At 62.6% G+C, this 56,337-nt stretch carries 54 protein-coding genes and 2 pseudogenes (2 of these 56 only partly in view); 18 read left to right on the top strand and 38 right to left on the bottom strand.

Annotated features, from left to right (window positions below; translation table 11 throughout):
* Together ubiE and ubiB are read left to right on the top strand one after the other, a co-directional pair.
* Positions 1-502, top strand: partial view of a bifunctional demethylmenaquinone methyltransferase/2-methoxy-6-polyprenyl-1,4-benzoquinol methylase UbiE gene (ubiE, locus tag FIV09_RS18125; RefSeq protein WP_152452237.1) — the 3' portion only. The gene continues 251 nt to the left of window position 1, outside the view; 502 of the gene's 753 nt are visible here — the last part of the coding sequence; its start codon lies beyond the left edge, outside the window; the stop codon is at positions 500-502.
* A 4-nt stretch (positions 503-506) separates the two neighbouring features.
* Positions 507-2,039 (top strand): 2-polyprenylphenol 6-hydroxylase, encoded by a 1,533-nt coding sequence (gene ubiB / locus FIV09_RS18120; RefSeq protein WP_152452235.1) that lies wholly within the window; start codon positions 507-509, stop codon positions 2,037-2,039.
* Positions 2,040-2,256: 217 nt separating this feature from the next.
* On the opposite strand, the gene FIV09_RS18115 is transcribed toward ubiB, so the two are convergent.
* The 3 genes from FIV09_RS18115 to FIV09_RS18105 form a co-directional block, all read right to left on the bottom strand.
* Positions 2,257-2,925, bottom strand: a complete 669-nt coding sequence (locus tag FIV09_RS18115; RefSeq protein ID WP_152452233.1) for a flagellar hook capping FlgD N-terminal domain-containing protein — start codon at positions 2,923-2,925, stop codon at positions 2,257-2,259.
* Between the two features lie 7 nt (positions 2,926-2,932).
* A complete protein-coding gene (locus tag FIV09_RS18110; RefSeq protein ID WP_172975765.1) occupies positions 2,933-3,805 on the bottom strand; it encodes a flagellar hook-length control protein FliK in 873 nt (290 codons plus the stop codon).
* Between the two features lie 74 nt (positions 3,806-3,879).
* Complete coding sequence (locus tag FIV09_RS18105; protein ID WP_152452229.1) at positions 3,880-5,124, bottom strand: hypothetical protein; 1,245 nt, start codon at positions 5,122-5,124, stop codon at positions 3,880-3,882.
* Positions 5,125-5,291: 167 nt separating this feature from the next.
* Between FIV09_RS18105 and FIV09_RS18100 the strand changes: the two genes are divergently transcribed.
* The 3 genes and pseudogenes from FIV09_RS18100 to FIV09_RS20765 form a co-directional block, all read left to right on the top strand.
* On the top strand, positions 5,292-5,570 hold the full coding sequence (locus tag FIV09_RS18100; protein ID WP_152452227.1) for a rod-binding protein: 279 nt from the start codon (positions 5,292-5,294) through the stop codon (positions 5,568-5,570).
* Positions 5,551-5,895, top strand: coding sequence for a hypothetical protein (locus FIV09_RS18095; RefSeq protein WP_152452225.1), 345 nt, complete (start codon positions 5,551-5,553; stop codon positions 5,893-5,895). The genes FIV09_RS18100 and FIV09_RS18095 overlap by 20 nt, the downstream gene beginning before the upstream one ends.
* Positions 5,896-6,085: 190 nt before the next feature.
* Positions 6,086-6,223 (top strand): annotated as a pseudogene (locus tag FIV09_RS20765) (flagellin); the annotation flags it as partial.
* 38 nt (positions 6,224-6,261) lie between these two features.
* Here FIV09_RS20765 and FIV09_RS18090 read toward each other — a convergent pair.
* The 17 genes and pseudogenes from FIV09_RS18090 to bchF form a co-directional block, all read right to left on the bottom strand.
* Positions 6,262-7,479 (bottom strand): annotated as a pseudogene (locus FIV09_RS18090) (flagellar hook protein FlgE); the annotation flags it as partial.
* A gap of 121 nt (positions 7,480-7,600) precedes the next feature.
* Positions 7,601-8,434, bottom strand: a complete 834-nt coding sequence (locus tag FIV09_RS18085; protein WP_254702443.1) for a flagellar motor protein MotB — start codon at positions 8,432-8,434, stop codon at positions 7,601-7,603.
* Between the two features lie 116 nt (positions 8,435-8,550).
* Positions 8,551-8,946 carry a cytochrome c family protein gene (locus tag FIV09_RS18080; protein ID WP_152452219.1) on the bottom strand — a complete coding sequence of 132 codons (396 nt, stop codon included), beginning with the start codon at positions 8,944-8,946 and terminating at the stop codon, positions 8,551-8,553.
* Positions 8,947-9,023: 77 nt separating this feature from the next.
* Entirely contained in the window at positions 9,024-10,238 is a 1,215-nt protein-coding gene (hemA, locus tag FIV09_RS18075; RefSeq protein WP_152452217.1) for a 5-aminolevulinate synthase, read from the bottom strand.
* The gene (gene puhE / locus FIV09_RS18070) at positions 10,228-11,031 is read right to left on the bottom strand and encodes a putative photosynthetic complex assembly protein PuhE (protein ID WP_152452215.1); all 804 of its coding nucleotides are present in this window, start codon (positions 11,029-11,031) and stop codon (positions 10,228-10,230) included. The genes hemA and puhE overlap by 11 nt, the downstream gene beginning before the upstream one ends.
* Before the next feature lie 112 nt (positions 11,032-11,143).
* Positions 11,144-12,295 (bottom strand): magnesium-protoporphyrin IX monomethyl ester (oxidative) cyclase, encoded by a 1,152-nt coding sequence (acsF, locus tag FIV09_RS18065; protein WP_152452213.1) that lies wholly within the window; start codon positions 12,293-12,295, stop codon positions 11,144-11,146.
* Entirely contained in the window at positions 12,292-12,588 is a 297-nt protein-coding gene (locus FIV09_RS18060) for a hypothetical protein (RefSeq protein ID WP_152452211.1), read from the bottom strand. Before FIV09_RS18060 ends, acsF begins: the two co-directional genes overlap by 4 nt.
* 23 nt (positions 12,589-12,611) lie before the next feature.
* The gene (gene puhC / locus FIV09_RS18055; RefSeq protein ID WP_152452209.1) at positions 12,612-13,073 is read right to left on the bottom strand and encodes a photosynthetic complex assembly protein PuhC; all 462 of its coding nucleotides are present in this window, start codon (positions 13,071-13,073) and stop codon (positions 12,612-12,614) included.
* Between the two features lie 9 nt (positions 13,074-13,082).
* Entirely contained in the window at positions 13,083-13,733 is a 651-nt protein-coding gene (puhB, locus tag FIV09_RS18050; RefSeq protein ID WP_152452207.1) for a photosynthetic complex putative assembly protein PuhB, read from the bottom strand.
* A gap of 33 nt (positions 13,734-13,766) precedes the next feature.
* Entirely contained in the window at positions 13,767-14,540 is a 774-nt protein-coding gene (puhA, locus tag FIV09_RS18045) for a photosynthetic reaction center subunit H (protein ID WP_152452205.1), read from the bottom strand.
* A 26-nt stretch (positions 14,541-14,566) separates the two neighbouring features.
* Positions 14,567-15,991, bottom strand: a complete 1,425-nt coding sequence (locus FIV09_RS18040) for a PucC family protein (RefSeq protein WP_254702273.1) — start codon at positions 15,989-15,991, stop codon at positions 14,567-14,569.
* The gene (gene bchM, locus FIV09_RS18035; RefSeq protein ID WP_152452203.1) at positions 15,988-16,644 is read right to left on the bottom strand and encodes a magnesium protoporphyrin IX methyltransferase; all 657 of its coding nucleotides are present in this window, start codon (positions 16,642-16,644) and stop codon (positions 15,988-15,990) included. The genes FIV09_RS18040 and bchM overlap by 4 nt, the downstream gene beginning before the upstream one ends.
* Positions 16,644-17,564: a ferredoxin:protochlorophyllide reductase (ATP-dependent) iron-sulfur ATP-binding protein gene (gene bchL, locus FIV09_RS18030; RefSeq protein ID WP_172975788.1), complete on the bottom strand. Its 921-nt coding sequence runs from the start codon at positions 17,562-17,564 to the stop codon at positions 16,644-16,646. The genes bchM and bchL overlap by 1 nt, the downstream gene beginning before the upstream one ends.
* An 85-nt stretch (positions 17,565-17,649) precedes the next feature.
* Positions 17,650-21,210, bottom strand: a complete 3,561-nt coding sequence (locus FIV09_RS18025) for a magnesium chelatase subunit H (protein WP_152452201.1) — start codon at positions 21,208-21,210, stop codon at positions 17,650-17,652.
* Positions 21,200-22,738 carry a ferredoxin:protochlorophyllide reductase (ATP-dependent) subunit B gene (gene bchB / locus FIV09_RS18020; protein WP_152452199.1) on the bottom strand — a complete coding sequence of 513 codons (1,539 nt, stop codon included), beginning with the start codon at positions 22,736-22,738 and terminating at the stop codon, positions 21,200-21,202. The genes FIV09_RS18025 and bchB overlap by 11 nt, the downstream gene beginning before the upstream one ends.
* The gene (locus FIV09_RS18015; protein WP_152452197.1) at positions 22,735-24,015 is read right to left on the bottom strand and encodes a ferredoxin:protochlorophyllide reductase (ATP-dependent) subunit N; all 1,281 of its coding nucleotides are present in this window, start codon (positions 24,013-24,015) and stop codon (positions 22,735-22,737) included. Before FIV09_RS18015 ends, bchB begins: the two co-directional genes overlap by 4 nt.
* A complete protein-coding gene (gene bchF, locus FIV09_RS18010) occupies positions 24,012-24,527 on the bottom strand; it encodes a 2-vinyl bacteriochlorophyllide hydratase (RefSeq protein WP_152452195.1) in 516 nt (171 codons plus the stop codon). Before bchF ends, FIV09_RS18015 begins: the two co-directional genes overlap by 4 nt.
* Before the next feature lie 271 nt (positions 24,528-24,798).
* On the opposite strand from bchF, the gene FIV09_RS18005 reads away from it, so the two are divergent.
* The 6 genes from FIV09_RS18005 to idi all read left to right on the top strand — a co-directional run bounded on the left by FIV09_RS18005 (position 24,799) and on the right by idi (position 30,993).
* Positions 24,799-25,578: a B12-binding domain-containing protein gene (locus tag FIV09_RS18005; protein ID WP_152452193.1), complete on the top strand. Its 780-nt coding sequence runs from the start codon at positions 24,799-24,801 to the stop codon at positions 25,576-25,578.
* Entirely contained in the window at positions 25,578-26,993 is a 1,416-nt protein-coding gene (gene ppsR, locus FIV09_RS18000) for a transcriptional regulator PpsR (protein WP_152452191.1), read from the top strand. Before FIV09_RS18005 ends, ppsR begins: the two co-directional genes overlap by 1 nt.
* A gap of 94 nt (positions 26,994-27,087) precedes the next feature.
* Positions 27,088-27,996 carry a chlorophyll synthase ChlG gene (chlG, locus tag FIV09_RS17995; RefSeq protein ID WP_152452189.1) on the top strand — a complete coding sequence of 303 codons (909 nt, stop codon included), beginning with the start codon at positions 27,088-27,090 and terminating at the stop codon, positions 27,994-27,996.
* The gene (locus tag FIV09_RS17990) at positions 27,993-29,273 is read left to right on the top strand and encodes a BCD family MFS transporter (protein ID WP_152452187.1); all 1,281 of its coding nucleotides are present in this window, start codon (positions 27,993-27,995) and stop codon (positions 29,271-29,273) included. Before chlG ends, FIV09_RS17990 begins: the two co-directional genes overlap by 4 nt.
* A gap of 2 nt (positions 29,274-29,275) precedes the next feature.
* Positions 29,276-30,457, top strand: a complete 1,182-nt coding sequence (locus tag FIV09_RS17985; RefSeq protein ID WP_152452185.1) for a geranylgeranyl diphosphate reductase — start codon at positions 29,276-29,278, stop codon at positions 30,455-30,457.
* Positions 30,454-30,993, top strand: a complete 540-nt coding sequence (gene idi / locus FIV09_RS17980; protein WP_152452183.1) for an isopentenyl-diphosphate Delta-isomerase — start codon at positions 30,454-30,456, stop codon at positions 30,991-30,993. The genes FIV09_RS17985 and idi overlap by 4 nt, the downstream gene beginning before the upstream one ends.
* A gap of 166 nt (positions 30,994-31,159) precedes the next feature.
* On the opposite strand, the gene dxs is transcribed toward idi, so the two are convergent.
* The 13 genes from dxs to FIV09_RS17915 form a co-directional block, all read right to left on the bottom strand.
* Positions 31,160-33,079 carry a 1-deoxy-D-xylulose-5-phosphate synthase gene (dxs, locus tag FIV09_RS17975; protein WP_152452181.1) on the bottom strand — a complete coding sequence of 640 codons (1,920 nt, stop codon included), beginning with the start codon at positions 33,077-33,079 and terminating at the stop codon, positions 31,160-31,162.
* Positions 33,080-33,272: 193 nt separating this feature from the next.
* Positions 33,273-34,388 (bottom strand): photosynthetic reaction center cytochrome PufC, encoded by a 1,116-nt coding sequence (pufC, locus tag FIV09_RS17970; protein WP_152452179.1) that lies wholly within the window; start codon positions 34,386-34,388, stop codon positions 33,273-33,275.
* A gap of 1 nt (position 34,389) precedes the next feature.
* Positions 34,390-35,379, bottom strand: a complete 990-nt coding sequence (gene pufM, locus FIV09_RS17965) for a photosynthetic reaction center subunit M (RefSeq protein ID WP_172975787.1) — start codon at positions 35,377-35,379, stop codon at positions 34,390-34,392.
* 20 nt (positions 35,380-35,399) lie between these two features.
* A complete protein-coding gene (gene pufL, locus FIV09_RS17960) occupies positions 35,400-36,230 on the bottom strand; it encodes a photosynthetic reaction center subunit L (protein WP_152452168.1) in 831 nt (276 codons plus the stop codon).
* A 170-nt stretch (positions 36,231-36,400) separates the two neighbouring features.
* A complete protein-coding gene (gene pufA / locus FIV09_RS17955; RefSeq protein ID WP_152452166.1) occupies positions 36,401-36,562 on the bottom strand; it encodes a light-harvesting antenna LH1, alpha subunit in 162 nt (53 codons plus the stop codon).
* A gap of 13 nt (positions 36,563-36,575) precedes the next feature.
* The gene (gene pufB / locus FIV09_RS17950; RefSeq protein ID WP_072778079.1) at positions 36,576-36,725 is read right to left on the bottom strand and encodes a light-harvesting antenna LH1, beta subunit; all 150 of its coding nucleotides are present in this window, start codon (positions 36,723-36,725) and stop codon (positions 36,576-36,578) included.
* Between the two features lie 124 nt (positions 36,726-36,849).
* Positions 36,850-37,071 (bottom strand): cytochrome PufQ, encoded by a 222-nt coding sequence (gene pufQ / locus FIV09_RS17945; RefSeq protein ID WP_152452164.1) that lies wholly within the window; start codon positions 37,069-37,071, stop codon positions 36,850-36,852.
* On the bottom strand, positions 37,068-38,534 hold the full coding sequence (bchZ, locus tag FIV09_RS17940; RefSeq protein WP_152452162.1) for a chlorophyllide a reductase subunit Z: 1,467 nt from the start codon (positions 38,532-38,534) through the stop codon (positions 37,068-37,070). The genes pufQ and bchZ overlap by 4 nt, the downstream gene beginning before the upstream one ends.
* Positions 38,535-38,571: 37 nt before the next feature.
* Entirely contained in the window at positions 38,572-40,101 is a 1,530-nt protein-coding gene (gene bchY / locus FIV09_RS17935) for a chlorophyllide a reductase subunit Y (protein ID WP_254702272.1), read from the bottom strand.
* A gap of 37 nt (positions 40,102-40,138) precedes the next feature.
* Positions 40,139-41,167 (bottom strand): chlorophyllide a reductase iron protein subunit X, encoded by a 1,029-nt coding sequence (locus FIV09_RS17930; RefSeq protein WP_152452160.1) that lies wholly within the window; start codon positions 41,165-41,167, stop codon positions 40,139-40,141.
* Positions 41,164-42,105 carry a chlorophyll synthesis pathway protein BchC gene (gene bchC / locus FIV09_RS17925; RefSeq protein ID WP_152452158.1) on the bottom strand — a complete coding sequence of 314 codons (942 nt, stop codon included), beginning with the start codon at positions 42,103-42,105 and terminating at the stop codon, positions 41,164-41,166. The genes FIV09_RS17930 and bchC overlap by 4 nt, the downstream gene beginning before the upstream one ends.
* 114 nt (positions 42,106-42,219) lie before the next feature.
* Complete coding sequence (locus FIV09_RS17920; RefSeq protein WP_152452731.1) at positions 42,220-43,326, bottom strand: methyltransferase; 1,107 nt, start codon at positions 43,324-43,326, stop codon at positions 42,220-42,222.
* Between the two features lie 33 nt (positions 43,327-43,359).
* Positions 43,360-44,229: a polyprenyl synthetase family protein gene (locus tag FIV09_RS17915; protein ID WP_152452156.1), complete on the bottom strand. Its 870-nt coding sequence runs from the start codon at positions 44,227-44,229 to the stop codon at positions 43,360-43,362.
* Positions 44,230-44,326: 97 nt separating this feature from the next.
* On the opposite strand from FIV09_RS17915, the gene crtD reads away from it, so the two are divergent.
* Entirely contained in the window at positions 44,327-45,913 is a 1,587-nt protein-coding gene (gene crtD, locus FIV09_RS17910; RefSeq protein ID WP_254702270.1) for a 1-hydroxycarotenoid 3,4-desaturase CrtD, read from the top strand.
* The gene (gene crtC / locus FIV09_RS17905; RefSeq protein ID WP_305793790.1) at positions 45,868-46,743 is read left to right on the top strand and encodes a carotenoid 1,2-hydratase; all 876 of its coding nucleotides are present in this window, start codon (positions 45,868-45,870) and stop codon (positions 46,741-46,743) included. The genes crtD and crtC overlap by 46 nt, the downstream gene beginning before the upstream one ends.
* Before the next feature lie 12 nt (positions 46,744-46,755).
* Here the strand turns inward: crtC and FIV09_RS17900 are convergent, their stop codons facing one another.
* The 3 genes from FIV09_RS17900 to FIV09_RS17890 are packed head-to-tail and all read right to left on the bottom strand — an operon-like array spanning position 46,756 to position 49,828.
* Positions 46,756-47,238, bottom strand: coding sequence for a TspO/MBR family protein (locus tag FIV09_RS17900; RefSeq protein WP_152452154.1), 483 nt, complete (start codon positions 47,236-47,238; stop codon positions 46,756-46,758).
* Between the two features lie 5 nt (positions 47,239-47,243).
* Positions 47,244-48,284 (bottom strand): 15-cis-phytoene synthase, encoded by a 1,041-nt coding sequence (gene crtB / locus FIV09_RS17895; protein WP_152452153.1) that lies wholly within the window; start codon positions 48,282-48,284, stop codon positions 47,244-47,246.
* Positions 48,281-49,828, bottom strand: coding sequence for a phytoene desaturase (locus FIV09_RS17890; protein WP_152452152.1), 1,548 nt, complete (start codon positions 49,826-49,828; stop codon positions 48,281-48,283). The genes crtB and FIV09_RS17890 overlap by 4 nt, the downstream gene beginning before the upstream one ends.
* Before the next feature lie 123 nt (positions 49,829-49,951).
* Between FIV09_RS17890 and crtA the strand changes: the two genes are divergently transcribed.
* The 5 genes from crtA to FIV09_RS17865 are packed head-to-tail and all read left to right on the top strand — an operon-like array spanning position 49,952 to position 55,476.
* Positions 49,952-50,674 carry a spheroidene monooxygenase gene (crtA, locus tag FIV09_RS17885; protein WP_152452151.1) on the top strand — a complete coding sequence of 241 codons (723 nt, stop codon included), beginning with the start codon at positions 49,952-49,954 and terminating at the stop codon, positions 50,672-50,674.
* Positions 50,671-51,675 carry a magnesium chelatase ATPase subunit I gene (gene bchI, locus FIV09_RS17880; RefSeq protein ID WP_152452150.1) on the top strand — a complete coding sequence of 335 codons (1,005 nt, stop codon included), beginning with the start codon at positions 50,671-50,673 and terminating at the stop codon, positions 51,673-51,675. The genes crtA and bchI overlap by 4 nt, the downstream gene beginning before the upstream one ends.
* Entirely contained in the window at positions 51,672-53,351 is a 1,680-nt protein-coding gene (locus FIV09_RS17875; RefSeq protein WP_152452149.1) for a magnesium chelatase subunit D, read from the top strand. The genes bchI and FIV09_RS17875 overlap by 4 nt, the downstream gene beginning before the upstream one ends.
* Position 53,352: 1 nt before the next feature.
* Complete coding sequence (bchO, locus tag FIV09_RS17870) at positions 53,353-54,210, top strand: alpha/beta fold hydrolase BchO (RefSeq protein WP_152452148.1); 858 nt, start codon at positions 53,353-53,355, stop codon at positions 54,208-54,210.
* Between the two features lie 39 nt (positions 54,211-54,249).
* Positions 54,250-55,476 carry an MFS transporter gene (locus FIV09_RS17865; RefSeq protein WP_152452147.1) on the top strand — a complete coding sequence of 409 codons (1,227 nt, stop codon included), beginning with the start codon at positions 54,250-54,252 and terminating at the stop codon, positions 55,474-55,476.
* On the opposite strand, the gene FIV09_RS17860 is transcribed toward FIV09_RS17865, so the two are convergent.
* The gene (locus tag FIV09_RS17860) at positions 55,456-56,055 is read right to left on the bottom strand and encodes a Smr/MutS family protein (RefSeq protein WP_152452146.1); all 600 of its coding nucleotides are present in this window, start codon (positions 56,053-56,055) and stop codon (positions 55,456-55,458) included. The two genes, FIV09_RS17865 and FIV09_RS17860, sit on opposite strands and share 21 nt — an antisense overlap.
* Positions 56,052-56,337: the final stretch of a murein transglycosylase A gene (locus FIV09_RS17855; RefSeq protein ID WP_152452145.1), read on the bottom strand. The gene runs 776 nt beyond the window's last position; 286 of the gene's 1,062 nt are visible here — the last part of the coding sequence; its start codon lies beyond the right edge, outside the window; it ends in the stop codon at positions 56,052-56,054. The genes FIV09_RS17860 and FIV09_RS17855 overlap by 4 nt, the downstream gene beginning before the upstream one ends.

The raw sequence follows: 56,337 nt of genomic DNA, 5'->3' as shown, positions 1-56,337 counted from the left end.
GGCGGGCAGCGGCCATGCCACCGTGCTCGACCTGACCGAGCCCATGCTCGTCGAAGGTCGAAAGCGTGCCGAGGCCGAAGCGATGCAGGACAGCCTCGACTGGGTCGTGGGCGATGCGATGGCGCTGCCCTTTCCGGACAACAGTTTCGACGTCTACACGATCAGCTTCGGCATCCGGAACGTGACCCGTCCCGAAGAAGCGCTGGCCGAGGCTTACCGCGTGCTGAAGCCCGGCGGGCGGCTGATGGTTCTGGAGTTTTCGCAGATCCCGCAGCCCGGGCTGCAGAAGCTTTATGACATCTATTCCTTCAATGCGATCCCGGCGCTTGGCCAGATGATCGCGGGCGACCGCAACAGCTATCAATACCTTGTCGAATCGATCCGCCGCTTCCCCGATCAGGAAACCTTCCTTGGGATGGTGCGCGCCGCGGGCTTCGAACAGGCCAAGTACCGCAATCTGACCATGGGCGTTGCCTGCCTGCATTCCGGATGGAAGCTCTGAGCTGATGCGCGGACCGATCAATCTCTGGCGGCTGATCCGCACCGGCGCCACCTTCGAACGTTCCGGCGCGATGAAGGTCGTTCTCGATGCAGTGGATGCGCCGCGCCCGGTCCGCATTGCGGCTCGAATCATCGGGCGGCCCTTCTCGTTCCTGGGCTATGATGGCGATCCGAAAATGCCGCCGGTGACCCGGGCGCTGACCGCGCTTGGGCCGGCCTACATCAAGTTCGGGCAGATCCTGTCGACGCGCCCGGATGTCGTCGGCGAGGAGCTTGCCGCCCAACTTCGGGTCCTTCAGGACAAGCTGCCGCCCTTCCCGCGCGATGCCGCGCGCAGGGCCATCGAGGAGGAACTAGGCGTCGATCCCGGCGACATCTTCTCGGATTTCAGCGAACCGGTCGCGGCGGCCTCCATCGCGCAGGTCCACAAAGCGGCACTTGCCGACACTGGCGAGGTCGTCGCCGTCAAGGTGCTGCGCCCCGGGATCGAACGCGCGTTCCGCCGCGACATCGACGCCTTTTATTTTGCCGCGCGCTGCATCGAATTCGTCTCGCCTGCGTCGCGGCGTCTGCGCCCCGTCGACGTGATCGCGCATTTCGAAGGTGTCGTGTTGGGCGAGCTGGACTTGCGGCTTGAAGCGGCTTCCGCCTCCGAATTCGCCGCGAATACCGAGGCCGATGATGGGTTCCGCGTGCCCCAGGTCAAATGGTTCCTGTCCGGCCGTCGGGTCATGACCCTCGACTGGGTCGAAGGTGCGGCCATGGGGGACAACGCAGCCCTCGATGCGGCGGGAATCGACCGTGTGGAATTGTCGGAGCGCGTGCTGCAACTCTTTCTTAACCACGCGCTGCGCGACGGTTTTTTCCATGGCGACATGCATCAGGGCAATCTGAAGGTTGCCGCGGACGGGGCGATTCTTGCTTATGATTTCGGGATCATGGGCCACATCGATGCCTATACCCGTCGTGTCTATGCCGAAATCCTCTACGGGTTCATCCGTCGCGACTACAAACGCGTCGCCGAGGTGCATTTCGAGGCAGGCTATGTGCCTGCGGATCGCGATGTGGATGAATTCGCCCGCGCGCTGCGTGCGGTGGGCGAGCCCATCTTCGGCATGGACGCGACCCGCATCTCCATGGCGCGTCTTCTGGCCTATCTGTTCGAGGTGACCGAACGCTTCGGGATGGAGACCCGAACCGAGCTTATCCTCTTGCAACGCACCATGGTTGTGGTCGAAGGCGTCGCGCGCTCGCTCAATCCGCGGATGAACATCTGGCATGCCGCGAAGCCCGTGGTCGAAGAATACATCAAGAATTCGATTGGGCCCCGCGCCGTCCTTCATGATCTGCAAGAAACCGCGAAGGTTGTTGCCCGTTTCGGACCTCGATTGCCAGGCCTTGTCGAGGGTCTGCTCGTGCAGCAGACGCAGTCCGGTCAGGTGGCCAAGCCATCGCTCTGGCCGACGCGCTTGATCTGGGCGGCCTTTGGCGTGGCTGGTGGCGCGGGCAGCGTGGCCCTCACGATGCTTCTTTTGTAGCAGCGCGGGTCGATATGCTGACCTTCGCGCGGGTTTCTCTCGTTTGAAGTCCCTGCGGGTGCGGCTGTTTTCTGCGGCTCAGCCGCCGGTACATTTGCGCGGCGCGGAGCATGATAGACCCGGCATCTTGGGAGCGATCCGACATCGCCCCCTAAGTAGGGCAGCCCAAGTATTCCTTGGCACGAAATTTCGCCCACCGGGTGTGCGCCCAAATCGATCATCCTTCGGCCAGCCGCACCGCGCTGACTTCGTTCATGGCCACGCTTGCGCCGCTTTGCAGTGTCAGCGAGACACCATCTGCATCCGCCGTCACTTCGGCCACCTCGCCATACGCATGGGCCGTTGTGGTCGCGATGACCCGGCCATCCTGGGCGCTTTCAACTTCGAACGTGTAGACGCCGCTGGGTAGCGGAGTACCATTCTCGTCCGTCCCGGCCCAGACTATCTCATCTGGCGGTACCGAAAGCGCTTCACGGCTGACAATGGCACCCGCGCTATTCTTGACGATCAACTGCGCAGACGTGGCGCCGGTCGCTGTTTGCGGAGCCAATTGAACAGGAGTGCCGGTGAACATGACCGGTGCCTGCACAAGTACATCGGCTCCGACCCAGCCCGACAATTCGGACATCGCCGACCCCGATAGCTGAGATTGCATCTGTTGCAAAAGATCGTTGGTCAACACCTGCTGCTCCACCGCGGCGAAGGTCGCAAGTTGCGCCGCATAGTCAGAAGACTCAATTGGATTGAGCGGATCCTGGTTCTCGGCCTGTGTCACGAGCATTTGCAAAAAGGTCTCGAAATCCGAAGACAGGGTTGTTTCGCGCTGCTCCTGCGTGGCTCCTGCGCCGGCGCTGAAGGCAGGGGATATACTGGCATCAATTTGCATTATTCTCTCACAATCTGAGGTCTAGGCCATCGCGACCGGTTTCCGAACCAGGCACGGCTTTTGAGGATGGGGCGGGCAGAGCGATCGCTTCGCTTACGGAATTGTCGTCTGTGGAGAGCTGCGCTCGATCACTCATCTTCGAGCCAGTGCCGAAACCGAAACTCGCCAGATCAAGGCCAGCGTCTGAAAAGACGCGTTCAAGAGCTGCTGCATGCCGTCGCAACAAGTCGACAGTTTCCATGCGATCCCCGACGATCTGGACGTTGAAACCGGCCTCCCCAGCCGAGATTGCGATGCGCAGCCGCCCCAGTTCCTCGGGCTCAAGGCGCAAATCAATCACTCCGGAGGCATCGACGCGCAGATGCTCCGCGATTTTCCTCAAAATCGGCTGCGCTTGCGGAGAAACTGATATCGACGGAGTGCTGTTTTGCGCTCGGCTTACTCCGTCGGTTTGACTTGAAGCCAGACCAAAACCCTCTTGATGCGCCATTCGCTCGCTGGTTTCAGCCTCGAGATAAGATGTCTTATCAGAACCATGTATAAACGACCGCGGGCTTACCGGCAAAGTTTGCACCTCTGAGTTCACCTCAGACTGCAACACGGCTGTTTTCGTTGCTGGCCCAATTTCTTCCGCAGCGGGATTTATATCTTTAGCAGATGCCTCATTGAATTTTATTAGTCGCGAAGGTTCATAATGAAAGGACAACCCTTTATTGGGTCGGACCTGAGTGACAATGTCCAACCCTTCTATCTCAGGCGCAGATTTTGTTGTCGATATTTGCTCTGTAAACAAGCGAGACTTCTCCGAGTACATTGGCCTAGATTCGCTCACCCCTATCATTTTAGGACTTAATTCAGGGAATTTTACACTACTTTTCATGTTCGCTGGCTTCATATTGGCAGATTCAATTAAATACTGTGAGCCACCCGTTCGTAGATTGTCTGAGGTTAGTACTATTTTAGTTCTTCATTATTAATGATTGATGTACGAAGTACATTGGTTAATAAAATCCTTTCAGAAGGAGTTATTCTGTTTCCAAAAATCGTACGTCGAGGTTGCAAACCGGGACCCCTTCCACTGTCAGAGACTGGAAAATCAGGCTCCACCAAAAATACACTTTTTTGCTTATGGAAATCCGTACAATGAAGCGGTGTCGGTTCAGACTTCTCCGTGCCAAAAATCGCTTGGATTTTCTTTTGTTGAGGTTTTGAATTGTCTTTCTGCGAAAAACGATCAGAAAGTTGTAGTAACCGTAGACTATCCGGTTCATTAAACTCTGGAATTTTTGTCGTCACAATAGTATCATCAGTTTCAGGAACTGAAGTGGCTTTATTGATGGATCCGAAAGGGATGCTATGCTCTGGCAGTATGTCATTGCCATAATAATTCTGGTCCGAAATTCTGATTTCTTGAAATGGACTTGTAAAATTTATATACGCGCCTTTTCCATAATCTTCGCCCCTAAAGGACTTATTCAGAACACCCAAGACGTTAGACTCTGTTTCTTGCGATACCTTTAACTCATTGTGATATTCATCATTTTGTAGATCATTACTATTATGCGACAACTCCCTTCCGCATATGAAATCGCATTCTTCCAGATGCTCACTTGAATAAGAATGCTTACTTTCGAAATTTTCTTGATTTCTTTCTGTAGCTATGTTCGCTTTGAGTGGCTGGACGCCCCCTAAATTATTCCGCGCCATCTCTGATGAAGTGCGGCCATAATCTACTGGAGATTGTTCTGACACACCTTGAACACGAACATTATTTACTGCAGCTCCTCTTTCAATATTGTTGAATTTATTTTGTTTCTCAAGATGTTTTGTACCTTTTACCGCAGATTGATAAAATCGAAAAATTCCTAAACCTGAATTAATTGAATAACTCTTGTCTCGTCTAAAAAGTGGCTGCGCATCTTCAATTCTGCCCTCTGCCTTTTCTGAGCGAAGGATATCCAAGAGCGCTATTTCTTTAGAGTTTGGTATTTTGCCCTCTTCTAAATTTAACTTTTCCTTTTTTGGCTCATCTATGGCGTCAGATTCACATCTCGCTTCCACGATTTTCGATACATCTACACCTGGTTGCTCAGAGGTTTGATCAACCTGTGCGAGCGCAGCCCTCTCGTCGGTCTCTTCTTCGAACCTATTGTAAGTGTCGGAGAAATCGCTCAGTTCAGGTGAGGGATCGGGTTTCATGCTGCAACAATTACCATGCTGCGCGTTCGCTAGGGATTGTAAGGTAGAAGTTACACGCTGCATCAAATGCTCCGCAATATTTTTAGCGCTCTAACACGCATATCCTTACCAAATATTTACTGAGTATACGGATAGTAGCTAAAAATCTGATTATCTTGGGATCACTCATGCAGACCTATCTTTCTGTCAAAACTATTCATATGAACGAACCAAGACTACGTTCTGCAGCCGTCGCGCTAGAGACACAACTCATAGCGGAGATGTTATTAGCCGCTGGTCTCGGGGAGCCTCGACGAGCTTTTGGCGGTGGCGCCGGAGAAGCACAATTCTCCTCCATGTTGAATGATGAATATGCAAGTGCAATCGTGGAGGGAGGTGGTCTTGGCTTGAGCGAGCATATCTTCCAAGTACTTTTGGAGATTAGAGATGAACCAACAGATATTTGATAAACTTGACAGTCTACTCGAAGAAGAGCATCGCGCGCTTCTGAAGGGAGATTTTGAAAGTATTGGCGATCTTCTCAAAGAAAAGCAGAGGATTCTCGATATGATAGGCTTAGATGAAGATGCCGCTTATTTAGACGCGCCAATTATATATAAATTACGCAGAAATCTTACGCTTTATGATGAGGCTCTTGCGGGCTTGCGTGCAGTAGCTCAACGCATTGGAAATTCATCCAAAACACGTGCAGAATTACGAATCTATGGCAAAGACGGACATACTACATCATTTGTGACGGAAGCTCGGAAAGCACTTGAGAGGCGAGCATAGAAATATTGATACTAATTAGCGATATTTCATGCATGCCTATTAGGAAGAATTTAGGGCTTTCAGAAAGAATATCACGACGCGTCCTCAGCGACGGCACGCAATATCCAGTGCGTACGATTCAGAATGATGATCCTCGCCCCTACCGGGCAAAATCGATGCAAAAGCATCCTTTCAAAAGGAAAAGCTGAAAATGTCCAGCATTCTGACGAATAACGGCGCAATGGTCGCGCTGCAAACCCTCAAATCGATCAACCGGAGTCTCGCTGAAACGCAGTCCCAAATTTCTACTGGTAAATCAGTAGCGAACGCCAAGGACAATGCCACGGTCTGAATGACCTTGGCATTCGATGAATAGGCGCGCTGGGTCTGGATGAGTTGCGTCAGTTCGGAGGCCACATCGGTGGTGGATTCCTCGAGCGCGTAGGCCACGATGTCGCCTGTCGGCCCGTCAGCTGCGTCCCACAGGAAGAAGCTGCCGCTTTCGAAGGAAGGCGAATAGACCTGATTGTCCATCTTCACGAGCCCGTTCGGATTGGGCACGTCGACAAGCGGAACCTGGTAGATGGTGCGCGTGATGCCAGTGTCGAAATACGCATGAACCATGCCGTTCTCGTCGATCTCGACCGAGGTCATGTTGCCCACCGGCGATCCGTCCTTCGAGATGTTCAGGGGCGCGAAACTGTCGGACAATTGTGTGATACCGTTGCTGGCGCCAATCTCACCGATGGTGATCTCAACCGGGCCTCCCGCCACGTTGACGATCAGACCGCCCGTGGCTGGATCATACGCGCCGCCCGAAACGGTCGTCACCGATGCCAGCGTACCGCCGCTGGCGCGGGAATCGTCGAAGACCAGTTCGTATTCGCCGATGACCACACCTGGTGTCGCGCTGTCTTCGATCACCATGGTCCAGGTATTTGATGTTCCCGTGGCGGGAATCGTCGGCGTGTAGGTGATCTCGAGCGTCTCCGAGACACCGAGATTGTCGTAATACTCGACCGACAGAACCAGCGGATCAGCGGAAGAGCCTGCATAGGTTTCGGTCGCAGGCAGGTTCAGCCCGAGCGTTACCTTCGTGGTCGGCTCCCCCGAGAACTGGTTCACATTGATCTGAACCGGCTCCAGCCCGTCGGAGGTATCGCGTGGATAGGTTCCGATGGTGCCGTTCGGCTCCGCCGGCCAACCCAGCAGCATCAGGCCATCGGTGGTCACGAGATAGCCGTTCTCGTCGGTGTTGAACGAGCCTGTCGTGGTCAGGAGCATCTGCGGCTCGCCATTGGCGGCCTGCACGTCCGACGCCTGCGCAACGGGAATGAATCCGCGTCCGCGCACCGCGATATCTGTGGCATTCGACGTGGTCACGAGCGAACCGTTCTGATCGATCTGGTAACTCGTCGAGGTCCGCACGCCACCTGCGGTATAGGTCCCGCCCGAATTCGCCATCACGATCGAATGGAAGTCCGTTTCCGACTGCTTGTAACCGTAGGTTTCGGAATTGGCGATGTTGTCGGCGATGGTGCCGAGCTGATTCGCGTTCGCGGCCAGCCCGGACACACCGGCATTCAGGGAGGAGGAAATCGTCATGACTGGCCTTTCTGCTCTGTCGCGTCCTGGCCTTCGTACCGTGCGGACCTTTAAGGTCTGACTAACGGCTAAAATCCTTTCTATCCTTTTTCGCCTTCCACAGACGTCCGCGGGGAGAGGCCTAGCGCAGGAAGACAAGCTCCACGCGGTTGTTGCGCGCAAGGGTCTCGCCCCGCTTGTCGGCATCGCGGTCGCCATGGGCCGTAACTCGCCGGATCTGCCGGTCGGGCAGATCGGCATCGATCAGCCGGTCGAGCACGACCGCGGCGCGCGCACGGCTCAGCCGCCATGCCGGATCTTCCTCGAGGACCAGCGGAAAGCGGCGCACATGCGTGCCGATGGCAATCTCGTTCTCCACGAGGCGCGCCATTTCGGAGACCAGCCAAAGCAACTCGTCGAGGACAGGCGTCATCTCGGCCTCGCCGGTAAAGAGCGGCGCATCCGGGAGATCGGACATGGTGATGACCAGCCCTTCCTCGGTAATGCGGGTGGCAATATGCGCCATCAGCGCGTTTCCACTGGCGCTTTCCACCACCCGCTCCCGGAAGATCTGCTCGATATCCGCGAATTCGGCATCCATCTTGCTCTGGACGCCATCGCTTTCGGTGTCCTCGCGGTTGGCACTCTGAACCACGGGCTGAAAGCTCGACGCGCCGGTGCCGTTCTGCGGCAGCGTATCCTCCGCAAAGACCGAATTGCCCTGCATGGAGCCAGAGCCGCCACCGGAGATCTTGCTGATCGAAACCGTCGGCGCGAAATAATCGGCAAGCCCCTTGCGCTGCTTCTCGGTCGTGGCGTTCAAGAGCCACATGAGCATGAAGAAGGCCATCATGGCCGTCACGAAATCGGCGTAAGCGACTTTCCAGGCCCCGCCATGGTGCCCGCCGCCTTTGACGATTTTCTTGCGCTTGATAATGATCGGCGCAGCATTACTGCCGGACATGCCATTCGACATCTCACCCACTCCTTTTTTCAACCGGGATCAGGTTTAGGAGCGAGGTCTTACCGAAATCTGAACGTCTCTGAGCAAGATGCGCCGGGTTTTCTGAGGATTTTCGTCAAACGCGCCGCTTAGCGAGCGAAGTTCTGCAGGTACCTGTAGACGTCGTCCCCACCCGTCTCGAGCCGGAAAGCCATGCGCGCACGGGCAGAAGGATCGTCGAGATAGGCTTTGAGATATTCGGTCGGATTGCGCAGATACGCGGTGAACGCATCCTGCGACCAGACCAGACCTTGCTGTCGGGCCACGCGCATGGATTGCGAATAGTTGAAGCCCGGCTCCGACGCGGCAGGGCTGCCCGCGATCCCGTAGAGATTGGGGCCGATCCGACCCCCGGCAACGAGCGTCTCACCGCTCGGAGAGACGACGGAGTGGCAGGCGGCGCAGCGTTCGAAGAGCCGCGCCCCCTCTTGTGCGAGGGCGGGATGAGCGAGGGAAAAGAGGCAAATCAAAAAGGGACGCAGCATAATGATCACAATTCAAAACGAGTCTGAATGTCATCTATGATGCCGCGCCCTCTATTGCACGGGGTGATCTCACACGATCACGCGACTGCGTGGGCGATCGCGCAACGTTTCCAGAGCGTTGCAAGGGCCTGCACGAGATGTTCGATATCCGCGTCGGAATGGAGTGGACCGGGCGTGAACCGCAACCGCTCCGTCCCCTTGGGCACCGTGGGATAGTTGATCGGCTGCACGTAGATCCCGAAATCCTGCATCAGGATATCCGCCAGCTGACGGCACTTCACCGGATCCTTGATCATCACCGGGATGATATGGCTCGGATTGTCGAGATGCGGGATGCCCAGCGCGTCGAGCCGCATGCGCAGTTTGGCGACCTGGGCCTTCTGGCGGTCGCGCTCCTCGCAGCTTTCCTTCAGATGCGCGATCGAGGTGCGCGCGGCGGCTGCGACCGCAGGCGGCAGCGCCGTCGTGAAGATGAAGCCTGAGGCGAAGGAGCGGATGAAATCACACAAGGCGGTCGAGCCGGTAATGTAGCCGCCGACCACGCCATACGCCTTGCCGAGCGTGCCTTCGATCAGGGTGATCCGGTCCCGCAGGCCCAGTTCCTCGGAGAGGCCGCCACCGCGCGGGCCGTACATGCCCACCGCGTGCACCTCGTCGAGATAGGTCATAGCACCATGCTTTTCAGCGACATCGAGGATCGCCTCCATCGGGCTGATATCGCCATCCATGGAATAGACCGACTCGAAGGCCACGATCTTGGTCGCGTTCGAGGGCAGCGCCGAAAGCTTGCGGTCCAGATCCTCGGGATCGTTGTGCTTCCAGATGACCTTCTTGGCCCGCGAATGACGGATACCCTCGATCATTGAGGCGTGGTTCTTCTCGTCCGACAGGATCACCGCGTCGGGCAGCATCGCCCCCAATGTCGACAGCGCCGCCCAGTTGGAGACGTATCCGCTGGTGAAGAGCAGCGCCGCTTCCTTGCCATGCAGATCCGCGAGCTCGGCTTCCAGAAGTGCATGCTGGTGGGTGTTGCCCGAGATGTTGCGCGTGCCCCCTGCCCCGCAGCCATGCTTGGCCACGGCGTTCTGCATGGAGGCGATCACGTCGGGGTGCTGACCCATGCCTAGATAGTCGTTGGAGCACCAGACCGTCACCTCATCAGGCGCGTCATCGTCATGGCTTCTGGCCTTCGGGAAGGCGCCGCATTTGCGCTCCAGCTCGGCGAAGATTCTGTAATTTCCATCCTCGCGCAGAGTGTCGAGTTCGGCGTTGAAAAGGGCGTCAAAGTCCATGGGCGTCCTCCCGGGTCTTTTGGTTTTGTTTGGGCGCGGGCAACATCCAGCGCCAAAGCTTCTCATCGGGTAGCGGCAGGACCATGAACCAATGCTCCAGGAGAGCGAGGGCGGTCAGCGCGGACAGAAGCGCGAATCCGGCCGTCTCGGCGGGCGAGGCGGCGGAATAGATACGCTCTAGCCAGCAAGCGGTGGCAAAGCTGAGCGCGGTGATCGAAACCGGAAAGAGCGCGTTCATCGGCGCGATCCGGAAATGGCTGGGCAGGTGCGACAGAGCCGAGGGCAGGAACTCGGTGTTGATCTTGGGCACACCCAGAAAAAGGTTCAGCTTGGCGGAGACGCGCGCGAAGAACAGGACCGCGAAGGTCCAGACCCCGAACATGTTTGCGGCCCCGTGCAGTGCCAGCCACATCGCGATCAGCGAGAACACGAGCACGATCTCATGGTAGGCAATCGTGCCCCATGCGCGCAGGAACCGCTCCCATCCCGGGGACGTACTGGGGCAGATATGCGTGTTCGGTCCGGTGACGACACCGGCGAGGAAGGCCAGTTCGATCCAACCCCAGATGGCGAGCGCCGACAGGAAGGCGAGGTAGACGCCGCCCGCGTCGAGACGCGTCTGCGAGGTCCAGAGCCCCCAGGCCCCCAATGCCAGGACCGGAAGCGCCAGAAGCGTCACCGCAAGCGAGCGGTTGCCACGATCCGCAGAACGGACGACCAACAGGATCAGCCCGGTGGAGAACCACCAGGCGAAGAGCGCCAGAAGCGCCGCGATCCAGGGATCGGTCAGCATGGACACGTCCCCCGCGCGGCAAAGCGCACGCACCACATCACCGCCGCCCTGTCATTGCCAAGGCAAGAACAGTAACCGGGCACCCGAAGGCGTGAGTGATGCGGCGCAAGGATCAATAGACCGGCTCCAGACGTGTGCTCTCGGGCACCCGGTGCTTGTGCGCGGGGATCGTGTAAAGCTGCACGAAGCACATCGCAGCCTTGGCCGAATTCGCCCAGGACTTGAGCCGACCGCCGATGCCGCCCTGCTCCTTGCCCTCCGCAATCGCGACATTCGCCCGCTGCAGACGCTCAAGCGTCGGCTGCCAGCGCGGATGCTCGATATCGAGGGTGATCGGGAAGATCTGCTGCGTCAGCTTCGAGGTCTTGGTGAAGACCTCATGCGCGTACCAGTCGGGATCGACGCCCAGCGCCGCGTGGAAGGCGGGACGCTGATGGTCGCGCACATACATCGTCGCGTAGACCGCCGTCAGGAAGAACTTGATCCACAGCACGTTCTTGCCCGAGGTCAGCTTGGGATCGGTCTTCATCAGAAGCGCGAAGGCCTCGCCATGGCTGAACTCGTCGTTGCACCATTCCTCGAACCATTTGAAGATCGGGTGGAAGCGGTGCTCGGGGTTCGCCTCGAGATGGCGGAAGATCGTGATGTAGCGCGCATAGCCGATCTTCTCGGACAGATACGTCGCGTAGTAGATGAACTTCGGGCGAAAGTAGGTGTACTTCTTCGACTGGGTCAAAAAGCCCAGGTTCACCCGCAGACCCGCCTCGCGCAGCGCGTCGTTGATGAAGCCGGCATGCCGCGCCTCGTCCCGCGCCATGAGCTGGAAGAGTTGCACGATATCGTCGTTGTTTCCGCGCCGCTTCATCTCCTTGTAGAGCACGCAGCCCGAGAATTCCGCCGTGCAGGAAGAGATCAGGAAATCGATGAATTCCTTCTTGAGCTCGGGCTCCATGTTCTCCCAATCGACATGGTCCCAGTCTTCGTTCTTCTTGAAATGGCCCTTGTTCGGGTCGCTCACCATCTGGGCGATCAGCTTGTCCCAATCCTCGCGCACCGAGGAGACGTCGATGGCATCGAGCTCGTCGAAATCGGTGGTGTAGAACCGCGGCGTCAGCAGCGTGTTGGCCATCGCCGTGTTGGTGGCGAAATCGTCATCGTACTTGGCCTGCTCCTGCTGAAGGGCCAGGCTTTCATCGACATTGGTGATGTCGGCGGTATGCGTCGCCTTGGCGCTGCGCAGATCGGATGTGTTCTGAACGTTCATAGCCGTGCCTCCCCGGAGAAGGAAAATTCGCACAATTCCATCACTTCGATATCGCCCGTCATGCGGGTCCAGAGCTGTTCGAGCTTGGAAGCGCGGACGATGATCGCTTCGCGGTCCTCGGATACGACCTCACCGAAGGGGGCCATGATCTCGGGCCCCTGGACGGTCACTTCGTCGCCCGGGTAGATCACGGCGCCGTTGTTGAAGCGCACATGCGCGTGCAGGCTTTCGAACTTATGAGAGATCTCGACGGTGCAGGGCGCCCTCTCGATCTCGCGTGTCAGTATTCCCATGGTCTCGGTTCCCTTTTGAGGTTTTAGCGCAGCAGCCTGGCGAAGGCCGCTGCGTTATCTGCGCCAAACCCCATGAGGTCAGCGCGCCATCCGGTTGACGGATCGAAGATCCCCATCCGGCCGTTTTCGTAGGCGACAAGCCGGATCGGCCCGTCGAGCGGTTGGCGGGCATTGGTCCGTTCCCGCTCAAGCACCCGTGCCACACCGGCGATGAACCCACCTTCCTCGGGTCCGAAATCGACGATCACGGTGCCATTCTGGTCCAGCACGCGAGCTGCACCGGACAGCTCTCCCGACAGGAAGATCGTGCGTTCCTCGGCGACCGGGCTTTCGGGCGGCAATGCCTCCAGCGGACGGTCGGTCCAGACCCAGAAGCTCGTCAGCGCGAGGATCACGAGGACAAGCGCCGTCATCGCCCGCACCAGTGCCACGGGCACCATGTCAGGCGCATCGTGACGCAGGCGGGGTTGGGTTCGCGAACTCATCTCCGCCTCCTATTCCGCGGCCACGGCAGCGCCGGGCGCTGTCGCGGGGGCTTCATCGTTTCGCACGAGGCGCGGATCGGAGATGCGCGTCATCGCAGCCTCCCCCAGCATCGCCGCGATGCGATCCGCATCCGCGATGCAGCGCAGGGCAGGCTGCGTCGGGTTCATCTTCCAGGGTCGCACATGCGGCCAGCACACCAGGTAGGACAGCCGCGTCTCGCCCAACGTCCGGAACGAGATCGTGCCGGTCCCGTCCTTGCGTCGCGCAAGATCTGCCGCGGCGATCTGACTGTAAGGCAGGTTCAGCGTCATGGTCAGCGCCGCACCGATCCGCATCGCCGCGCGGCGATTGGTGATCGTGTAGACGGTGGCCCGCGCCTGCACGTAGGCGATCAGGAACAAAAGCGCGCAGGCGACGGCCCCGAGGATCAGCATCGGCAATGCGGCACCGATGGCCTGACCGAGCGGCATCAGGTCCGACACCGCGATGAACCGCCAGATCGCCAGCACCACGAAATATCCCGCGACCCATTTGAGGTTCAGCGCCTCTCGGGCGAGCGCCCAGGCCTGCGGCCGCCCCTGCCAGAGGATGCGTTCCCCCTCTGGCGGGGTTTCCGGCAGCCCGCGCACGGGCTCGGTTGCGAAATCATCGTGGTGCATGGCTTTCCCTCCTACGCGGCGAACAGCTTTGGCTTAGAGCTGCGGTTCCTGCCGGGCCTTGTCTGCATAGAGGACGCCACCGCCGTAATAGGCGCTGATCTTGTCCTCTTCGAGCTTGGTGACCTGGCCCGGTGTCTTGATCTGCGGGACGCCCGCGAAATGCTCGGCATAGAGCGTTTTCACATCGACCCGGTTGCCCCAGATCCGTGCCAGCGTCAGCGGGACGAGACGCTTGCCCGCACCGCCTTCAAGCTCGATCTCGAGGTAGCGGACCAGTTGTTCCGGCTCATCGACCCACATGTCCGACACCATGCCGACGACCTTCATGTCGCCCGATTGCACCGGCAGACCGCGCGGATCATTGCCCGCCGCGACGCTGAAATGGGCATCTCCCCCCATGGGGATGATCTTCGGCTTGCCATGGCCGTCGAGCTCCGGCTCGTCCCGGCGATTGGCCCAGGCTGCGGGCCCGATCCCGTTGGCCAGCGGATCGCCGACCGGATCCCAGGGGAAGCCGCCGCTATCGAATTCGCGCGCCATGTTGGCGTGATAATCGTCGCGATCAGGCGGCTGCTGGGAGGGCACGGTATAGGTGCCGCGCCCATGGGGCAGATGGAACGTCTTGTCTTTGGGGTTCGGGAAGACCGATCCCGCATCCGCCTGGCTGCCATCGTCATCGACGAGCGGATAGCCCTCACGCTGGTTCTCGCGCTGGATCCAGATCACCAGCCCGACAAAGAAGATGAAGAAGAGCCACAGCGAGATGCTCGCCAGGTCCAGATTTCCGAAGATGTAGTCTTCAACCATTGTTAGGGTCCTCCATCATGGTTGCGTCAGGTCGGGAAGTCGGCGAGGCCGAACTTCGCCGGACCCCCCGTTGGCTTCCGCATCCGGGTCACCAGCGGTCCGAGAACCGCCAGCGTCAGGAACAGAAGTCCGATTTCGATATGGTAGACGACGGAGTAGCCCGTCGCTTTCGTCGCCAGCGCCGTGCCCAGATCCCCTGCCATGGCGTGCAGGTTCACCCAGTCGCGCAAAGCGCCGCCGAAGGCGGTGGACAGCCCCGCCGCTGTTGCCTGCGCAGCACCCCAGGCGCCAAGCGCAAGGCCCCGGCCCGCGAGGCCCGCGGCAGGCATGGTCATCGCCGCCATCAGCGTCGAGACGGCGAAATACCCACCGCCGAGACCGATCAGCCCGGCACCCGTAAAGAACAGCGCGCTGGACTCCATCGGTGCCGCAAAGATCACGGTCGAGAAGGCCGCCACGCCCACCAGCACGCCCGACGCGGCCATCCGGTAGGGATTGCCGCCGCGCGCCAGCATCCGGCCGGCAAAGGCGAAGCCGATCAGCGCGCCCGCCGCCCACATAGCGGTCAAAAGCGTGGTCGAGGAAATGGAAAGGCCAAGGATCTCGCCGCCATAAGGCTCGAGCAGGACGTCCTGCATGTTGAACGCCATGGTGCCGATGAACACGACGACCAGGAGGCGTCCGGCAATGCCACCCTTGGCGAAATCGGCCCAAGCATCGCCGAAGCTGGGCCGCGGCTCCGCGCGTTCAGCGGCTGACATGGGGCGCACCTGCTCCTGCTTCCACAAGGCAATGAGGTTCAGCGCAAGGCCTGCGACCGCGGCGCCCTGCACCACGCGAATGAGCCGAAGCGGAGTGTAATCGCTCAGAAGCCAGCCGATGATCAGCGCCGACACGCCCATCCCGACGAGGAACATCACGTAGAGGAGCGCCACGACCCGTGGGCGCGTCTCGTCCGTCGCCCGGTCCGAGGCCAATGCAAGGCCCGCCGTTTGCGTCATGTGCAGGCCAAGACCCGTCATCAGGAACGCCAAAGCCGCCAGCACCTCACCCGCGAAGGGCACTTCGTGGATCACGTCTCCGCCCAGCACGAGAAGCGCGAACGGCATGACCGCAAGCCCGCCCATCTGCCAGAGCGATCCGAACCACAGATACGGCACCCGCTTCCACCCGATGGCAGAGCGGTGCGTGTCCGACCGGAACCCCAGAAGCGCCCGGAACGGCGCGATCAGAACCGGCAGCGCGATCATCACCGCCACGATGGTTGCCGCGAGCGACAGCTCCACGATCATTACCCGGTTGAGCGTGCCCAGAAGCATCACCGTTGCCATGCCCACCGACACCTGAAACAGCGACAACCGCAGCAATTGCGAGAGCGGCAACTCCGTGGAGGCCGCGTCCGCAAAGGGCAGGAAGCGCTTTGTCAGGTGGATGAGGCGCGGTTGGCTCACGGATGCACCTCCATCGCATGGGAGATGTAGAAGCCCGAGGAGACGCGGCCCAGATCGCGCCCGCCATGGCGCGCGATCAGGCGCTTCGGCGCATGCGGCACCATCACCGGGGAGCGGTCCGAGCGCGGGAAGAGCTTGCCCGCATACCACATCATCATCAGCGGTGTGGTCCGGGGGGCGACCGTGAAGATCGTCTGTTCCGCACGGGCAGACAGCCCTTTGAGCGCGTTGTCGAGATCCTGCGGCCCGTAATAGATCAGGCTGTCCATTGCGAGTATCGCATCGAAGGTCCCGTGCACCGGGTCGAGCATGTCGCCCGCGCGGAAGGTCACCCGGCCCTGCAGGTGCTCCGGCAGACGCCGCGCGGCCACTTTCAGAAGTTCGGGCGAGATATCGACGGCCACGACCTCGGCTCCGCGCGCGGCCAGTTCCGCACTCATCTGGCCCGCACCACAGCCCGCATCGAGCAGACGCGCACCGCGCAGATCCGCAGGCAGCGCCGCCAGCATCCGCGCGCGCATCTCGTCACGTCCCTTGCGCACCGTCTCGCGGATCCGGCTGACCGGCGCATCCGAGGTCAGCGCCTCCCAGGTGCGGGTCGCGGTGCGGTCGAAATAGGTCTCGACGCGGTTGCGGGTCAGCTCGTAGCTCATCAGTCGAATCCCAGAAGCTCGAAGATTTCGCGGTCAGGCAGGGGTGCGGGTGCCAGCGCCTCGGTGCCGTTGAACAGCGCCTCGGCAAGGCGGATGTATTCCTTGCGCGCCATGACGATGTCTTCTTCGTCGGGCATGTCGAAGAGGGTCTTTTTCTTCAGGCGCGAGCGGCGGATCGCATCGATATCGGGCATATGCGCGATGCGGTTGAAGCCCACCACGTCGCAATAGCGGTCCACCTCGTCGGTGGCTTTCGAACGATTGGCGATGCATCCCGCGAGCCGAACCTTGTAGTTCTTCGATTTGGCCTGCACCGCGGCGATGATGCGGTTCATGGCGTAGATCGAATCGAAATCGTTGGCGGTGACGATCACTGCGCGATCCGCGTGCTGCAGCGGGGCCGCAAAGCCACCGCAGACGACGTCGCCCAACACGTCGAAGATCACCACATCGGTGTCGTCCAGCATGTGATGCTGCTTCAAAAGCTTCACGGTCTGGCCCACGACATAGCCGCCGCAGCCTGTGCCTGCGGGCGGCCCGCCCGCCTCGACGCATTTCACGCCGTTGAAGCCTTCGGTCACGAAATCCTCGGGCCGCAATTCCTCGGCGTGGAAATCGACCTCCTTCAGGATGTCGATCACCGTTGGCTGCAGCTTGCCGGTCAGGGTGAAGGTGCTGTCATGCTTGGGGTCGCAGCCGATCTGCAGCACGCGCTTGCCGAGCTTCGAGAACGCGGCCGAGAGGTTCGAGGATGTCGTAGACTTGCCGATCCCGCCCTTGCCGTAGACCGAGAACACCTTGGCCCCCTCAATCTTCATGCTGTCATCCTGGTGCACCTGCACCGATCCTTCGCCGTCCTGACCCTTCAGAACGGGGGGCGATTGCACGCGCCGTTCCTTCAGGCCTGCGGCCTCGCGCATGGCGGCGCGGTGGCTCGGGGGTTGTTTGTCGAGCGGGCTCATACGGGCCTCCTGACGGGGTTTTGGGTGTGGCGGAGAAGGTGGGTCATTCGGCAGCCACCCCTTCCATGCGATCTTCAAGCTGATCCGCTGCCGCCTCGAGGGCTGCGAGCGTTTCGGCATCGGGTTGCCAATAGGCGCGGTCATGGGCTTCGAGCAGGCGGTTCGCCATGCGGCTCGACGCGGTCGGGTTGAGTGCTGCAAGCCGCGCGCGCATCTCGGGGTCGAGAACGAAGGTCTCGGACAGGCGCTGGTATATCCACGGCTCCACCTTCCCTGTGGTCGCAGACCAGCCCATCGTGTTGGTGACTTGCGCCTCGATCTGCTTCACGCCCTGCGCGCCATGCTTCAGCATGCCCTCGAACCATTTCGGGTTGAGCGAGCGTGACCTTGTCTCGAGCGCGACCTGATCGGAAAGGGTGCGCACCTTGCCCGCCCCGCGAGTCTGGTCGGAGATGTAGACTGCCGCCTCTTCACCGCGGGCACGCTTCACCGCGCGGGAAATGCCGCCCAACGTGTCGAAGTAGTGATCGACCGTGGTGACACCCAGTTCGACGGATTCGAGGTTCTGATAGGCCACTTCGACCTTGGCAAGCGTTGCCTGCAGTAGGGCTGGGTTCGCCGCCGCCTTACCATTGGCGCCATAGGCGAAGCTCTTGCGTGACTGATAGGCATCGGCCAGCTCGTCCTCGTCCCCGAAGGCCGAGCTTTCGACCAACTGGTTCACGTTCGAGCCGTAGGCTCCTTCCGCGTTCGAGAAAACGCGCAGCGCCGCTGTCTCCAGATCGCAGCCATGTTCGTCCTGATAGGCCAGCGCATGCGCGCGGATGAAGTTCATCTCCAAGGGCTCGTTGGCGCTCGCCGCCTTGAACGCCGCCTCGGCCAGCATGCGGGTCTGGAGCGGCAGAAGATCGCGGAAAATCCCCGACAGTGTCATGACCACGTCGATGCGCGGGCGGCCCAGTTCTTCCAGCGGGATCAGGTCCGCACCCGAGATGCGTCCGAAACTGTCCATGCGCGGCACCGCCCCCATGAGCGCCAGCGCCTGCGCGAGCGGCGCACCGTCCGACTTGATGTTGTCCGACCCCCACAGCACCAGCGCGACCGAGCGCGGCAGGCTCTGATGGGTATCAAGCAGCATCTGCGCCTGGCGCGCGCCATCGCGACAGGCGAATGCGGTGGGCATGCGGAACGGATCAAACGCATGGATGTTGCGGCCGGTGGGCAGGATATCCGCGCTGCGAATAAGGTCACCACCGGGCACCGGGACGACAAACCGCGCTTCGAGCGCTGCCATCAGGCCCGCCATCTCGCCGCCATTGTCGAGCATCTCCGCCGCATGCGCCTGCGCCGCGTCGTCCTGATCGGCCATGAGGGCCAGGTAATCGGCGCGCACGTTTGGCGTGATCTCGCGGCCCAGGATATGCAGACCTTCGGGGATCAGCGCGTCTTCCGTCTCGAGCAGCGCCAACCACAAAGCCTCGGGATCGCGGCCTGCCATATCAACCGCCTCGGCCTCCTCGACGATCAGCGCGTGCAGCTCGTCCCGGCGGGGATCGTCCGCTTTCATCGACCGCCAGCGCGTCAGGCTTTCCTTGAGCGCCTGAAGCCCCTTGTAGAGCCCCGATTGCGCGAGCGGCGGCGTCAGATGCGTCACTGTTACGGCCCCGGAGCGCCGTTTTGCCAGCGACGCCTCGGACGGGTTGTTCGCGGCATAGAGGTACACGTTCGGCATCTCGCCGATCAGCCGGTCGGGCCAGTCGCGCGCGCCAAGACCTGCCTGCTTGCCCGGCATGAATTCCAGCGCGCCATGCATCCCGAAATGCAGCAGTGCATCGGCTTGATAGGTGTTGCGCAGCCACAGGTAGAAAGTGGTGAAGGCATGGGTCGGCGCGAAGCTGCCCTCGAAGAGAAGGCGCATCGGATCGCCTTCCCACCCGAAGGCCGGTTGCAGACCGACGAAGACATTGCCGAAATGCTGGCCCAGCACGAAGACGCCGCGCCCGTCGGACTGGATGCGGCCGGGCGCCGGACCCCAGACCGCCTCAACCGCCTTCAGGGGCGGCGTGCTGCGCACGATCGTGTCGGCGCTGACATGGTCGGCGACATTGGCGTCCTGACCGTATTGCGCGGCGTTCCCTTCCAGAACGGCGGCACGGAGTTCTGTAACGCTCGAAGGCGGCCCAATTGTGTAGCCCCGGTCTTTCATCGCGTGCATGACGTTGAAAAGGCTTTCGAATACGTCGAGATAGGCGGCGGTTCCGGCAGCGCCTGCATTGGGCGGGAAGCCGAACAAAACGATCCCGATCTTGGCCTCGGCGCGCGTCTTGCGGCGCAGACGGGCAAGGCGCAGGACCTTCTCGGAAAGGCTCTCGATCCGTTCGGGACACGGCGCCATGGCCTTGTCGGTGCCTTGCGGACGACAGCGATGGGCGCAGCCGTCGCAGCCCCCCTCGCCATGCCTTCCGCCGAAGACCGTCGGACAGACCGCGCCATCAAGCTCAGGCAGCGCGATCAGCATCGTCGTCTCGATCGGGCCGAGCCCCTGGTTCGCCTCCGCCCATTGGCCGAGCGTCTGGAATTCCAGCGGATGTGCGGCGACATAGGGCACATCCAACGCCTTCAGCACCGCAACAGCCGAGTCGCTGTCGTTATAGGCGGGACCGCCCACGAGGCTGAAGCCGGTCAGCGACACCAGCGTGTCGATCTTCGCGCCGGTCGCATCCTTGAAATACGTCTCGATCGCGGGCCGCCCGTCCAGACCACCGGCAAAGGCGGGCAAAACGCGGATGCCCTTCTCCTCGAAGGTGCGGATCGCGGCGTCGTAATGCGCCGTGTCGCCTGCAAGGATGTAGGAGCGCATCATCAGCATGCCGACGGTCGCCACGGGGTTCGCAGGACCGGGGATGTCCGCGGGATCCGTCGTGATGCGTGCCCCGAGATCCGGGTGGTAAAGTCCAACCTCGGGGTATTCGAGCGGCTCCGGCGCAACCCCGCCGCGCAGCGCTTCGGGGCCTGCATAGCGCGACATCAGATAGCGGATCATCGCCTCGAAATTGTCGTCCGAGCCGCCGAGCCAGTACTGCATCATCAGGAACCAGGAGCGCAGATCCTGTGCCTTGCCCGGGATCAGCTTCAGCATGCGGGGCAGACGGCGCAGCATCCGCATCTTCTTCGCGCCATCCTCCGAGGAGGGCTTCGACGAGCCGCGCAGCTTCTTCATCAGCTTCATCATGCCGCTTTGGGGCGCGGACATGTCGAGCTTGCCGAGCTTGGTGAGCTTCACGATCTCCGCATCGGCGATGACGCCCACGAAGGCATCGACGCGCTCGCGGGCGGCGCGCAGATCCGGCAGGATATGTTTGACATGTTCCTCGAGAAACAGAAGGTTCGCGACGATCATGTCGGCCCGCGCAACCGCGCGCTTGGCGTCGGTCAGGCTTTGCGGGCTCTCGCCCCATTCTGCGGCAGCATGCACGCTGATCTCGAGGCCCGGGAAATCCTCGGCCAGTCGCGCCTTTGCACGAGCGACAGGTCCGGCGCTATGGGCGTCGAGCGTGACGATGGCGATGTGATATCCGCCCATATGTGCCAGCTCATCGCGCATAATGGGCTTTGGCCTCGTAGAGCGTCTCGACGCTGATTTCGGATTGGCCGCGTTCGGAGGCGAAGGTCTCGGTGTTTCGCTTGGCCTTGCCGCGCACGAAGAACGGGATCTTCTTCAGCTCTTTTTCCGCAGCAGGCAGCCAGACGACCTCGACGCTGGTAGCAGGCGCGTGAGCGACCTCGGATTCGCTTGCGGGGGCGCTGTCCATCGGACGGGGCGCATGGCCGCCGTGATGGCTGGGCCCGGCCGCATCGTGGAACTCGAAATCCTCGCGGAACATGGTCAGCAGGTGCTCTTCCAGCCCCATCACCAGCGGATGCACCCAGGTGTCGAAGATGACGTTCGCGCCTTCGATCCCCATCTGCGGCGAGTAACGCGCGGGGAAGTCCTGCACGTGGACAGGCGCGGAAATAACGGCGCAGGGAATTCCCAGACGCTTGCCGATATGCCGTTCCATCTGGGTGCCGAGTATCATCTCGGGCGCGAGCGCCTCAATCGTCGCTTCAACCTCGAGGTAATCGTCGGTGATCAGCGCCTCGACGCCGTATTCGCGGGCCAGCGCCCGAATGGGCCGCGCCATTTCGCGGTTGTAGCAGCCCATGCCCGCCACCTCGAAGCCCATCTCGTCGCGGGCGATCCGCGCGGCGGCTGCCACATGGGTCCCGTCACCGAAGATGAAGACGCGCTTGCCGGTCAGGTAGGTGCTGTCGACCGACGCCGAGTACCAGGGCAGACGCAGGCGGCTGTCGTCCAGTTTCGGCTCTGTTCCAGCCAAAGTGGCCACTTCGGCCACGAAATCGCGGGTCGCGCCGACACCGATGGGCACGGTCTTGGTGTAGGGCAGGCCCAACTCGCGCTCCATCCAGCGGCAGGCACTCTCGCCCGTTTCGGGATACATCAGCACGTTGAAATGCGCGGCCCCGAGCCGGGTGATATCCTCGGGCGTGGCATCATAAGGCGCGCAGACATTCACGGAGATGCCCATCTCTTCCAGGAGCGCCGTCACCTCGGTGATGTCGTCACGATGCCGGAAGCCCAGCGCAGTGGGCCCGATCAGGTTCGCGCTGAGATGCGCGGTCTTCTCGACAGGCCGCGCGAGGTGGCGGCAGATCTGCAGGAAGGTCTCGTCCGCGCCGAAGTTTTCCTTGCGCTGATAAGACGGGAGCTCCAGCGGAATGACCGGGATCGGCAGGCCGATGGTCTCCGCCATGCCGCCTGGATCGTCCTGGATCAGCTCGGCGGTGCAGGAGGCGCCAACGATCATCGCCTGCGGCTGAAACCGGTCATAAGCCTCAAGGCAGGCGGTCTTGAACAGGTTCGCCGTGTCAGAGCCCAGATCGCGCGCCTGAAATGTCGTGTAGGTCACGGGCGGGCGATGATTGCGCCGCTCTATCATGGTGAACAGCAGATCCGCATAGGTGTCGCCCTGAGGCGCGTGCAGCACGTAGTGTAGCCCCTTCATCGCAGTGGCGACACGCATCGCGCCCACATGCGGCGGGCCTTCATATGTCCAGACGGTCAGCTTCACGTCGCCACCTTCAGCATCGCGTGGCGACGCAAAGGACGCGCGAAGAGGGAGGCCAGATCGGCGGCCTGTTCGTAGAAATGCACCGGCGTGAAGACGAGCTCGATTGCCCATTTCGTGGCCATGCCCTCGGCTTCGAGCGGATTGGCCAGACCCAGCCCGCACACCGTCAGATCGGGGCGATCCGCGCGGACGCGGGCCAATTGCCGGTCCACATCCTGTCCTTCGGAAATCCGCGGGCCTGCTGGCAAAAGCGCGAGGTCCGGCCCCAGGATTTCGCGGGTGAGGTAGGGTGTGCCGACCTCGACCGCCTCCATCCCGCATTCGCGGGTCAGGAAACGCGCCAGCGGGATTTCCAGCTGGCTGTCAGGGAAGAAGAAGATGCGCTTTCCGCGCAGGGGTTCGGACACTTTGGCAATCGCCGCGCGCGCCCGGTTGCGAGGGCCTTCGGTGACACGGGCGACCACGTCGGCCCCGATGCCAAACTCGGCGGCAATCGCCTCGAGGAAACGGGTCGTGCCCTCTTCCCCGAAGGGCATGGGGGCCGGAATATGCTGCGCCCCGCGCCGGATCAGCGCCGCATGCGTCTCGCCCAGGAAGGGCTGCATCAGGGCGAAGCGCGTATTCGGGCCGACGCCGTATTCCTCGGCCTTCGTATGCGCGGGCAGAACGCGGACCGGACCGACGCCGATCTGTTCCAGCAAGCTCAGCGCCTGCTCCTCGACCACGTCGGGCAACGCACCGACGAGCATCAGCTCGCGTGCCTCGGTCTTGGGCAGGACCGGGACCATCGCGGCGAGGCAGGCATCTTCGCCTTGCGTGAAGGTCGTCTCGATGCCGGAGCCCGAATAATTCAGCACCCGCACATGCGGCGCATGCGACACCGTCAGGCGCTCCGCGGCCTTGGCAAGATCGAGCTTGATGACCTCGGACGGGCAGGACCCCACGAGGAAGAGCTGCCGGATATCGGGCCGCCGCGCGAGAAGCTCATGCACGACGCGGTCCAGCTCCTCCTGCGCGTCGGCCATGCCGGCGAGGTCGGTTTCCTCGAGGATCGCGGTGGCGAAACGGGGCTCTGCGAAGATCATCACACCCGCCGCCGATTGCAGCAGATGGGCGCAGGTGCGCGATCCCACGACGAGGAAAAACGCGTCCTGCATCTTGCGGTGCAGCCAGACGATGCCGGTCAGTCCGCAGAAGACCTCGTGCTGACCGCGTTCCTTCAGAACCGGCGTGTCGAGGCAACCGCGGGACGGTGGAAGGGGTGCGTGATCGTTCATGCCGCACCTCCATCGAGGCGCGCGCGCCGCAGCTTCAGAACGAACTGCCCTGCATTGACGACGTAGATCGCATAAGCCGTCAGCGCGACCACCATGAGGGCCGTCGGGCCGAGGCTGCCGGTCAGTAGCGCCCAGAGGTAGTAAGTGTGCAGCGCGATCACCGCGAAGCTGACGACGTCCTCCCAGAAGAAGGAGCGTGCGAAGAGGTATTGGCCGAAGACGACCTTTTCCCAGATCGCGCCTGTCACCATGATGAGGTAAAGCACGCCGGTCTTGGCGATGATCGACCAGGTTGCAACGGCATATCCCTCGCCCGTGACGAGATACCGGATCACCAGAGCCAGCGAGACCAGGAAGACCAGGAACTGCGCCGGGGCGAGGATGCCTTGGACCAATGTCCAGCGCGTGGCATCCCGGCGCGCGCGTTCTTCAGGGGTGTAGAGCGGCGCGGCACGGGGCGCGTGCCCCGGCAGGTGCTTGGGATAGTTGAGGGGCGATTCCGCATGGGTCATATGTTCAAGGTAGACGCCCGATACGAAAAGTGTCAATTCAAACTTACAGTTCAGCCAGTCTGACGGCTGAAGTTTCAGTCATTATGTAAAACAGCTAAGACAGATCGCCGTAGTCTCTTGATTTCAGGAGGTCTCAGCGGGCCGAAATCAATTCTGAAAACGCCATATGTCAGTTTGATTTGACATTTTGATCCAAGATCGCCACGCTTCTGCCCATCGAGTCCCGGGACTCCTCTCGGCGCGATCAGGGTGTTTGGACCCGGTTTCAGAAATGTCGGATTTTCTTTCGAACCCAGCGAATGTGCAGGAAGATCGGCCCGAGATCTCGGCTCTGGCAAGCTCCGTCGTGTCGCTCATGCAGACGACATCGAAACGCAAATCCGAACGTCACCTGAAGTCTCTCATTGATCAAACGATCAACCGCGTTTGCATGCCGGGCCCGTTCGTCGCGGAAAAGCTCATCTCGGAGTTGCAGGCCGACGGGCTGCGCGTGGACGACATCATCGACGATTGCATCCCGGCCGCCGCCGCCGCGCTGGGCACGATGTGGTGCGAGGACGAGATGGATTTCGCGCAGGTGACGATCGGGACCGCACGGCTTCAGGGCATGCTCAGTCTGCTTGCGGAAAGCTGGAGTACGGAGCCCGCCACCTTGACGGAGCCCGCGATTGTCATTGTGGTCCCGGATGGCGACACCCACACGCTTGGCGCCCATGTCATCACCGCGCAATTGCGGCGCATGAATGCCTCCGTTCGGCTGATGTTCGGCCCGAGTCCCGCGACATTGCTGCGCGTTCTGCGCAACGATCCTTACGACGGGGTGTTTTTCACCTGCCCGCGTGAAATCAAAATGGCCGCCATTGCAGAAATGATCACGCGCATTAAGTCTTCCTTAGACGCCCCGCCTCCACTCATTGTCGGCGGCCTAGCTTTGACTTCATCGCAAAAAACCGCGACAGAGACCGGGGCCGACTTGGTAACCGGTGATGCACGTGCCGCGTTCCAGTATTGCCGAAGCCGAATGAACTCTGACCCACCCAAGGTGAGGTAATGTCACAAAGAGAAGCACAAGAGCAGGAATCCGGAAGGGAATTGGCTGACAGCCGGGACGCTCTGAACGGGCTTCTCACGGCAGCTTGTGACATCGCGCTCCTGATTGATGGCGAGTCGCGCATTCTGGATGTTCTCGGCGAAAAGGCCCCGGGCAAGACCGATAGCTGGGTCGGGCAGCCCATCGGCAACGTGCTGACGGTCGAAAGCCTGCCGAAGCTGGAAAACGCCCTCAAGACTTTCCGTGAAACCGGCTCCGTCGCCCGCCCGGTCGAGTTGAACCATGAAGATGGGCGCAGCTGGGAATTTCCGATTCGATACAGCTTCTACCCGGATCCGTCGGGCCGGGGCGTGCTTCTGCTCGGTCGTGATCTGAGCATCGTCGCGGAAACCCAGGCCCAGCTCGTTCAGGCGCAGATGTCGCTTGAGCAGGGATACGAGGCGCGGCGCGAATTCGATGCGCGCTACCGGCTTCTCCTGCGTACCGTTCAGGACCCCATCGTCTTCGTTTCGGTCACCGGTGGTCGCATCAAGGACCTCAATGATCCCGCCGCTGCCCTTCTCGGGTCGTCGCGGGAGGATTTCATCGGGGCCATCTTCGCCAACGAATTTCACGACCGGGGCCGCGAGGAATTCATCGAGAGCCTCCTGAACGCGGCCATCTCCGAAGGCTCGCAGCCGGTCACGGCCCGTGTGCGCCGCGGTCACAGCGACGTCAGCTTCGTTCCGCACGTCTTCCGCGCGGCCGGAGAGCGCGTACTGATCCTGCGGCTCGATGAAGTGGGCGGCTCGGATGCGCGCGGCTCCGGCAGCCATGACGAATTCGCCGCCCTGTTCGAACAAGGCCCCGACGCGATGGTGCTGACCACGGCATCGGGCCTTATCCAGAGTGCGAATGACAGCTTCCTCGAGATGATCGACGCGGCGCACCTCGTGGATGTCAAAGGGCGCAAGTTGTCGGATTTCCTGAGCCGCGGTCAGATCGACATGAACGTCGTGACCGAGAATGCGCGCCGCGCCGGAAAGATGCGCTTCTATGCGACCAAGGTGACCAACGAATTCGGTGCCGAGACCTCGATCGAGATGTCCGCGACGATGATCAATACCCGGTCCGAGCCGATGATCGGCTTCATCATCCGCGATAGCACGCGCACGGATTCCCTGCGCCGTTCGCAGATGCATGCCTCCGAGGAATCAAGCCGCAACGTGATGGAGCTCGTAGGCTCCGCCACGCTGAAGGAGATCGTCGCCGAAACCACCGATGTGGTCGAAAAGATGTGCATCGAGACGGCTGTGAACCTGACGCGCAACAACCGCGTGGCGGCGGCGGAGATGCTCGGCCTGTCGCGGCAATCGCTCTATGTGAAGCTGCGCAAATACGGGCTTCTGAACCGCGAAAGCGGAGATCAGGACTGATCACCCCCAAAATTCGACCCTGAAACACCAGCGCAAAGTGGCCGTTGCCGCAAGAATACTTGCGCCGACTCAGAGTGTCGTGTCTAACTGACGTATGAGTGTCAGTCTAAGTTTACACGCGCGCCGTTATCCGGAACCCGCTGCGATGCTGCGGCTGATCAAGCCTGTCACATGGTTTCCGCCGATGTGGGCCTATCTCTGCGGTGCGGTCTCCTCGGGCGTCGCACTTGGCCACGCGCCAGGCCTCGTCGTGCTTGGCATCATCCTGGCCGGTCCCATCGTCTGCGGCATGAGCCAGGCTGCGAACGATTGGTGCGACCGGCATGTGGACGCGATCAATGAGCCGGATCGCCCGATCCCCTCGGGCCGCGTGCCGGGGCGGTGGGGTTTGTGGATCGCGCTGGCCATGTCCGCGCTGTCCCTCTCCGTGGGCGCGCTCTTGGGTCTTTGGGGCTTCATTGCCACGATGGTCGGAGTTGCCGCGGCCTGGGCCTATTCCGCAGAACCGCTGCGCCTGAAGAAGTCGGGCTGGTGGGGGCCGGGTCTGGTGGGACTCTCCTACGAGACGCTGCCCTGGTTCACCGGTGCCGCGATCCTCGCGCAGAGCCTGCCAAGCGGTCCCGTCATCCTCACCGCCCTTCTTTACGGGCTCGGTGCGCACGGAATCATGACCCTCAACGATTTCAAGGCACTGGAGGGCGACCGCCAGACCGGCGTCGCCTCCCTTCCGGTGACGCTCGGTCCCGACCGCGCGGCGCGTGTGGCCTGCTGGGGCATGATCCTGCCGCAGCTCGGCGTGATCGGGCTTCTTCTGTCGCTCGACCGTCCCTTGCATGCGCTTGCCATCGGTGCCCTTGTCGGATTGCAGCTTCTGGCCATGCGCGTGATGCTGCGCGACCCGAAGGCGAAGGCGCCCTGGTATAACGGCACCGGCGTCCTTCTCTACGTCTCCGGCATGATGGTCGCCGCCTTAGCGCTGCGCTCGATCCGAGGTGCAGTATGACGCTCTCCTGGCTTTCCATCGTCCGCCTCGGCCTTGTGCAGATGTGCCTTGGCGCCATCGTCGTTCTGACCACCTCGACCCTGAACCGGCTCATGGTGGTGGAGCTTGCGCTGCCTGCGGTCCTGCCGGGACTCCTCGTGGCGCTGCATTACGGCATCCAGATCACCCGACCGAGCTGGGGATTCCTGTCTGACACGGGTGGCAACCGGACCGCATGGATCCTGCGCGGCATGTTCGCGCTGGGCCTCGGCGGTGTCGGAGCTGCGGGCGGCGTTGTCCTGTTGGAGACGAGCTTCGCCGCGGGCCTTGCGCTGTCCATTTTGGCTTACGCCCTGATCGGCCTCGGTGTTGGCGCGTCCGGCACCTCGCTTCTGGCGCTTCTGGCCACGGCCACGACCCCGCATCGCCGCGCGGCCGCCGCCACGATCACCTGGCTGATGATGATCTTCGGCATCGCCATGACCGCGGGCGTCGTGGGCGGGCTTCTCGATCCCTATTCCCCCGCGCGGCTCATGACCATCGTGGCGAGCGTGGCGGCCATCGCCTTCCTGCTGACACTCATCGCCACCTGGCGGATCGAGCGTGGCATCGTGGCAGAAGCCGAGCCTGAGCCCATGCGCTTTCGCGACGGGATGGCCGAGATCTGGGCGGAGCCACATGCCCGCGCCTTCACCATATTCGTCTTCCTGTCGATGACCGCCTATTTCATGCAGGAGCTGATCCTCGAACCCTATGCCGGTCTCGTGTTCAACTTCACGCCCGGCCAGTCGACGCAGCTTTCGGGCGCGCAGAATGGCGGTGTCTTTCTCGGAATGCTGACCGTCGGGATCATGGCAACCGGCCTCCGGATCGGCGCGCTCCGCCATTGGGTCATCGCGGGATGCCTCGGCTCTGCCGCGGCACTGGTCTCCATCGCCGTGCTGGGTCAGGCCGGACCTGCCGCTCCGCTGATGCAAGCGACCGTCGTCTTGGGCTTTTTCAACGGCATGTTCGCCGTCGCCGCCATAGGGTCGATGATGGCGCTGGCAGGCGAAGGCCGCGCCCAGCGCGAAGGCACAAGGATGGGACTCTGGGGCGCCGCGCAGGCGATTGCCGCAGGCTTCGGCGGTCTTGCCGGAGCGGGCCTTGCCGACCTCGCGCGGCAATTCACCCCCGATGCCACCGCCTTCGGATCCGTCTTCCTGATCGAAGCCGCTCTTTTTGTCGCCGCCGCATGGCTGGCGCGTCACGTCATGGCGGCCCCGGCCGCCTCCCCTGCCCTGCAACCCGGAGAGTAAACATGGTCTATGATGTCGTCGTTGTCGGAGGCGGACCCGCCGGGGCCACTGCCGCGCATGATCTGGCCAGCAATGGCCAACGGGTGGCGCTTCTGGACCGGGAAGGCCGGATCAAGCCCTGTGGCGGCGCGATCCCGCCCCGGCTGATGCAGGATTTCGACGTTCCCGAAAGCCAGCTTCTCACCAAGATTTCGACCGCACGCATGATCTCGCCGCAGGGGCGGCACGTGGACATCCCCGTCGAGAACGGGTTCGTCGGCATGGTCGACCGGAAGGATTTCGACCCCTGGCTGCGCGACCGCGCGGTGGCCGCCGGGGCCGAACGGCTCACCGGCACCTTTTTGAGGATCGACCGGTCGCGCGGCTGGCCCCGCGTTGTCTATCGCGACAAGGCCAGCGGCGAGGAGAAACAGATCTCGACGCGGCTCATCATCGGCGCAGATGGCGCCAAAAGCCGTGTCGCCCGAGGCGAGATCGACGGCGCCGACCGCATCCCGCTGGTCTTTGCCTATCACGAAATCATCGCGGCCCCGACGCCCTCGGATTACTACGACCCGCATCGCTGCGACGTGATCTATGACGGGCGGATTTCGCCCGATTTCTACGGCTGGGTCTTCCCGCATGGCAATACGGTCTCGGTCGGCATGGGCACGGAACGCTCCGAAGTGGATCTGAAGAAGGCCACCGCCGACCTGCGCATATCGTCCCATCTGGAAGGCTGCGAGACGTTGCGCCGCGAAGGGGCGCCGATCCCGCTCAAGCCGCTCGATCGCTGGGACAACGGCCGCGATCTGATCCTCGCAGGGGACGCGGCGGGCGTCGTCGCGCCTTCCTCCGGTGAGGGTATCTACTACGCCATGACAGGCGGCCGTGTCGCCGCCGCCGCGGCCGAGGCCTATCTCACCACGGCCAATCCACGCGCACTCAAACTCGCGCGCAAGCTCTTCATGCGCGAGCACAAGACGGTCTTTCGCGTTCTGGCCTCGATGCAGAACGCCTATTATCGCTCCGATGAACGCCGCGAACGCTTCGTCTCGCTCTGCCATGACATCGATGTGCAGCGGTTGACCTTCGAGGCCTACATGAACAAGAAACTCGTCAAAGCACGGCCCATGGCGCATCTGAAGATCGGCTTCAAGAACCTGCGCCACCTTGCAGGGCTCGTGCCGGAGACGCATGTATGACGACCCTTATCCCCGCTTGGGAAGACGGCGCCCTGCGCGCCATCGAGAAGCTGGAGGTGCACCGCCGCGGTCTGCGCCACAAGGCGATCTCGGTCTTCGTGATGCGCGGGGAGGAGATCCTGCTGCAACGACGTGCCCTGGGCAAATACCACACGCCGGGTCTCTGGGCGAATACCTGCTGCACGCATCCGCACTGGAACGAAGACCCCGAGGTCTGTGCGATCCGGCGCCTGGGCGAGGAGTTGGGCATTCGCGGCCTCGCACTCGATTACCGGGACCGGATCGAATACCGCGCCGATGTAGGCTGTGGGCTGATCGAGCATGAGGTGGTGGATCTCTTCACGGCAGACGCTCCTGCCGACCTACGGATCGCGCCCAATCCCGACGAGGTGATGGCGACGGAATGGGTGCCGCTTGCAGCTTTGCGCGCCCGGATCGCCGAGGCCCCTGAGGATTTCACGCCCTGGCTGCGCATCTACGTGACCGAGCACGCCGCGCGCATCTTCCCCGAACGGCTCGGCACAGCGGCAGAGTAGCCGCGCGCCGTTTTGCCGCCCTCGGCTTCGCGGCCGGGTCAGGCGCACAAGGGCGCCGCAAACACGACGCCCCCTTTTCCTTCATCTTTCCAAAAAACGTCGGAGAGCACGAGAGGCTGGCCTCTCGTAGGGCCGCTTCGGGCTCGATGCCCGAAGCGGTTCGCTCTCACGCGCGCAACGGCACCACCTTGGCGTCCCGTCCCAGCGCGCGCATCGCGGCCAGAACCAGGTCCTGCGCCGAGAGCTGCGCGTCGGCATACATATCCGCGGGACTGGCCTGATCGATGAACCTGTCCGGCAATGTCAGCGTGCGGATCGCGAGACCCTGATCGAACGCGCCTTCCGCGGCCAGCGCGTGCAGAACCTGGGCACCAAAGCCCCCCTGCGCGCCCTGCTCCACGGTAATCAGGGCCCTGTGATGACGCGCAAGCTGCCGGATCAGGTCCATGTCGAGCGGTTTGGCGAAGCGGGCATCGGCGATGGTCGCGCTGACACCTTGCAGTGCCAGCATCGAGCCCGCGGTCTCAACCTCGGTAAGATGCGCCCCGAAGGACAGGAAGGCCACGTCGCTGCCTTCCGCCACAATCCGGCCCTTGCCGATCTCAAGCGCCTCCGGACGCTCCGGGATCGCGACGCCCGTGCCATTGCCGCGCGGATAGCGGAAGGCGATGGGCCCCGTATCGTGGCCACGCGCGGTTTCGACCATGCGCGCAAGCTCGGCCTCGTTCGACGCGGCCATCACGGTCATGTTCGGGAGCGACGCAAGGTAGCCGATATCGAAGGCCCCGGCATGCGTCGCGCCATCCGCACCCACAAGCCCCGCCCTATCGATGGCGAAGCGCACCGGCAGGTTCTGCAGCGCCACGTCATGTACGACCTGGTCATAGCCGCGCTGAAGGAAGGTCGAATAGATCGCCGCGAAAGGCTTGAGCCCCGAGGCTGCGAGGGCGGCAGCAAAGGTCACGCCGTGCTGTTCGGCGATTCCCACGTCGAAGACCCGCGCCGGGAAACGCTCTGCCATGATGTTGACGCCGGTGCCCGACGGCATCGCCGCCGTGACGGCCACCACGTCGGGATCGCGCGCGGCGGCCTCGGTCAGGGCTTGGCCGAAGACCTTGGTATAGGCGGGCGCGTTGGGCGTCGATTTGGCTTGAACGCCCGTTGCAGGGTCGAATTTCGACACGCCATGCCCGCAATCGGCGGCTTTCTCGGCTGGCGCGTAGCCCTTGCCCTTCACGGTGCAGCAATGGATCAGAACCGGCCCTGTGGCGCGCGCCCGGGCGGAACGAAGCACGCTCAGAAGCTGGCCCATATCGTGCCCATCGATGGGGCCGAGGTAATCGAAGCCCAGCGCGGTGAAGAGCGATCCACTTTCGCCGCCCTGCCCTGTCACCAGTTCGCGTGCACGCCGCGCGCCATCGCGCATCGGGCCGGGCAACGCGGATTCGAAGCCCTCGGCAAGGGATTTCATCTTCTGAAACGGCTCCTGGCCGTAAAGCGACGATAGGTACGACGACATCGCGCCCACGGGTGGGGCGATGGACATCTCGTTGTCGTTAAGGATCACGAACAGACGTCGGCCTTCCGCACCGGCATTGTTCATCGCCTCGTAGGCCATGCCCGCCGAGATGGAGCCGTCCCCGATCACCGCGATCGCATCGCCCGTGGGTTTGCCCATGTCGCGACCGACGGCAAATCCGAGCGCGGCCGAGATTGAGGTTGAGGAATGCGCCGCACCGAACGGGTCGTATTCGGATTCCGAGCGTTTGGTGAACCCGGACAGCCCGCCCTTCTGACGCAGGGTCCGGATGCGGTCGCGGCGACCCGTCAGGACCTTGTGCGGGTAACATTGGTGACCCACGTCGAAGATCAGTTTGTCCATCGGCGTGTTGAAGACCGCGTGGATCGCGACGGTCAGTTCGACCACACCGAGAGAGGATCCAAGATGACCGCCCGTCTCCGACACGGCGGAGATCACTTCCGCGCGCAGTTCATCCGACAGCTTGGAAAGCGTCCGGTCATCCATGCGCCTGAGATCGGCAGGAGAGGCGACGCGGTCGAGGATCGGTGTGGCGGGACGGGTCATGGCGCGATCTCCAAGATTGAAAAAGGCGCCGTGTCATGCAAAACTTGCGTTTCACGCGACACGGCGCCAGCTCCTGTAGCCAACAGGAAGGGAACCGGGGGTTTCCCCCCGACATCCGGTCATCCTGGGAAAGGAAAATGACCGGATCTGGCGACGCTTCCGGGCGACGGGGGAGGCCGCCGCCCGGATCGCATCATTCGTAGACGTATTCGCCGGATGTCGTGGCCAGTTCAGGCCAGTCGGCGATCACGTTCATGCCTTGCAGCGGCTGCTGATAGCCCTTGTGGCATGTCTTGCAGGCAGCCTTCGGCGCATCGGCATAGACCGGACCCAGACGCTCGGGCGGATACTGATCCTCGAGCGGCACGAGATAATCGTTGTTCATCTCGAGCACCATCTGGATGCCCAGGCTTTCCGTGGCCCATTGCGGCGTGATCTGCCCGCCGTCGTAGAAGGCCCGGCTGTTGTGGCAGAAGTTGCAGTTCACCCCGAGCGAGTTCGAGACGTAGTTCATCAGGCTGAACGTCCGTTCCGTCTGCTGCCAGTTACGCACGCCTTCCTGGCTGGGCAGTTCGGCCACATGCGCTTCGAGGTTGTGCACGTTGATCTGCTCACCATCGAGAAGGTATTTCTCGAGCGCGTCAGAGGGCAGCGACGTATACTGGCTCTGGACGGTGACGCGGTTCTGCACCGCCGCCCAGCCTTCTGCTGCCTCGTTCACCGGCGCGATCTTGAACCAGATCTCGGACGGCACGTTCTGGCCGCGGTGGCAAGAGTAGCAGTTCACCCCGACCTCTTCGTTGGCATTCACGTGACCCGCCCAGAACTCGTTGATGTTCTGGGTCATCTGGATCATCCGCCGGGAGACGATCTTGGTGTAGAGATCGTCACCGGCGTAATTGCCCTCGTTGGCGCCCGCATGGCAGTAGACGCAGCCCTGTTCCGGCGACACCCATTGGGTCATCGCGTTCATCAGGCGCAGGAAGTTGCCTTCCGTCACATTGCCCAGAACCTGGACGTTCTCGTAGACATCCGAGGCAAGCGCCTCGCCCTCTTCCGGCACGTAGGCCGCTTCGGTGTAGTATCCCTCGATCGTGGGATCTGCCGCCTCGATCTCGTTCACGAATTCGGTGACGACCATGCCCGTGCCTGCCGGTCCCGTCTGCATCGACTTCGTGGCGAAGGGCTGGCCCACCACCACGAGGAAGGCTGCGACGATAACGGCGGACCCCAGGGCACCGACCAGAATGGCCGGGCCGTAGATGTCGGTGGGACGTTCCGAATTCCACTTCTTGAACCAGGGTAACATGTCACTCACCTCCGCCGATAAAGGACTGATAGGTCTGTCCGTAGGACTGGTAGCCGTAGCTTCCGTCATAGGCCGGAGCGAAGTGATGCTCTTGTGCCCAGATGAACCAGTTGTCCACGACCGTGCCCGTCAGCAGGATACCGATGCCGCCGGTGATCGGTGCGAGAACCGCGAACCACCATGCCCATCTGTGGATGCCTTCCATCGTGGCGTTGAAGCCCATGGTCCAGCGCCAGAACAGAGCGGCCCGTTCGGTGGCCGTGCCCCGGTCAACGATCTGCTCAAGCTCGCGGTCACCGCCATAGCGGGTGACTGCCAGGATCGTGCCGCCATGCATGGCGAACAGCAGAACCGAGCCGTAAAGGAACACGATCGAAAGCGCGTGGAACGGGTTGTAGTAGAGGTTCCCGTAGCGGATCGAGAAGGCCGTGGTCCAATCGAGATGCGGGAAGATACCGTAAGGCACGGCCTCCGACCACGATCCCATCAGCACCGGGCGGAAGAGGCCCAGCACCAGGAACAGCCAGATCGCCGAACCGAAGGCCCAGAAGATGTGCTTGCCCATCTTCTGCTCGCGGGCGAGCAGGTAGGAGCGCGCCCACCAGCTCATCACCGAGATCAGGAGAAAGAAGCTCGCGATGATGTACCAGCCGCCATCTTGCAGCGGCGGGATCTTGAGGCCGTATTCCGGGCTCGGCGGCTCAAGCGCCAGCCAGAAGCCCTGCCGGATGAACTCGGGGATCGACCAGCCGACCTGCGCCAGCATGTTCAGACCGATGATGTTCAGCGCAAGGATACCGGTCAGAAGCGAGACGAGACCGGTCCAGCCCAGGTAGATCGGGCCGATCTGCGCGTTTCCGAAGAAGCCCGCGAGGGTGGAGAAGAACGGGTTCTTGGTCCGCTCCTCCATCATCCGGCCGTTATCGTTCATTCCCATCTCAGGCGTGCCCTGGACTTGGACCTGCGTGAAGATGTTTTGGTACTCAATCATAGGCATGTCTTACATCCTCCTCACAGGTGTCCCCAGATCGGCATCTCGAGCCACCAGTTCCACCATTCCGGCCAGCCCTTGGTCCAAACCGGACCGGAGATGATGATGCAGACGGCCGACCAGAAGCCTGCATTGATGGCCAGAAGGTAGCCGACGCGGTGGATGCCCAGCGTGCCGACCGAATAGCCGATGAAGTCCCGGAAGAACGTGTCCTCGTGGTCGGGGGTCTTCATGATCTCGTCTTTTTCGGGGTTCGCCGCCGACAGGATCAGACCGCCATGCAACGCCAGTGCGAGCGTGGTGGTGAAGAACAGCGTCACCGCCAGCATATGCGCCGGATTGTAGTGGAAGTGCAGATAGGCGTAGCCCGTGTTCGACACCCAATCGAGATGGCTGAAGATGCCATACGGGAAGGCGTGTCCCCAGGCGCCCAGCAGCATCGGGCGGAACACCTCGAGCGTGACATAGGCGAAGATCGCGACCGAGAAGGCAAAGGGCACGTGATAACCCATGCCGAGCTTGCGGCAGATCTCGACCTCGCGCAGGGCCCAGGAACAGAAGGCCCCGATCGCGCAGATCGTGATGATCTGCCAGAGGCCGCCCTCCATCAGCGGTGCCGCGCCCAGACCGTAGGACAGGTCAGGTGGCGGGATGTTGATGAGCCAGGGATTGAACGTGCCCTGATGTGCAGCGCCCCACAGGATCAGGATCGTCCCGAGGAGCGAGAAAAAGGCGGTCGTGACTCCAAAGAAGCCCACGTAAAACGGGCCCACCCAGAAGTCGAACAGATCGCCGCCGATCAGCGTCCCTCCGCGGACGCGGTACTTCTTTTCGAAGCTGAGCATAGCCATCGTCTTTGTCTCCGCTTGTGGCGGCGTCCTGCGGTCAGCGACCGTGTGCCGTCGGTTCGTCGTATTCTTGTTCTTGGTTTGCCGTGGGCGGTTGCGACCTTTGCCTCATCCGCCCACAGCTTTGTCGTATTCACCTTGGATCGGCCCGCACGAGTGGCGCGCCGCCACTCTCAGTTGGCCGCGCCAACCGCTGCAGCAGTTTCGAACCAGTTGATGCCGTTCGAAAGAACGACCAAGTGGATCATCGCTGCGAGCAGGAAGAGGAAAACACCCTGTGCCACGAACACGCGGCGGGGGTCGAAGATGAGCCAGATCTTGTAGAACTTTGCCATGTCTCTTCTCTCCTCAGAACCAAGGGCGCCAGATGAAGGTCGCCAGGTGTGCGACCACCGCAACCGCCGAGAACAGCCAGAGGCCGCTCATGTAGACGGAGTGCAGTTCCTGCGCCTGCTCATCGGTGAGACCTGTGAATGACAGGTCAGTATTATCAGCCATTAACTTTCCTCCGGAACGTTACGCTGACGCCGTGACACCCTCACGGCCGGGTCCCTTCGGGGTCTCCCCCTCGGGGCCTGCCCACTCCGTCAGGAGCAGTCAGTCTCGGGCTCTCGGACCTGGATCAGGCCGAGAAAATGAGCGGCGTGATCCGGTCGGCTTCCGCCCAGGCGCGGGCCAGCGGCCCGTGCAGGTTGAGCGTCTGCTTCTGGAACACCTCCAGCAGCCAGAAGACGGTGGCGAATGGGATCGCCAGCACGAAAATCAGGCTGAAATAGAGAAGAAACTCGGTACCCCGTTTCGTCGAGCGGGACCGCTGGGGCGCATTCGAACTGATGTCGGTCATGGGGTCTGTCCTTTCGTGGATGGATCAAGGGCCGCGACCGTTTCGAGAACGACGCGTTCGGCCCCCTGGCGGAGCGCTTCTGCCTCAGCGGCATCGCGCAACGTTTTGGCCGCGGAAATGCGGGTGAGAATCGGATGGGACGCGACAATGCGGTCAAGCTCGGCCTGTGCATCGGCATCCCAGGGAAAGTCGCGACGGAGCGGTGTGGGCGTGGCATCGCCCGCATCCATCGCAGCCCCGAGCGGCAGAATGTGGAACAGCGCGTCGAACAGCCCGTTGCAGATTTCCTGCAGCAGATAGGCGGCCCCCGCATAGCCCATGAAAGGCGTGCCGGTATGCCTGCGGATCGCGGCACCGGGGAACGAAGCCGGGATGAAGGCCGGTTTCGGCCCATGCCCAGCGCTCATCTCGGCGAGGTACATCTTCTCATTGATCGAGCCCATCACGACGATGGGACGCGCCGCGTGCAGCGTCGCCCGCACGTGATCGTTGTCGGTCTTGGCCCCGGCCTTCCGTTCGACCGCAAGCGCGCAGGGCAGACCCAGATCGTCCTCGAGGTATTTGCGGATACCGCGCGTGTAGGTCTCGTTCGCGACGACGGCGAAATTCGCCGTGGCGAAGAAATCCTGGGTGACGGACCGCCAAAGATCCCAGACGGGCTTCAGCGTGGAATGCTTTTCCTGCTCGATGAACGGCTCGGGATCGAGCCCCAGCATGTCCCCCAGCTTGCGCAGGAACAGGGTCGAAGATTCCATCCCGATGGGCGCTTGCAGGAACGGCTTGCCCAGTACTTCGGCCAGGCCGCGCCCGAACTCGCGATACATCACGATATTGGCGTCGGCATTCACGAGGTTCCGCATCTCGGCCAGGTGCGCGCCCATGGGCATCACCATGTTCACTTCGGCGCCGATGCCTTCGACCATGCGCCGGATCTCGGCCAAGTCAGACGGCATGTTGAACGTGCCGTACATAGGTCCGAGGATATTCACGCGGGGCCTTGAACCTTCCTCGCGCTTCTTTTCGGGCGGCATCCGGCCCTTGGTCATGCCGTATTCGGTGAAGATCCAGGTCATCGCCCGGTCGGCGGCCTGCCACTGATCCTCGTCGATCGTGCGCGGCAGGAAGCGCTGGATATTGGTGCCTTGCGGCGTGACGCCGCCGCCGATCATCTCGGCGATGGAGCCGGTGACGACCACCGCCGGCAATGCCGGGTCGAGCGTTTCCCACGCCCTCCGCATCGCGCCTTCGGTACCGTCGCGGCCCAGCTCTTCTTCGCCCAGGCCCGTGACCACGATGGGCAACTCATGGGGCGGCAAAGCGTCGGTGTAGTGCAGGACGGACGTGACGGGCAGGTTTTCGCAGCCGACGGGGCCGTCGATGACGACTTGCAGGCCCTTCACGGCGCAGAAGGCGTAGACTGCGCCCCAATAGCCGCCCGCGCGATCATGATCCTGGATCAGCATGCGCACCATCCCCGACGCGTTCTCTGAAAACACGCCGTCATATCATCCGCTCCGCCGCGGCTTTCTTGGCCGCCTTGTCGAGTTTCTTCTGATGCTGCGCGCGGAAGTCGGGCCGCAGGTTCGGCGCGCCTTCCCAGACGCCTGCGGTGTCCTGCGCGCCGACCCCTTCGAAGAAGTCGCGCATCTTGTCCATCCGCGCCTTGCCCGCGATGGCCGCATTGACCACCTCGGCCAGCGAGCCTGCGCCCGCAACGCCCATCAAGGGCCGCGCGGAGATGAGGTTGGTGTAATAGAGACCCGGCACGCCCAGCTCTTTCGCCTTCTGCACAATCGGTGTCGTGCCGATGGCAAGGTCGGGCTTGTGGAAGTTCATCGCGGCGAGGTCATCCTCAAGCGAGGCACGATACTGCACGCGGCAGCCATGTGCCTCGAGCCATTCCGCGTCTGCCTTGGAGAACCGTGTCTTCGGGCAGGCCGTGCCGACATAAGGCACATCCGCACCGCTTTCGATCAGAAGCCGCGCGACCAGCAGCTCGGAACCTTCATAGCCCGACAGCGTGATTTTCCCCTCGACGGGGTTTGCAGCAAGGGCCGCCTTGATCGCTGGCAGCATGGCCGCCTTGGCCGCGTCGATCTTGGCGCGCTCGACGCTGAATGCCGCGCCGACCTCTTCCAGCCAGGCCTCTGTCCCGTCATGGCCGACCGGAGCCGATCCGATGACGGGACGGCCCGCGGCCTCGAACTCGCGCACGGCAGCCGTGTAGAAGGGGTGGATCGCCGCCACCGCGCCGCAATCGAGCGCGGCGTAAAGCTCGCGCCATTCCCGGCAGGGCACGGTCGGTCCGACAGCGATGCCCATCGGCGCCAGAAGCGCGCCGATCATCATGGGGTCGGCCGGGAACATTTCGCCCAATAGGGTCAAAGTGGGCCGGTCCGTGACGCGCGTCTCAGGCGCAGGCACGGGACCTGCTGCGATTTCCTCGCGGGCATAGGCCAGCATGGCGCCCGCCAGCACGTCCTTGGCCTCCGCATGGGTCGGGATGCCGAAGCCCGGCACGTCGATGCCCACGATGCGGACACCGTTGATCTCCTTGGGCAGGAGTCGCAGCGGCACGCCCGACGCGGTGGGCACGCAGAGATTCGTCACCACGATCGCGTCATAGGCCTCCGGATCGGCCATCTCATGAACCGAGTCGCGTATGTCCTCGAACAGCTTGCCGGTCACGAGCGTCTCAGAACTGAAGGGCACATACCCAACTGACCGGCGCGCCCCGTAGAAATGCGATACGAAAGTGAGGCCGTAGACGCAGCAGGCCGAGCCTGACAGCACCGTCGCCACCCGCTTCATGCGCAGACCAACGCGCAGAGATCCGAAGGCCGGGCACATGCTTTGCGGCTTGTCATGCGGGCCCTTGGGGTAATCCTCGGCGTAGCGGTCGAGGATATCAGACGCCCCGGCTTCACGCGCGGCACGCTCCAGCTCGCTGCCCGAATGACAGCCCATGCCCTCTTGCGGGGCGGCCTGTCCGGCGGCGTCTTTCGCGGTATTGTGCGTTTCGTCCTTCACGGGGTGTCCACTTGGTTCGAGGGGCTTTCGACGCGCATCACGCGTCGTCGTAGATGACTTCGAGGCTTTGCTGCGGTTTGGCGTGTTTGCCGCGCATGTCCGCATCGGTCGCAGGCTCCAGCACGACGCCCGCGCCCACTTCGGAGCCGTCGAAAAGCGCCAGCAGCCCGTCCTGATCGAGCGGCGTCGGCCGCACCGGCGGAGCCTCCGCGACTTCGGCGGCAAGTCCCGCGAACAGATCGCCCCAGGGTGATTTCGAGGTCCCGACGATCTGGTAATTGGCGGATTTCTTGCGCAGGTCGTCGTCCTGCGGGATGGCGGCCAGCACCGGGATGCCCGCCGCTTCGGCGAATGCTTGCGCCTCGCCCGAATGGTCATCCTTGTTCACCACAAGACCCGCGACGCCGACATTGCCGCCGAGCTTGCGGAAATACTCGACCGCCGAGCAGACGTTGTTCGCGACATAAAGCGATTGCAGGTCGTTCGATGCGACCAGGATCACCTTCTGCGCCATGTCCCGCGCGATGGGCAGGCCGAAGCCGCCGCAGACCACGTCGCCCAGGAAATCCAGAAGGACGTAGTCGAAATCCCAGTCATGGAAGCCCAGCTTCTCCAGCAGCTCGAAGCCGTGGATGATGCCGCGCCCGCCGCAGCCGCGACCGACTTCGGGACCGCCCAACTCCATCGCGAAGACGCCACCGGACTTGAAGCACACATCGCCAATCTGCACCTCTTCGCCGGCAAGCTTCTTGCGGGTCGAGGTTTCGATGATCGTCGGGCAGGCCTTGCCACCGAACAGAAGCGATGTCGTGTCGGACTTGGGGTCACAGCCGATGAGCAGCACGCGCTTACCCTGCTCGGCCATCATGTGGCTGAGATTGGCCAGCGTGAACGACTTGCCGATGCCACCCTTGCCGTAGATCGCGATGATCTGCGTCTTGCTCTTGGGTTCATCCGTGATGATGTCGGCCAGGTCTTCACCCGCCTCCTCACGCAGTCGCTGATCGAAGTCCTTCAGGTTCGGGACCTCGCCCGAGCCTGCGTGCTTCTGCACTTCGTCCTTCATGCGGCGTCCTTCCAGTCGATGATCATTTTGAGGCAGGCCGGATCGCAGAACGCGGTCTCGTAAGCCGCGGCGATGCCGCCTCGGGTCGTGCGGTGGGTCACCAGATCAGAGAGCGACAATGCGCCCGTCTCGATCAGGGTCCGTGTTGCGATGAGGTCTTCACGCGCCCATTCGGCTGCGACGCGGAAGCGTGCCTCCTTCATGAAGGCGGGCGGAAAGGCGAAAGACAGCGGTGCTGCATAGAACCCGGCCAGCACGATCTCTCCGCCGCGCGACAGCCGTCCGACGAGGTCGTTCAGGATCGCACCGTTGCCGGAGGCGTCATAAACGCTGCGATAATCCCGGCGCGGATCCGCGTCAGGCGTGACGACCTGGTAATCGGTGGCCCCCGACATGCGCTGCGGATCAATCTCCCAGACGGTTGGCGCAGGTCCACCGGCGGCGATGGTCAACCGCGCCAGAAGTCGGCCCAGAACGCCATGGCCGACGATCAATTCGGGAAGCTCCGCTCGGTACCCTGCCAAGGCGTGGCGGGCCGTTGCAGCCAAAGCCAGAAGCGCGCCGGTCTCGCCCATCGCGAGATCGATTCGACTGACGCGATCCGCACTGGTCACAAGCCGCGTGGCAGCGCCACCGAACAGCCCGTGCGCGCCCTCAAAGCAGGCGGCACCGGGCACGAAGACATGATCACCCGGCTTGAAACCGGTACCGGGCGCAGCTTCGACAACCTCGCCCGCGGCTTCGTAGCCCGGAACAAGGGGATACCCCATGCCGGGAAAGGGCGGCATTTCACCGGTGTAGAACAGCTTTTCCGTGCCCGTGGAGATACCCGAATACGCAATGTCGACGACGAGGTCATCGGCACCGGGCGCGTTCAGAGACAATGCGCCAAGCGAAAGCACCTTCGGGCTTTCTAGCAAGACGGCCTCTGACATCATGGCGCTTCTCCCTTGAGCGAGGCGTCAGAGGCAATGCGGGACCGCATTTGACTGTCAGACGACTCTTACACTTAAGATGTAAGACTACAATGACATACAAAACTGTCAATCTAATTAGACAGTTTTCCCACATGTCCTTGATTTTTGCGCCTCGACCGCTTGGGTCACGAAAGGTCGGCGCGCCGCGTGGCGCTGGACTCGTCCGAAACCCACATCGTGCAAAAGTTCGGAGATTCGCTCTGCAGACCGAACAGTCCCGGTGCGCATCGCCATCGTGTAGAACGCGAAATAGACGTCGCAGACCGGATCGGGCTTTGCGCCGCCGGACATCGGCTCGGAAATCAGAAGGCGTCCACCCGCAGGCAAGGCATCATGACATTTGCGCAGGAGGTCGCGCACCGTGTCGTCGCTATGATCGTAAAGCACGCGGATCAGGCTGATCGCATCCGCGCCCGTGTCATAGGGCAGCGGGCCGTCCCGGAAGGATCCTGCACGGAACGTGATCGCGGGATGCTGCGGCGCGTCCGCGACTACGATGGGCAGATCGAACACGGTGAGCCGCATCGCTTGATGCCGCACAGAGACAGCCTTGGCAAAGGTGCCGTGCCCACCGCCCACATCCATGAGGTGACGAACGCCCGAGAAGGACACGGCATCGAGCGTATCCTCGGCAACCAGGCCCTGCGTATCGCTCATCAGGCCGGAATAGAGCCGAGCCGTCGCCGGATCGCCATCCGCACCGCCAAAGACGTAGGGCCAGAAATTGGCCATCTCGGTCTCGGTCTCGCCTCGCAGCAGCGCGACAGGATCGGCAAGATCGCGATACAGCACGTCATGGTGCCGGATCATGCCCTCGAGGCCGGGCACGCCAAGCAGGGCAGCACCGCGCGTCGTGATGACGAATGTGTTTCTATCCTTGCGCAAAAGCCCCAAGGCCGCGCCTGCCTGCAGCAGCTGCGCCATTCGGTCGGCGGGAATATCAAGCGCGGGGCCCAGTTCCTTGGGATCCAGCGGGCCGTCCATGGCGCGGTGCGGAATGCGCAGTTCGATCAGCGCACGCAAAACCTGGCTGGACACGAAACCCTGCACCAGATCGAACAGTGCCTCGCCTTCGCGGCGCACATGCCTGCGAGTCAGGGGGAATCGGGCCGCCCAGCGCTGAAAGGCGGGCTTTGCGGCCAATTGAGCGAGCTTGCCACGCAGGGACGGGCGGGGTGACATCGGTGGAGTTTCGCCCGCGACCCAGGCCATGGATCAGACCCGAACCCGGCTCAGACCGGGTGTCAGGCGCTCCGCCTGCATGCGCACCATCTTGGCCAGCATCGCCTCGCCCGGGCAGGACGGGATGGAGGCGATCGCACCGGACAGGATATCCGTGAGGCGCGCAACCGCCCCCTCGACGCCAAGTTCGGCCACGGCATTCGGCCGATCATGGGCTTCATCCTGATGCGCGGGCTTGCCCAGCGCCTCTTCGGTGCCCAGCGCGTCACGCAGATCATCGGCCACCTGGAAGGCTTCGCCTATGCGCGCGCCCAGCTCGTACCATGGCTCCGCGTCCTGTCCCGAGGCGACAGCCCCCATCTGCGTCGCCGCAATGAAAAGCGCACCGGTTTTGGACCGGTGATAGGCGGACAGATCGATCTTCTCCTCGCTCTCCCAGCCCTGACCGGCGCAAATGCCATGCGGCATCCCGGTCTGCCGCGCAAGCAGCGACACCAGCGGTGCAAGGCGATCCGGCGCGGTCCCGGCTGCCCGGGCGAGCACCTCGAACGCCATGATGATCAGGGAATCCCCGGTCAGCACGGCAATCGGCTGCGAGTACGCACGATGCACGCTCGGCTTGCCACGCCGCAGATCGGCGTCGTCGAAACAGGGCAGATCGTCATGGACAAGGCTTGCGCAGTGGATGAGCTCCAGCGCAACGGCGGCCGCATCGGTCATCTCGGGTCGGTCATCGCCGCAAGCCATGGCAACGGATACGAGGATCGTCGGACGTATGCGCGCGCCACCGGGTGTGCAGGCGTAAAGCAGCGCGTCCGACAATTTGCGGGGAGCGGCGTGACCGTCCTGTCCGTGCCGGATGGCGTGGAGAATGGCGGTGTCTATACGCTGGGATACGCCCATGGTCCGGCTCTCTTTCCCGCGACCACTGTCGATCACGATTTACAGTATTGTGTAAATCACACTGGACACATTGCCATGTCGAGTCAACAATTCAGGGGTGAAAACTGAAAGAGCATCTCTGCCGGGCGCTGACCACGATCCCGTTCTCGTCATTGGCGCCGGGATCGGTGGCCTCACAGCCGCCCTGACACTCGCATCGGCCGGACACCGCGTCCACGTTCTGGAACGCGCCGCGACCCCTGGAGGCAAGATGCGCCAGGTCGACGGCGTCGATGCGGGGCCGACGGTGCTGACGATGCGCTGGGTCTTCGATGCGGTTTTCGAAGCCGCAGGCACCCGGATCGAAGACCATCTGACCCTCGTCAGACAGGAGGTTCTGGCGCGGCACTTCTGGCATGACGGAACGGTGCTCGATCTCTTTGCGGACCATGACCGCAGCGCAGCCGCGATCCGGGACATGGCGGGGCCACGCGGCGAGGCGGAGTTCGTCTCCTTCGCGGCCCGGGCGCGGCGCCTCTTCGAGGCGTTTCTCGACCCGATGATGCTGGCCGCCGACCCCGATCCGCTTGTGCTTGCGCGCAGGGTTGCCACCGATCCGCGGCTTTTGATGGATATGGCGCCTTGGCACAGCCTTGAGCGTCTCATGCGCCGCAGTTTTACGGACCCCCGTCTGAGCCAGCTTTTCGGACGCTACGCCACCTATGTCGGCGGAGATCCGAGCCGGGTGCCCGCACTTCTGGCGCTGATCTGGGATGCGGAGGCCTCGGGCGTCTGGGCCGTGGATGGCGGCATGTCCGCATTGGCCGCGACCCTGACGCGTCTCCTTGAGGAGCGAGGCGGCGAGATCAATTGCGACACCCATGTCGCCCGCATCATCCGCGACGGAGACGGCGTCACAGGGATCGAGACTGCAGACAGGCGGCACATCCACGCGCGGCATATTCTTTTCAACGGGGATCCCCGGGCCTTGTCCGTGGGCGCGCTCGGCACGGACGCGCGGGCCGCCGTACCGAACCTGACACGCAAAGCGCGGGCGCTTTCCGCCAATGTCTGGAGTTTCCGCGCGCGTCTGTCCGGGCCCGATCTTGTCCACCACAACGTGTTCTTCCGGACCGATCCAGCCCCGGAATTCGCAGCCATCGCCAACGTGGCGACTGCACCGGATCCGACTGTCTACCTGTGCGCCGAGGATCGCGGGATCGGCCATCCCGTACCCGAGGCAGAGCGTATCGAGTTGATTGTGAATGCCGCTCCAATTGGAAATATCCCTTCTGCCCAAGAGGATTTCATCGAATGTCAGACCAGAACATTCACGGCTCTGGGTCGACATGGCTTGACCATCGATCCACTGCCCGGACCGGAGGCGCTGACCGCGCCACCGGATTTCGAAACTCTGTTCCCGGCAAGCCTCGGTTCCCTTTACGGGCAGAGCCCGCATGGGCTCACGGCGGCATTGTCTCGCCCGAGAGCGCGGAGCAGGATCCCCGGTCTGTATCTCTGCGGGGGCGGGGTGCATCCGGGTCCCGGGGTTCCGATGGCGGCGCTTTCCGGACGGCACGCGGCCGCGGCGATCTTGACGGACCGTGCTTCAACCTCGCGGTCCCGCCGAACGGCTACGCGTGGTGGTATGTCGACGGCATCAGCGATGACGGCTGCCGGGCCATCTCGATCATCGCCTTCATAGGCTCTGTCTTCTCGCCCTGGTATCGCTGGTCCGGACGCAAGGACCCCGAAAACCATGTCTGCATGAATGTCGCGACCTACGGTCCACGCGGGCGGTTCACGATGACGGATCGCGGTCGCTCCGCTCTGCGGCAAAGCCCCGAACGCATCCAGATCGGCCCGTCAGCGATGGGTTGGAACGGCAATCAATTGGTGATCGAGGTCGACGAGGTGACCGCGCCGCCGCAGCTGCGACGCGTCCGAGGTATGATTCGCGTGACCCCCAGCGCGGTGACGGATCAGGAATTGCCGCTTACCAATGACGGCGCGCATATCTGGCGTCCCTTTGCGCCTGTCTCCAGCATCGAGGTCGATATGGAAGAAACGGGCTGGCAGTGGAAAGGCCACGGCTATTTCGACGCCAATTTCGGCACACGCGCGCTCGAGGATGATTTCGCCTATTGGACCTGGGGGCGGTATCCCACGCAAAAAGGTGCCACCTGCTTTTACGATGCCCAGCGCCATGACGGCTCGCACCTCGCGCAGGCCGCGACGTTCGATCCGGACGGCAAAGTCTATGACGTGGCGCTTCCCAAACATCGGCCGATGCGCCGAAGCCTTTGGCAGGTGAAGCGCGCCACGCGCGGCGATGAGGAGGCCAAGCCGCGGCAGGTGATGAACATGCTCGACGCGCCGTTCTATTCACGCTCCATGGTGGAAACCAGACTTGGCGGAGAAAGCGCGGTCGGTGTCCATGAGGCGCTTGATCTGAAGCGGTTTGCAAATCCTTGGCTGAAGCCAATGATCGCTGTTCGCGTACCCCGGAAGTCGCGCTGGACCTTCGAGGACTGACCGGATCGTGCCTCAGGTCGCTTGCGCAGGCGGGTTCGCGGCCTCGTCGGGGTTCAGCCGCCAGACGGCTGCGTTCAGCGCGCCCGCGATCGAGACCCAGACCAGGTAGGGCAGGAACAGGAAACCCGCGATCTGGTCAACACTCCAGAACACCACCACGCTCGCAGCCACCGAAAGCCAGAGAAACGACAGCACCAGCATGCCGCTCTTGATCCGCTTCAGTCCGAAAAAGACCGGCGTCCACAGGGCATTGAGTGCGATCTGAAGCGCCCAGAGCGCCATCGCGATCTCGTTTCCGTCGCTCAGCGCAAGCCGGGCGCCTGCCACCGACATGCACAGGTAAAGCGTGGTCCAGGTCACCGGGAACGCCCAGTCAGGCGGCGTCCAGGACGGTTTTTCGAGATTGCGATACCAGGGACCGGGCGGAAAAATCGCGCCCGTGGTGCCAGCGGCGAAGCAGGCTGCGAGAAACAGCAGGAACAGAATCCAGAACATGAAGCTCAGGTAGAGCGGACCCCGTCGTCAATCAAGGACGCCCCGCGCCGCTGGTCGCGTTCGGCAAGCTGCGACAGGACCGAGAACAGCGCATCCTGACGGCTCCACGCCTCGGGACGCTGTGCAGCCGCGGCATCCACGAGGAAACGCGTCTCCTCGAGCGGGCGCGCATACAGCACAGCCGAACGCGGCACGACGGCGCTTATGCCGGTGCGCATCGTCGACATGGCCAGCCAGCCGATCTTTTGCGCTTTGGAGGTGCGAGCGCGCTGCGTGATGCTGTCATGGCCCGCGCGGGCGAGATTGCCGCCGATGCCGTCATAGATGTGCCTTGCCGCATAGATGCCGGGTCGACAATCGAAGGGCAGCGCGGAAAGACCGGCCTCCGCACGTAAGTAAAGCCGCGTGGCTTCGGCGAGAAGGCGGCGCACGATACGCCGCAGCTCCGGGCTCGGTGTGGGGTTCGCCAGGAAGGATTGCGGCTCTATTCCAGCCTGATCCAGCCATTCGAGCGGCAGGTACAGGCGACCCTCGCGGGCATCTTCACCGACGTCCCGCGCGATATTCGTCAATTGCATCGCAACGCCCAGATCCGCCGCCCGGGCCAGTGCATGGGGATCGCGCACGCGCATCAGGACGCACATCATCACACCCACGGTTGCGGCAACACGGGCGGAATAGTCTCGCAATTCCGACAGGGTCGCATAGCGCCGTTCGGTCGCGTCCCAGCCCAGTCCTTCAAGCAGGGCTTCCGGAATGGCGCGCGGCATGTCGAAATCCTCGACCACCGCGGCGAAGGCCCGGTCCGGCGCGGCATTTTTCGGTCGGCCCTCATACACCCGGTCAAGACGGTCGCGCAGCCGGAGCACGGCTTCCGCCTTGTGGGCGTTCAGATCAACCTCGTCATCCGCCAGACGGCAGAATGCATAAAGCGCCAGGGCCGGGTCGCGCACTCGGGCGGGCAGAAGCTTCGATGCGGCATGAAACGACAGCGATCCATGACGGATTGCCTCGCGGCAGGCGATCATGTCAGCCGGTGCGATCATCGATCCACCTCGCTCGGAACGGGCACTAGCTGCGCCAGAACCTCCGCCGAGGAAATCACACCCGGCAATCCCGCGCCGGGATGGGTGCCGGCCCCCGTCAGGAACAGTCCATCGGCCTCTTCGCTGACGTTATGCGGGCGGAACCATGCGCTTTGCAGGATGCGCGGCTCTATCGAGAAACCGGTGCCATGCGGGGCGTTGTAGCGCGATTTGAACTCAAGCGGGGTGAGGATTTCCTCCGGCCCGAGATGCTTGGCAAGACCCGGTAGCAATTGCGTCTCGAGCACCTGTTCGACCTTCTTGCGGTAGACCTCCCGCTGCGTGGTCCAATCCACACCGTTGTCATGTCCGAGATGCGGCACCGGGGAGAGGACGTAGAATGTGTCATCCCCGTCGGGCGCCACGCTGGGATCCGTGACGCTTGGCCTGTGAACATAGAGCGACATGTCATCGGACAGCTTGCCGTTGATGAAGATGTCCTTGACCAGACCCTTGTAGCGCGGACCGTTCAGGATCGTGTGGTGGCCGACATCGGGCCACATATCGCGCGTGCCCTTCGTGCCGAAATACCAGACGAACAGACCCATCGACCAGCGCGAGCGATCGAGCTTGGGATCCGTCCAGCGTTTCTTCGGGCGGTTGCGCATCAGCTTGGAATAGGTCCAGCCCGCATCGGCGTTCGACACGACCAGGTCCGCACGGATCTCCTCGCCGTCGGCCAGGCGCACGCCGGTCGCACAGTCACCATCGAACAGGATTTCGTCAACCTCGGTCTCCATGCGCACGGCACCGCCCTGCTCCGACACGATATTGGCCATGACGCGGGCCATCTCTGCCACGCCTCCCATGGCGTAATAGACGCCGAATTCCTTCTCGAGATGACTGACAAGGATATACATCGAGGTCACGTTGAACGGATCGCCGCCGATGAATAGCGGATGAAAGGACAAAGCCATGCGCAGCCGTTCGTCCCTCACGCGCCGCGCGGCATGGGCATAGACCGACCGATCCGCCCGCATCCGCGCGAAGGTGGGCAGAACGGCTATCAGGTCGCGCAAACGGTGCATCGAGCGGCGGCCCAGATCCTCGAAGCCAAACCAGTAGCGCGCCTCTGAATCCTGCAGAAACTTGCGATATCCCGCCACATCGCCCGGTGACAGGCGGCGCACTTCCTCGACCATGCGTTCGGTGTCGCCCGAGGCCTCGAATTTCGATCCGTCCGGCCAGCGGATTTCGTAGAACGGATCGAGCGGGCGCAGGTCGATATAATCTTCGAGCTTGCGACCACAGGCGGCCCATAATTCCCGAAAGATCTGGGGCACGGTCACGATCGTGGGACCAAGATCGAACCGATGCCCCTCTTTCCAGATCGCAGAACCGCGCCCCCCTGGGACATCGAGGCGATCCATCACCGTGACGCGATAGCCCATCGCGCCAAGCCGCATCGCGGAGGCCAGTCCACCCAGCCCCGCGCCGATCACCACCGCATGCGGTCCGGTTTTCAGGCGCGCAGCTTCGATCAGCGTTGTGTCAATGCGTGTCATTGGATCATCCTAGCACTGTCAACTTTTTCTTACAATCTCGGTGTTTCAGGGGTCTGCGACACGGAGAAGCTTTTCATAAGGCAATATATATGTCAGTCTTTCTTGACAGTCTTGGATTCTTTTATGCAGAGCGTCAGCCTCACCCTTTTCCGCTTCGACGGACTCTCGGCCAGAAGCTGGGCACTCGCGATGATGGCTTTTGCGCGCCCCATGATGCGCAAAGTGCCGGGTTTGAGCTTCTGGAAGTTGTGTGGCTCGGGCACGGGCGAGGGCTTCACTCCGATCCCCAATACCGCCGTCTACGCGATCCTGTCGGTGTTCGATGACGACGCACAGGCCCGCGATGCGATCAAGATCGCCCGGCCCTGGACGCTCTATCGTGCCCGCGCCGCGGAAGAATGGACCGTGTTCCTGTCTCCCATTTCGACCCGTGGAGCCTGGTCCGGCATCGCCCCGTTCGAGGTCCAGCGCGATACGCATGAAGGCCCGCTCGTGGCGCTGACGCGCGCAACGGTCAAACCCGCCATCGCGGCGCGCTTCTGGAACCGCGTGCCGGATATCAGCCGGATGATCGGTGCCGACCCGAACGTGATGTTCAAGATCGGGATTGGTGAGGTGCCGCTTCTGCACCAGGTCACCTTCTCGATCTGGCCTGACGCGAAAAGCATGGGCGCCTTTGCCCGCAAGAGCGGCCCCCATGCCGCTGCCATCGATGCGGTTCGATCCGGTCGGTGGTTCAAGGAAGAACTCTATGCCCGTTTCCGAGTGACCGGAGAGCAGGGCTCCTGGGATGGGCAAAGCCCTCGCCTGGGCTCATTCATCACATCTCAGGAGGGACAACGATGAAACATCCGTTCCCATTCTCCGCCATTGTCGGCCAGACGCAGATGAAAACCGCGATGATCCTGACTGCGATCGACCCCGGCATCGGTGGCGTCCTGGTCTTCGGGGATCGCGGGACCGGCAAATCGACGGCGGTTCGCGCATTGGCGGCTCTGTTACCGCCGATCTCCGTGGTTCAGGGCAGTGCGACCAATGCCGAGACGCTGACGGATGTGCCCGAATGGGACCGGGGCGCGGGCGAGGAGAGTATCGAAATTCCGACGCCCGTGATCGACCTACCACTGGGGGCGACGGAAGACCGCGTGGTTGGCGCCCTCGATATCGAACGGGCGATCACCCGGGGCGAAAAGGCCTATGAGCCGGGACTGCTGGCCCGTGCCAATCGCGGCTACCTCTATATCGACGAGGTGAACCTTCTTGAGGATCATATCGTCGATCTGCTTCTCGATGTCGCTGCCTCCGGCGAAAACCTGATCGAGCGCGAAGGTCTATCGGTCCGGCATGACGCCCGTTTCGTGCTGGTGGGCTCCGGCAATCCCGAGGAAGGCGAGTTGCGGCCCCAGCTCCTTGACCGGTTCGGTCTCTCGGTCGAGGTCCGGTCCCCGCAGGATGTGGAAGAACGCATCGACGTGATCCGGCGGCGTGCGGCCTATGATGTGAACCCCGAAGCCTTCCTGCAGAAATGGCGCGCCGAGGACCTGAATATTCGCAACACGATCCTCGCGGCACGGGCATCTTTGGCTGGAATAGAGACGAAAGATGCCGCTTTGCGCGATTGCGCGGAGCTGTGCCTCGCCCTCGGATCGGATGGGCTACGGGGCGAATTGACCCTCCTGCGCGCGGCACGGGCGCAAGCCGCCTACGAGGGTTCGGACCGGATCACCCGGACGCATATCAGAACCGTCGCGCCCATGGCGCTATCCCACCGGCTACGTCGTGATCCGCTTGACGAAGCGGGCAGCAGCGCGCGCGTCACCCGCATGATGGAAGACATCCTGGCATGAAGCAGGACCGGACCGAGACATGGGTGGCGGGTCATCTTGCCCTGACCCTGATCGCGGTCGACCCCGGTGGCTTGGGCGGCTTGCATCTGCGGGCCCGCGCCTGCCCGGTCCGGGACGCATTTCTCGCCACGGCACCCAACGCTTTGGCCCCATTCACTCGGATTGCCCCGACGCTCGATGACGACGCGGTGTTCGGTGGCATGGATATCGCCGAAACATTATCCAAGGGCCGTATCGTGCAGAAACTGGGTCTGATTTCGAAGCCCGGCACTGCGCTTCTGACCATGGCCGAACGCACGCGCCCCGGTCGCGCGGCACGCTTTGCCCAGCAGCTGGATCAGGGCCGCTTCGCGCCGATGATCCTCGTGGATGAGGGGATCGACGACGAGGCGGCCCCGAATGTGCTCACAGATCGGCTGGCCTTCATGGTCGATCTCGATGGCATGCGTGCGATGGAATTGTCCGAGCTTGCCATTTCGGAGGCGGATCTAGCCGCGGCGCGCGACGCCCTGCCGACCATCGCTGTTCCAGACGATGCCATTTCGGCGCTCACCATTACCGCTTTGCGCTTTGGTATCGCATCGATGCGCCCGCCCCTGCTCGCCCTTGCAGCTGCGCGGGCAAATGCGGCTCTGAACAGGCGAAAAACCGTTTCGAGTGATGATCTGAGCATCGCGGCCGAGCTTGTCTACGCGCATCGCGCAACCCAGCTGCCCGAGGACGACGCCGAGACACCGCCCGATACGGATATGGCGGAGCCCGAGACTGCCCCCGATCAAGACCCCGACGATGGCGATACCTTCGACATCCCCGACGAGCTTCTGATCGAGGCCGTCCGCGCAATCCTGCCCGACGGCGCGCTCCATGCGTTGAGCGACAGGGCGAAGACGCGGACCGCCTTTCAGGGCGCAGGTGCCGGGCGAAAAAGGCGCAGCAATCGACGCGGACGTCCCCTGCCCGCGAAACCAGGAATGCCGGGCTGCGATGCGCGGCTCGATCTGTTTGCAACCCTGCGCAGCGCCGCGCCCTGGCAAGGGATGCGGCGCGCGGCACAGCCCGAACGAACCGGTCTCATCCTGAATTCCAGTGACTTCCGCGTGAAAGTTTACGAAGAACGGTCTGACAGGCTGATCATCTTCGTGGTGGATGCCTCGGGCTCCGCCGCAATGACGCGATTGGCGGAAGCGAAAGGCGCGGTCGAAACCGTGCTTGCCGACGCCTATGCAAGCCGGGATCACGTGGCGCTGATTGCCTTTCGGGGTGAAGGCGCCGACATCCTGCTCGCGCCGACCCGGTCGTTGGTTCAAGCCAAACGTGCGCTGGGCGCCCTGCCCGGTGGCGGAGGAACCCCGCTTGCAGCCGGTCTTCTGGCGGCCGCCGAGATGGCGCGCCGTGCGCAAGGACAGGGCCTGTCCCCCTCCATCGCGGTTTTGACCGATGGGCGCGCGAATGTCGGGCTCTCCGGTCCCGGACGGGAGGCTGCGGAGCGTGATGCCACGCAATGCGCAGCCCAGATTGCGGCCATGGGCCTCCCTGCCCTGATGCTTGATACGAACCGGCGGCCCAAGGGCGATCTGTCGGTCCTGTCGGCCAAGATGGGTGCCACCTACATGGCCCTGCCCCGCGCTGATGCGCAGTCGATTTCGCGCTCTGTCACCGATGCCTTGCGCGGCTGAGATGGCCCGGACCGGACCGCCCGCCGATTGGCCCCTGGCCGAATGTTCCCGCATGGTGATGGCGCGCCCGCATCATTGGCATGTTCAGATCACAGGGACGGGCCCGGTTCTGCTGTTCCTGCATGGTGCAGGCGGTACGACCCATAGCTGGCGCGATGTTCTGCCCGCGATCCCCGGATTCACCTGCATTGCCATCGATCTGCCGGGGCACGGCTATACGCGGCTTGGGTCGCGGCAACGATCATCGCTGGAATGCATGGCGCAGGATCTTCACCACCTCTGCGATCAGGAGGGTTGGCAGGTCCGCGGTATTGTTGGCCATTCGGCGGGCGGCGCCATTGCGCTTCGATTGTCACGGATGCTGCCCGATGAGCCACCCGTTGTCGCGATCAACCCCGCGCTTCAGCCATTTGACGGGCTTGCGGGGGTTGTCTTTCCAGCCGCCGCGCGGGCGATTGCCACCCTGCCCTTCGCCGTCGATCTCATCCACAAGACACTTGTTGCGCCCAGCCGTGCTCGGCAGCTTCTGGATGGAACAGGCTCGAAAATCGATGATGCCGGTGCCGCGCTCTATGCCCGTCTCCTGGGCAATCGCACCCATATCGAAGGTGCGCTTTTGATGATGGCGCAATGGACGTTGACCGGTTTGATTGCGGATCTGCCCAAGCTCGAGACGCGCGCGCTGTTTCTGGTCGCGAACAATGACAGGACCGTGCCACCGGAGACCGCAACCAAGGCGGCCAACCGCATGAAGCATGCGGAGGTGGAACGACTGGACGCGCTCGGTCATCTGGCCCATGAAGAGGCACCGGACCAAATCGCCGCGCGGATTACGCGGTATTTTACCGAAATGAATTGATGAGTCGGGGCACGTTGCCCCGCACGCAGCGAGGCAGGCGTGACCTTTCTCAAAGAAAATGCCCCATGGCTTGCCGCGGGGGTGATCCTGACATTCCTGTCCAGCTTCGGTCAGACGTTCTTCATCTCGATCTTCGCGGGCGAGATTCGCACGGAATTCGATCTCAGCCACGGGGATTGGGGCGCGGTCTACGCGGCAGGCACATTGCTGTCCGCTGTGACGATGATCTGGGCGGGCGCACTGACCGACCGCTTTCGCAGCCGCTCGCTCGGGACGGCCGTTCTGATCGCGCTGGCCTTTGCATGCCTGCTGATGGCGTGGAACAGATCGGCGCTCATCCTTCCGGTATCGATCTTCGTGCTCCGGCTGTTCGGGCAAGGCATGACGAGCCACATCGCCCTGGCGTCAATGTCGCGGTGGTTCGTGGCGACGCGCGGCCGCGCGCTCAGCATTGCGAGCCTCGGCGTGACCTTGGGAAACGCCGTCATGCCGGTGATCTTCGTGGCGCTCATGGCGCTTTACGACTGGCGGGTGCTCTGGGTCCTCGCCGCAGGAATCGCCTTCGCAGGCATCCCGTTTTTGACCCTGTTCCTGCGCAAGGAGCGCACCCCGCAATCCATGTCCGCGCAAAACCAGGCGGTTCTGGGCATGGACGGACGCCACTGGAACAGGATGGATGTGCTGCGCCATCCGCTGTTCTGGATGATGATCCCCGCCCTGATGGGTCCGCCTGCATGGGGCACTGCGTTTTTCTTCCAGCAAGTGCATTACGTGGAGGTGAAAGGCTGGGAGCTGATCGAGCTGGTGGCGTGGCTGCCGCTTTTCACGATTGCGACCACGGGGGCGATGTTGGCCTCCGGCTGGGCCATTGACCGCTTTGGCGTCGCCCGCGTTTTCCCCACGGCACTTTTGCCCTCAATCGCCGCTTTCATTGTATTCGCCTGGGCCGCCACGCCGCTTCATGCCGGGATCGGCTTGACGCTTCTGGCGCTGACCCAAGGTGCGCAAGCGACGTTGCCCTCTGCATTCTGGGCCGAATTCTACGGAACGCGCCATATCGGGGCGATCAAGGCGATGGGAGCGGCCGTCATGGTGTCGGGCACCGCCATCGGGCCGGGCGTGACCGGCTACCTGATCGATGCGGGCGTCAGGATCGAAGACCAGTATCTTCTGATCGCGGCCTATTTTCTGGTGGCGTCGCTGGTGATGATCGTCGGTCTTGCGCGGTACCGCGATACGCTGATCTCAGCTTCGGAAGCGGCGTAGATAGACGTAATAGGCACCGCCACCACCATGGCGCTGATGCGCCTCGCTGATCTGCAACACAGCGTTGGAAATCGGCGGCATGCGGAGCCATTGCGGCACCTGCGATTTCAAAACACCCCGGCGGCGCGGTGCTGCGTCATACGGATCCTCGCGCTGACCTTTCCCGGTGATCACGAGAACGAGCCGCAGACCGCGCGATTGCGCTGAATGGATGAACCCGATCAAGGCAGGATGCGCCCGATCCAACGTCATGCCGTGCAGGTCGATCCGCGCCTCCGGTTTCAGCTTGCCGCGTTTCATCCGCGTGAAGGCCTTCGCATCCATCTTCACCGGATCGCGGGAGAGGCGCGATGCGGTCGTCTCTGGCAGGCTCCAGGTGTTGGACTTTGCGGGTCCGCGCTGGCCGAGATCGAACCGCTCTATCGAGGGGACCGCGCTGGGCGCAGGTTTCGGGGCCTTGATCGGATAGGCCGCGCCGGAGGGTTTGGCGAGCTTGCCCTGGGTTTCCAGCTTTCGCGCAGAGCCCGCGACCCGGCCCCAAAGCTCAAGCTCGTCCGGGCGAAGCTTCCGCCTGCTCATAGGGTCGGATCGGGCAGAAGCGCATAGGCTCGCTGGATCGGCAGGAGCACATACATCTGCCCCGGATCCTTCAGCGTACCGGCCCATGCGCCCGCATCCGCGCCGGTCCCGGCAAAGATATCGGCTCGCTGTGCACCTTTGATCGCCGATCCGGTATCCTGTGCGATCATCAGGCGGCGCAGTGCGTCGCGCCCATCCTTTTCGATCCAAACGGGCGCGCCGAGCGGTGTGTAGGCCGGATCGACAGCAATCGACCGCATCGGGGTGATTGAGCGGTTCATC

Source organism: Roseivivax sp. THAF197b (assembly GCF_009363255.1).
Classification (GTDB): Bacteria; Pseudomonadota; Alphaproteobacteria; order Rhodobacterales; family Rhodobacteraceae; genus Roseivivax.
This window is presented reverse-complemented; position numbering and strand designations above follow the sequence as displayed.

Excerpts from the sequence above, each read along its gene's own strand:
- FIV09_RS17990 (WP_152452187.1), top strand. The coding sequence starts at position 27,993 with ATGACGCTCTCCTGGCTTTCCATCGTCCGCCTCGGCCTTGTGCAGATG.
- dxs (WP_152452181.1), bottom strand. The coding sequence starts at position 33,079 with ATGACCCGTCCCGCCACACCGATCCTCGACCGCGTCGCCTCTCCTGCC.
- ppsR (WP_152452191.1), top strand. The coding sequence starts at position 25,578 with ATGTCACAAAGAGAAGCACAAGAGCAGGAATCCGGAAGGGAATTGGCT.
- FIV09_RS17985 (WP_152452185.1), top strand. The coding sequence starts at position 29,276 with ATGGTCTATGATGTCGTCGTTGTCGGAGGCGGACCCGCCGGGGCCACT.
- FIV09_RS18115 (WP_152452233.1), bottom strand. The coding sequence starts at position 2,925 with ATGCAAATTGATGCCAGTATATCCCCTGCCTTCAGCGCCGGCGCAGGA.
- pufQ (WP_152452164.1), bottom strand. The coding sequence starts at position 37,071 with ATGACCGACATCAGTTCGAATGCGCCCCAGCGGTCCCGCTCGACGAAA.
- FIV09_RS17900 (WP_152452154.1), bottom strand. The coding sequence starts at position 47,238 with ATGTTCTGGATTCTGTTCCTGCTGTTTCTCGCAGCCTGCTTCGCCGCT.
- FIV09_RS17860 (WP_152452146.1), bottom strand. The coding sequence starts at position 56,055 with ATGAGCAGGCGGAAGCTTCGCCCGGACGAGCTTGAGCTTTGGGGCCGG.
- puhC (WP_152452209.1), bottom strand. The coding sequence starts at position 13,073 with ATGAGTTCGCGAACCCAACCCCGCCTGCGTCACGATGCGCCTGACATG.
- FIV09_RS18005 (WP_152452193.1), top strand. The coding sequence starts at position 24,799 with ATGTCGGATTTTCTTTCGAACCCAGCGAATGTGCAGGAAGATCGGCCC.
- FIV09_RS17920 (WP_152452731.1), bottom strand. The coding sequence starts at position 43,326 with ATGTCACCCCGCCCGTCCCTGCGTGGCAAGCTCGCTCAATTGGCCGCA.
- pufB (WP_072778079.1), bottom strand. The coding sequence starts at position 36,725 with ATGGCTGATAATACTGACCTGTCATTCACAGGTCTCACCGATGAGCAG.
- crtB (WP_152452153.1), bottom strand. The coding sequence starts at position 48,284 with ATGATCGCACCGGCTGACATGATCGCCTGCCGCGAGGCAATCCGTCAT.
- FIV09_RS18085 (WP_254702443.1), bottom strand. The coding sequence starts at position 8,434 with ATGTCGAATGGCATGTCCGGCAGTAATGCTGCGCCGATCATTATCAAG.
- FIV09_RS17930 (WP_152452160.1), bottom strand. The coding sequence starts at position 41,167 with ATGAAGGACGAAGTGCAGAAGCACGCAGGCTCGGGCGAGGTCCCGAAC.
- bchI (WP_152452150.1), top strand. The coding sequence starts at position 50,671 with ATGAAACATCCGTTCCCATTCTCCGCCATTGTCGGCCAGACGCAGATG.
- crtA (WP_152452151.1), top strand. The coding sequence starts at position 49,952 with ATGCAGAGCGTCAGCCTCACCCTTTTCCGCTTCGACGGACTCTCGGCC.
- puhA (WP_152452205.1), bottom strand. The coding sequence starts at position 14,540 with ATGGTTGAAGACTACATCTTCGGAAATCTGGACCTGGCGAGCATCTCG.
- chlG (WP_152452189.1), top strand. The coding sequence starts at position 27,088 with ATGAGTGTCAGTCTAAGTTTACACGCGCGCCGTTATCCGGAACCCGCT.
- hemA (WP_152452217.1), bottom strand. The coding sequence starts at position 10,238 with ATGGACTTTGACGCCCTTTTCAACGCCGAACTCGACACTCTGCGCGAG.
- FIV09_RS17915 (WP_152452156.1), bottom strand. The coding sequence starts at position 44,229 with ATGGGCGTATCCCAGCGTATAGACACCGCCATTCTCCACGCCATCCGG.
- pufM (WP_172975787.1), bottom strand. The coding sequence starts at position 35,379 with ATGATTGAGTACCAAAACATCTTCACGCAGGTCCAAGTCCAGGGCACG.
- bchZ (WP_152452162.1), bottom strand. The coding sequence starts at position 38,534 with ATGCTGATCCAGGATCATGATCGCGCGGGCGGCTATTGGGGCGCAGTC.
- puhB (WP_152452207.1), bottom strand. The coding sequence starts at position 13,733 with ATGCACCACGATGATTTCGCAACCGAGCCCGTGCGCGGGCTGCCGGAA.
- bchM (WP_152452203.1), bottom strand. The coding sequence starts at position 16,644 with ATGAGCTACGAGCTGACCCGCAACCGCGTCGAGACCTATTTCGACCGC.
- FIV09_RS18095 (WP_152452225.1), top strand. The coding sequence starts at position 5,551 with ATGAACCAACAGATATTTGATAAACTTGACAGTCTACTCGAAGAAGAG.
- bchC (WP_152452158.1), bottom strand. The coding sequence starts at position 42,105 with ATGATGTCAGAGGCCGTCTTGCTAGAAAGCCCGAAGGTGCTTTCGCTT.
- bchF (WP_152452195.1), bottom strand. The coding sequence starts at position 24,527 with ATGACCCATGCGGAATCGCCCCTCAACTATCCCAAGCACCTGCCGGGG.
- FIV09_RS18110 (WP_172975765.1), bottom strand. The coding sequence starts at position 3,805 with ATGAAAAGTAGTGTAAAATTCCCTGAATTAAGTCCTAAAATGATAGGG.
- FIV09_RS18015 (WP_152452197.1), bottom strand. The coding sequence starts at position 24,015 with ATGAACGATCACGCACCCCTTCCACCGTCCCGCGGTTGCCTCGACACG.
- FIV09_RS18105 (WP_152452229.1), bottom strand. The coding sequence starts at position 5,124 with ATGAAACCCGATCCCTCACCTGAACTGAGCGATTTCTCCGACACTTAC.
- idi (WP_152452183.1), top strand. The coding sequence starts at position 30,454 with ATGACGACCCTTATCCCCGCTTGGGAAGACGGCGCCCTGCGCGCCATC.
- FIV09_RS18025 (WP_152452201.1), bottom strand. The coding sequence starts at position 21,210 with ATGCGCGATGAGCTGGCACATATGGGCGGATATCACATCGCCATCGTC.
- pufC (WP_152452179.1), bottom strand. The coding sequence starts at position 34,388 with ATGTTACCCTGGTTCAAGAAGTGGAATTCGGAACGTCCCACCGACATC.
- puhE (WP_152452215.1), bottom strand. The coding sequence starts at position 11,031 with ATGCTGACCGATCCCTGGATCGCGGCGCTTCTGGCGCTCTTCGCCTGG.
- FIV09_RS18060 (WP_152452211.1), bottom strand. The coding sequence starts at position 12,588 with ATGGGAATACTGACACGCGAGATCGAGAGGGCGCCCTGCACCGTCGAG.
- FIV09_RS18080 (WP_152452219.1), bottom strand. The coding sequence starts at position 8,946 with ATGCTGCGTCCCTTTTTGATTTGCCTCTTTTCCCTCGCTCATCCCGCC.
- bchO (WP_152452148.1), top strand. The coding sequence starts at position 53,353 with ATGGCCCGGACCGGACCGCCCGCCGATTGGCCCCTGGCCGAATGTTCC.
- pufA (WP_152452166.1), bottom strand. The coding sequence starts at position 36,562 with ATGGCAAAGTTCTACAAGATCTGGCTCATCTTCGACCCCCGCCGCGTG.
- FIV09_RS17875 (WP_152452149.1), top strand. The coding sequence starts at position 51,672 with ATGAAGCAGGACCGGACCGAGACATGGGTGGCGGGTCATCTTGCCCTG.
- bchL (WP_172975788.1), bottom strand. The coding sequence starts at position 17,564 with ATGCGCGAGGCCGCAGGCCTGAAGGAACGGCGCGTGCAATCGCCCCCC.
- acsF (WP_152452213.1), bottom strand. The coding sequence starts at position 12,295 with ATGAACGTTCAGAACACATCCGATCTGCGCAGCGCCAAGGCGACGCAT.
- FIV09_RS17890 (WP_152452152.1), bottom strand. The coding sequence starts at position 49,828 with ATGACACGCATTGACACAACGCTGATCGAAGCTGCGCGCCTGAAAACC.
- pufL (WP_152452168.1), bottom strand. The coding sequence starts at position 36,230 with ATGGCTATGCTCAGCTTCGAAAAGAAGTACCGCGTCCGCGGAGGGACG.
- ubiB (WP_152452235.1), top strand. The coding sequence starts at position 507 with ATGCGCGGACCGATCAATCTCTGGCGGCTGATCCGCACCGGCGCCACC.
- FIV09_RS18100 (WP_152452227.1), top strand. The coding sequence starts at position 5,292 with ATGCAGACCTATCTTTCTGTCAAAACTATTCATATGAACGAACCAAGA.